A 57671-nucleotide genomic window follows, 5' to 3' on the forward strand; every position below is an offset into this window, starting at 1 on the left:
CCCGCTCACCGGCGCCGCCGCCGGCGCCCTCCACGGCGGCCGCGCCGCCGCCGCCCACCACGCCGGCGGGTCCGCGCCAGGTCACCTACTCGGTGACCGGCACCAAGGCCCCGGGCGACATCATCTCGGTGACCTACGTCGACGCGTCCGGGCGGCGCCGCACGCAGCACAATGTGTACATCCCGTGGTCGATGACCGTCACCCCGATCTCGCAATCCGATGTGGGCTCGGTGGAGGCCTCCAGCCTGTTCCGGCTCAGCAGGCTCAATTGCTCGATCACGACCAGCGACGGAGCGGTGCTTTCGTCGAATAGCAACGACTCGCCGCAGACGAGCTGCTGATGGTCAGCAGATATTCGTCGTACCGGCGGGGCGTGGGCGACGACACCATTGCGCCCGAGGTCATCGACCGCATCCTGATCGGCGCGTGCGCCGCGGTCTATCTGGTGCTGCTGGGCGTCAGCGTGGCGGCCGCCGTCGCGCTGGCGGATCTGGGCAGGGGTTTTCACAAGGCAGCCAGCAGCCCGCACACCACCTGGGTGCTGTACGCCGTCATCATCGTTTCGGCGCTGATCATCGCTGGCGCGATCCCCATCCTGTTGCGCGCCCGCCGGATGTCGCAGGCCGAGCCGGCCGCCCAGGCGATGACCGCGCCGTCGCGCGGGTCGGCAAGGCCTTCGGTGCGGCTGGGGACCGCCGCCCTGCGCCCGGGGAGCGAGCGGACCACCACCGTGCAATCGGCCGCGCCGGCCCCGGGCGCCGAGTGGTCGGGCGAGGCGGTAGACCGAGTCTGGTTGCGCGGCACCGTGATTCTGATCGGCACTATGGGCGCTGCACTGATCGCGGTCGCGACGGCGACCTACCTGATGGCGGTCGGCCACGATGGCGCATCGTGGGTCGGGTATGGGTTCGCCGGTGTGATCACCGCGGCCATGCCGGTGGTGGAGTGGCTGCACATTCGTCAGCTCCGCCACGTCGTCGCCGAGCAATAGCCGCCGCTGTCGCTCGTGGCTCTGCGTCCGTCACGGCGTTGCGGACCCCGCGCCCGGTCCGGTGCGCCGGGGTGGCGTAGCGTCGGACGCGAGCCGTTTCGTTGTCAGCGGCGGTCCCGCGGTCGGTGCGGATGACAGCCACGGGCAATGCGATCCCTCGCTCCGCCGGATCCGTCTAGGCGAAGGACGCCAATCCTGAAGGGGAACCGCAAGTCGATGCCGCAGGCAGACGGCGAACACGCGTCAATCCCATCCGGGTGTCGGTGGGCTGTGAGCTCGGTCGCACCATCGACGGCGCGTGGTGGCCCCGTGCGGACCGCATCACCAACGAATTGCCCGGCCTGGTCACGCTGCTGACACCCTTGCTCGGCGACGTCAGCTCCATCAACGTCAACTGGCCGCCGTTGCAGCGGCCGCCGGACTTCAACTGCCCGGGATGGGAGAACAAACGCCAGCACGTGATGACGGTCATCGGGGGAGACGCACGCGTCAACCTGCTGATCGTCCCGTACGCGACTTACAGCACGCTGGCCATGATGGTGTTGCGCTGCGCCGCCGGGCTCCCTGTCGAAACGCGCGACATGGGCAAACGGGTGTTCGTCATGGCCGGCTCGATCCTGCGGGCCGCCCAGCAGCAACGGGCCTGTGCCCACCTGTAGGGGCTGGACACCGACGAAAACGGGTGGGGGAGCGAGCTAGTGCTCGCCGCCCTCGCCGTTTGTCGAACCGTTTGTCGAACCGTTGAGGCCGTCCTGGTGTTCGCGCAGTGCGGTCAGGGCGCGCAGCTCCGAGCCGTGCGCCGCCTCGCGCAGCGCCGCATCCTCGGATGCCGGGTCGGCGAACAGGAAGCTGCCGCTGCCCGGAGATCCGGCCGAGCCCAGCTTGTTCATCTTCTTGGGCAGTGCCGCGCCCTGGTATTCCAGCGGCAGCGGGTGGCCGTGATCGTCGACCGGGCCCAGCGGCTGGTGCAGCTCGACGTAGGCGCCGTGCGGCAGCCGCTTGATGATGCCCGTCTCGATGCCGTGCTCGAGCACCGCGCGGTCGCTGCGCTGCAGACCGATGCACCACCGGTAGGTGATGAAGTAGACCACCGGCGGAACGATCACCATGCCGATGCGCCCGATCCACGTCGTCGCGTTCAGCGAGATGTCGAACTTGAACGCGATGATGTCGTTCATCGCGCACAGCGTCAGCAGCATGTAGAACGCGATCGCCATCGCACCGATCGACGTGCGCACCGGCACGTCGCGCGGCCGCTGCAGCAGGTTGTGGTGCGCGTAATCACCGCTGAACCGCTTCTCCAGGAACGGATACACCATCAGCAGGCCGAACACACCGCCCATGATCAGCGCCACCCATACCGGCGCGGGAATGGTGTGGTGCCAGAAGTAGAACTCCCATGGCGGCCAGATACGTGCCAAGCCCTCGGTCCACATCATGTAGAAGTCCGGCTGCGAACCGGCTGAGACGTGAGATGGCTTGTACGGCCCCAGGTTCCAGATCGGGTTGATCTGCATCAGACCACCCAGCAGGCCCAGCACGCCGACGATCGCGGCGAAGAACGCGCCGGACTTGACCGCGAATATCGGCATCACTCGAACACCGACCACGTTGTGTTCGGTGCGACCGGGACCGGGGAACTGGGTGTGCTTCTGGAACCACACCATGGCCAGGTGCAGGCCGATCAGCGCCAGGATGATCCCGGGCAGCAGCAGAATGTGCAGGGCGTACATGCGCGGGATGATGTAACCCGCTGTGGCGCATTCGCTTCCGATACCGCCGCAGGGGAAGTCACCGCCGAACAGGGCCCAGTGCAGCCAGGTGCCGATCACCGGCATGCCCAACGTGATCGAGGACAGTGCGGCGCGCAACCCGATACCGGACAACAGGTCGTCGGGCAGCGAGTAGCCGAAGTAGCCCTCGAACATGGCCAGGATCAGCAGCAGCGAACCGATGACCCAGTTGGCCTCGCGCGGCCGCCGGAAGGCGCCGGTGAAGAAGATGCGGGCCAGGTGCACCATGATCGACGCGGAGAAGATCAGCGCCGCCCAGTGGTGGACCTGACGCACGAACAGGCCACCGCGCACCTCGAAGGAGATGTCGAGGGTCGATGCGAAGGCCTTCGACATGTCCACGCCGCGCAGCGGCTGGTAGGCACCGTTGTAGGTGATCTCACCCATGGACGGATCGAAGAACAGTGTCAGGTACACGCCGGTGAGCAGCAGCACGATGAAGCTGTACATCGCGATCTCACCCAGCAGGAACGACCAGTGGGTGGGAAAGACCTTGTTGAGCTGTCTACGGACCGCCGCGGACGGGTGGTAGCGCGTGTCGATGTCCTCGCCTTGACGGGCCAGGACATCGCCGATCTTCGGGGGACTCAATTTCGGACTCATGTCGTCGTCCTCTCCCAGAATGCCGGTCCGACGGGCTCGACGAAGTCACCATTGGCGACCAGATACCCGTTGGAGTCGATGGTGATCGGCAGTTGCGCCAACGCGCGCGCGGCGGGCCCGAAAATCGGCTTGGCGAAGTGCAGCGCGTCGAACTGCGACTGGTGGCAAGGGCACAAGATCCGGTAGGACTGCTCCTCGTAGAGGGAGGCGGGGCAACCCAGGTGCGAGCAGACCTTGGTGTAGGCGAAGAACTCGCCGAAGTTGAAGCTCTCCTGGCCCTGCCGTTTGACCACGCGGTTCATGTCGGTGGGCCGAACTCGGATGAGCATCACCGGGTTTCGCACACCCTGGTTGATGGCCCGCAGCTTCTCCTGCGATTCCGGTGTGGTGCCGTCGCCGTCGGACTCCCGCCATGGGAACACGGTTTCCATGCCGCCGGCGTCGAGGTCCTCGGGGCGCATCTTGACGAACGGCGACGTGGAGGCGGAGCCGGTGGCGCGCGCCAGGAAGATGGTCTCGCCGTGGTAGCGCGGGCTCCAGCCGGACGTCCACAGCACGGCCTTCTTCCCGTCGGCGGTGGGCACGACCGGCTTCCACGGGTTCTTGATCAACCCGCCGGCAAACGCGACCAGGGTGGACAGGCCGAAGGCGCCCAGCCCCATCCCCAGCGACAGGCCGATCAGCTTGCGGCGCCCGACGGTCGACCCCTGATACGCGTCGGTCAGGTTCGCCACCACCGTCTTGCGGTCGACGTCGCGCGAGGCGCCGTCGTGGCGGTCCTGAATCGAAATCTCTTCGGGGATAAAGCGTTTCTGGTAGAGGATGACGCCGATCCCGATCGACAGGATCGCCATCCCGAAGGTCAGGCCGTAGAGCGGCGTGGCCAGGTCGTACAGGAAGCTGCCGGCGCTCTCCTTGGGCTTGTACTCCCAGGGCCAGAACAAGAAGATCAGCAGCAGCGCCAGCCCGAAGAAACCGCCCAGCAAAAGCCAGAGGGCGACGCCACGCTCGGCGCGCTTTTCGGCTTTGGTGCCCTCGATCGGCCAACGGGGTTCCTTGAACACCGTCTCGACGCCGTCCAGCTTGCCGCCCAGCGCCACCAGTTCGTGCTGCGACATGGCGGCCAGCGCCGCGTCGTCGGGTTCCCGCTCGCCGGCGCCGTGCGGGTTCCCGCCGGTGTCAGAGCCGCGAACGTCCGCCTCGCTCATTTTGCGCCGCTCCTCCTCATCGCGTTGGTCTGCATCGTCTCGGCGCGGCTCATGCTCGTGCCCCAATCCACAGTGCCAGCCCGATGGCCGCGACCATCCCGATGATCCAGGCGGCCATGCCCTCGGGTGCGGGCCCGAATCCGCCCAGGCCGTAGCCGCCCGGCTGGCGCTCCTCGGTCACCGCCTTGATGTAGCCGATGATGTCCTTCTTGGCTTCGAATGACAGCTGACGGTCAGAGAACTTCGGCATGTTCTGCGGACCGGTCCGCATCGCCGCCAGGATCTGCTGCTCGTTGGCGGGCTCCAGGTCCGGCGCGAACTTGCCGGACGACAGCGCCCCGCCCTTGCCGGTGAAGTTGTGGCAGGAGGAGCAGTTGAGCCGGAACAGGTCGCCACCGCGGCCCAGGTCCTCGCCGCGCAGCGAGCGCATCGCCAGGCTGCCGTCCGGGTTGCGCACCGTGGTCGGGCCGCCGCCGTTGGCCTGGACGTACGCGCCCAGCGCGTCGACCTGGCCTTCGTCGAAGATCGGTTCCTTGCGCGGCGCCTGGGCCTCGCCGGTCATCGCCGGCATCCGGCCCGTCGACACCTGGAAGTAGACGGCTTCCTCGCCGACGCCGATCAGGCTCGGCCCGCGGTCGTGGACACCCTGCAGATTGGCGCCGTGGCAGGACACGCACGACGTGTCGAACAGCTGCTTGCCGGTGCGCAGCAGCGCCGAGTTCGACTCGTCGGCGACGGCCACCTGCGGCCGCGGGGTCAGGATGGCGGCCAGGCCGCCTGCGACGGTCAGTGCGATCAGCAGCAGCAGACCGCCGGACAGCCTGCGGCGCAGCCGCCGTCGCGAACGGTCACGCTGCCCCTGTGGCGGCTTGGCCGCACCGGATCGGGTAGATCCCAGTTTCTTCAACCGAGCACTCCTGTTCGTCCAGCGCCTGCTCATCGGATGAAATAGATCACGGCGAACAGCGCGATCCACACGATGTCGACGAAATGCCAGTAGTACGAGACGACGATGCTGGCCGTAGCCTGCGCCGGCGTGAACTTGCTCATCGCGGTGCGGGCCAGCAAGAAGATGAAGGCGATAAGGCCGCCGGTGACGTGCAGGCCGTGGAACCCGGTCGCCAGGTAGAACACGCTGCCGTAGGCGCTGCCCGGGATGGTGGTCCCGTGCGACATCAGGTGGTAGTACTCGTAGCCCTGGCCGCAAACGAAGAACAGGCCCATCAGGAAGGTGAGCACGTACCAGCGGCGCAGCCCGAACACGTCGCCGCGCTCGGCCGCGAACACCCCCATCTGGCAGGTGAACGACGACGCGATCAGCACCAACGTGACCGGGACGGCCTGGTACAGGTTCAGCTCGGTCGGCGGCGGCGGCCACTTCCCGCCCGATTGGGCGCGAGCGGTGAAGTACATCGCGAAGAGGCCGGCAAAGAACATCAGCTCGCTGGACAGCCAAACGATGGTGCCGACGCTGACCATGTTGGGTCGGTTCAGCGAATGCACCCGCGACGTAATTGCAGTACCCGAAGTCCCGGCAGCGCTGGTCACATCCGCAAGTATGACGCTTTGTAGTTGTTGAACTCCACCCGGGGCGGCATTTGGTGTCTGGCGCGTCGTGCGCGGGTGCGCAGCGGGGCGCTCGCGGAGACGGTTGGGGCAGGTGTGGTCGTCGTGGGACCATCGGCGCGTGGCTTTGTCATCTAAGGCGTCGCCGTCCGGCGCACCCGCGACCTCGTGGCCGCGGATCCTGTCCCGTCTGACCGGCGGGCAGGACCTGGCGCGCGGACAGGCCGCCTGGGCGATGGACCGGATCATGGCCGGCGACGCGAGCCCCGCCCAGATCGCGGCCTTCGCGGTGGCGATGCAGGCGAAGGTTCCCACCTCGGCCGAAGTCATCGAGTTGGCCGACGTGATGCTCAACCACGCGCTGCCGATGCCCCCCGGTGCCATCCGCGACGACACCGTCGACATCGTCGGCACCGGCGGCGACGGGGTCAACACCGTGAACCTGTCCACGATGGCGGCGCTCGTGGTCGCGGCCGCGGGCGTGCCGGTCGTGAAGCACGGCAACCGGGCGGCCTCGTCGTTGTCCGGCGGCGCCGACACGCTCGAGGCGCTCGGCATCCGCATCGACCTCGGCCCCGAACAGGTCGCACGCAGCCTCGCCGAGGTCGGCATCGGGTTCTGCTTCGCGCCGCTGTTCCACCCGTCTTACCGGCACACCTCCGCGGTGCGTCGCGAAATCGGTGTGCCGACGGTGTTCAATCTCCTTGGGCCGCTTACCAATCCGGCCAGGCCGCGGGCCGGATTGATCGGCTGCGCGTTCGCTGAGCTCTCCGAGGTGATGGCCGGGGTGTTCGCCGCGCGCCGGTCCAGTGTCCTGGTGGTGCACGGTGACGACGGGCTCGACGAGTTGACGACCACCACCACGAGCACGATCTGGCGGGTGCAGGCCGGCACCGTGGACAAGCTGACCTTCGATCCGGCCGGATTCGGTTTCCCCCGAGCCGATCTCGACGATTTGTTGGGCGGTGACGCGCAGGCCAACGCCGCGGAGGTCCGCGCGGTGCTGGCCGGGGGCAAGGGTCCGGTGCGCGACGCCGTCGTCCTCAATGCCGCCGGCGCGATCGTCGCGCACGCCGGGTTATCCAGCCGCGCCGAATGGTTGCCGGCGTGGGAGGACGGGCTGGCCCGTGCGCGTAAGGCCATCGATTCCGGTGCTGCCGAACAACTGCTCGCGCGATGGGTGCGGTTCGGCCAGCAGGTCTGATTCCCGCAGCGCCTGCTCGCTCGCCAGTCGCGCCGAGCGCGCCGTCGCGGCCCACGCCGACCAGGCGCCGGCCGACCGCAGCGGGGAAGCCCAGCCGTCCTCGGCGACCCCGACGATGCGCACCCCGGGCGCCGACAACCAGCGCACGATGAGCGCGGTCTCCTCGACCAGTGCGCCGCCGAGTGGGGCGGGTGTGGGCAGAATCGCTTGTGCCCCAGCAACAATCGCGTCGACGACCGGCATCGGCGGCACCCCGCGCCGGGCGCTGCCCGCCGCGGCGAGCTGGCCGTGGCGGATGACGGCCAGGTGATAGCCACCCTCGCCGTCAGGCGCGGCGGCGATCAGCTCGGGCAGCGCGGCCAGGGCGCGCAGCCGCTGACCGCGCCACAGCGTCTCGATCGCGGTGACGGTGCGGTCGCGCAGGCGCGCGGCGCTCTCGAAGTGATGCCGGTCGGCGAGCGCACCGACCTGATCCACCGCCGACCTCAGCGCGCAGTTGTCCGCGCCGTCCACCAGCGCCGCGACCCGCGCCACGGCGGCGGCGTACTGGGTGGCGGTGACGCCGCGCGCGGCCGGGCACGGCGACACCTCCGCCTCTGCGCACAGCGGTCCGTGCAGCGACGAGCGGCCCAGCCGATTGGTGCAGGTTCGTAACCCGGTGAACCGCGCGAGCAGCGCGGCCGTGTCGGCGGCATCGGCGCGGGCCCGGAACGGGCCGACGGCGCGGTCGTGCCGCGGCGCTCGCACCACGGCGAGGCGGGGGAAGGCCTCCTCGGTGAGCGCCACCCACCACCAGCGCTGCGGGAACCGGGACCGCCGGTTGTACGGCGGGGCATGCGCGGCCAGCAGCCGCAGCTCGCGCACGCCGGCCTCCAGCGCGTGGGCGCACTCGACGTGGTCGACCGCGCCGGCCAGCGCGACCATCTCCTTCATGCGGCCCCGGGGATCGGCGCCGGTGAAGTACTGGCTGACCCGCCGCCGCAGGTCGACGGCGGTGCCGATGTAGAGCACCTCGCCCGATGGCCCGCGGAACAGGTACACGCCCGGCCGGCGCGGCAGGCCCTCGGCGAGCACCCGCTTGCGGCGCTGGGTGGGTGTCACGTCGGGCAGATACGAGCGCAGGTCGGCATAGGTGTGCACGCCCTGGTTGCCCACCCGCTCGATGAGGGCGTGCAAGACGTCGACGGTGGCGCGCGCATCGTCCAGGGCGCGGTGGGTGGGCTGGGTGGCCACGGCGAACAGCCGCGCCAGCGAGGCCAGCCGCACGCTGGGGGCCTCCTCGCGGCTGAGCACCCGGCGGGCCAGCCGGACCGTGCACAGCACCTGCGGCCGCGGCCAGGCGATGTCGTACTGCTGCGCGGCGGCACGCAGGAAGCCGATGTCGAACCCCGCGTTGTGCGCGACGAGCACCGCCCCGTGCTCCAAGCCGGCGAACTCCAGGAACATCGGCAGGACGGAGTCGATGGTCGGTGCGTCGGAAATCATCGCGGTGGTGATGCCGGTCAGCTGCACGATCTGCGGCGGGATGCTGCGCTGCGGATCCACCAGGGTGGCGAACTCGCCGAGCACCACGCCGCCGCGCACCTTGACCGCCCCGATTTCGGTGATGGCGTCGGGAACGGTGCCCGCGGTGCCCTTGGTGCGCCCGCCGGTGGTCTCCAGGTCGACCACGACGAAGGTGGTCTCGCGCAGCGAGAGTTCGTCGGGCGTGAACGGGGATCCCACGTCGGCGAAGCTCAGCTGAGTCGCACCCCTGGAAGCCACGGCGGTGACGTTAAGGCCGACGACCGACACCCGCGCGGCTCCCACGCCGGGCGCGTGGCCGGAATGCGGGGACGGACACCTGTCGGTGCTCGCGGTTACCGTTCGGGCAGTCCGGCGTGATGTTCGCCCACCTAATTTGCCGGAGCCAGAGCGAGAGGACCGATCCCGATGGCACCAAGAAATGGACCGACCGACATCGGCATGACGCCGCCGGAGCCGGGGGCACCGGTGGTGATCGACTGCGACGAGTGCGCGGTGCGCGGCCCCGGCTGCCGCGACTGCGTCGTCAGCGTGATACTCGGGGTTCCGGATACTTTATTGCAAGATGAACGAGCGGCTTTGGAAGTTCTTGCCGAAGTTGGCTTGGCGCCGCGACTTCGTCTCGTCCCGATTCGTCGGGATCGAGGTTCTGGTGTAGCCTAATCGCCTTGTCCCACAAAGGTCCTCGGACAACGCGAAACGATTCACATAGAAATGACAGGATTCTTTCTAATTTCTTAACCGCTCGCTTTGGACAAACGCCGATATCGTTTCGTAACCTGTTTGAGACCTAAACCAGCTCGATGACCTATCCATCGTCGATGGCCGTTTAAGGAAGCAAATCTTGAGGCTTGACTCTAGGCACCCGGTTGCGCGTGTCCTGACACGTTCGGCCATAGGGGCACTAGCTGGCTTCGCGATCTTCTCCGGTGTCATGACAGCCCCCTCGTGGGCCGACCCGGCCGAAGACGCCACGGCAAAACTCAATGAGCTGTCCCGCCAGGCCGAGCAGACCACCGAGGCGATGCACAGCGCCCAGCTTGACCTGAACGACAAGCTGGCCGCCCAGCGCGCCGCGGACAAGAAGCACAACGACGACCAGGCCGCGGTCGACGCGGCCAAGGCGCATCTGTCGTCGTATCAGGATTCGGTCAACAAGCTCGCCGCCTCGACCTACATGGGCGGCCGCGTCGACGGCATGGAGGCCATCCTGACCGCCGGCTCGCCGCAGGGCCTGATCGACAAGCTGGCGGTGCAGCGGGTGATGGCCACGCAGATGGCCGGCCAGATGAAGAGCTACCGGATCGCCGGGGAGCAGGCCGCCAAGGCCGAGCGGGAATCCGCCAAGTCCGCCGCCGACGCCAAGAGCGCGGCCGAGCAGGCCGCCGCCGTCCGCGCGAGTCTGCAGTCCAAGCAGAGCCAGCTGCAGGTGCAGATCGCGGTCGTCAAGTCGCAATACCTCTCTTTGACTGCCGACCAGCGCACCGCGCTGGCCAACCCAGGCCCGGCTCCCGGCGCTCCGGCGCCGGAAGCGGCGCCCCCTGGCGCACCCCCCGGGCAGGCGCCGGGTGAGGCTCCGCCCGCCGGTGGAATGCCCGGCATTCCCGGCATGGCTCCCAACGGGGTCGGCGGCGGCGACCGCGCCACCGTCGTGCAGGCCGCGCTGACCCAGGTCGGTTCGCCCTACGTGTGGGGTGGCTCCGCACCGGGCGGATTCGATTGCTCCGGCCTGGTGATGTGGGCGTTCCAGCAGGCCGGTATCTCCTTGCCGCACTCCAGCCAGGCGTTGGCGCACGGCGGCCAGCCCGTCTCGCTGGGGGAGCTACAGCCCGGTGACGTGCTGACCTTCTACTCCGACGCGTCGCACACCGGCATCTACATCGGCGACGGCATGATGATCCATTCCTCTACCTATGGCGTGCCGGTCCGGGTCGCGCCGATGAGCGCCGGCGGCCCGATCTACGACGCCCGCCGTTACTAGAGACCCTCGACCGCGGCGCCGGCGGCTCCCGATACTGCTGGCCTGGGTATTCGTCGTCGAGCTGCTGGTGGCCGCGGCCGTACCGTTCGACGCCGCGCGCGAAAGCCGGATCCGACCCGCCCAGCTGGTCACGCCCGCCCGGAGCCAAGTCAGTGCGTCGACGAAATCGATCACCGTCGGTGACCGCACCGTCCGGCTGCAGGGTCTCGGCGGGCCCGCCAGCGAGCGGTTGTTGTCCCGGGTGGCCTCGACCATGGGCGCGGCGATCACCGCGGTGGAGTCATTCTGGGGCGTCGACTGGCCGCACGAGATCTCGGTGGTCGCGGCCGGCACCGACGAGGAGTTTCGCGCCGCCGCCGGCGGGGGACCGGCGCCCCAGTGGGCCGACATCGCGGCCGTGACGGTCGTCGACCGCGTCGACCCCGTTCGCCGGGTCGCCGTCGGCCAGCGGATAGTGTTCGCGCCGGGCGCGGCCAACATGAGCGCGGCATCGCTGCGAATCGTGTTGACCCACGAGCTTTTTCACTACGCCGCGCGTGCCGACACCATCGCGGACGCGCCCCGCTGGCTCGCCGAGGGGGTGGCCGACTTCGTCGGCCGCCCACCCACGCCGGTGCCCACCGACACGTTGTTACCCATGGCGTTGCCCACCGACGGCGACCTGGACGTGCCCGGGGCGCAGCGCTCGCTGGCCTACGACCGCGCGTGGTGGTTCGCCCGCTTCGTCGCCGACACCTTCGGAGCACCCAAGTTGCGCGATCTCTACCTGGCCACCTGCGGCATCAGGCACGCCGACATGGCCGCTGCCGGACAGGATGTGCTGGGTGCCAGCCCGGCGGGCCTGCTCACGCGCTGGCAGCAGTGGCTGACCCACTAGGGCCGGCTCGCCCGGCTCAGGCCGTGTGCACGGCCCGCATCGTCGCCAAGCTAGCCTGACGCAAGTGAGTCGGGTCCTGCTGGTAACCAACGACTTTCCGCCCCGCCCGGGCGGCATCCAGTCGTACCTCGGTGAGTTCGTCGGCCGGCTGGTCGACGCCGGGCCGCATTCGGTGACCGTGTACGCGCCGCAATGGAAGGGCGCCGAGGCGTACGACGAGGCCGCCCGCTATCGGGTGGTGCGCCACCCGGGCACGCTGATGCTGCCGGGCCCGGCGGTCGACACCCGGATGCGGCGGCTGATCGCCGACGAGGGCATCGACACCGTCTGGTTCGGGGCGGCCGCACCGCTGGCCCTACTGGCCCAGCGCGCCCGCGGGGCCGGGGCGAGCCGGGTGCTGGCCAGCACCCACGGCCACGAGGTCGGGTGGTCGATGCTCCCGGTCGCGCGCTCGGTGCTACGCCGCATCGGCGACGACACCGACGCCGTCACCTTCGTCAGCCGCTACACCCGTTCCCGGTTCGCGCCGGCGTTCGGTCCCAAGGCTTCGCTGGAATACCTGCCGTCCGGGGTGGACATCGACCGGTTCCGGCCCGATCCGGCGGGTCGGGCGCAGCTGCGTAACCGCTACGGGCTGGGGGAGCGGCCCACCGTGGTGTGCGTGTCCCGGCTGGTGCCGCGCAAAGGTCAGGACATGCTCATCAAAGCCCTGCCGTCGATCCGGCGGCGCGTCGACGGCGCCGCCCTGGTCATCGTCGGCGGCGGCCCCTACGAGGACTCGCTTCGCGCACTGGCCCGCGAGTGCGGAGTGGCCGACGATGTCACCTTCACCGGCGGTGTACCGGCCGCGGAGCTGCCCACGCATCACGCGCTGGCCGACGTGTTCGCGATGCCGTGCCGCACCCGCGGCGCGGGGCTGGACGTCGAGGGGTTGGGCATCGTGTTCCTCGAGGCGTCGGCGACCGGCGTGCCGGTCATTGCCGGCAGATCCGGGGGAGCTCCAGAAACGGTGCAGCACAACAAGACCGGGCTGGTCGTCGACGGCCGCGAGGTGGACGAGATCGCCGACGCCATCGCCGAATTGCTGACCGACCGTGACCGGGCCGTCGCGATGGGCGCGGCCGGGCGCGACTGGGTGACGGCCCAGTGGCGCTGGGACACCCTTGCGGCACGGTTGGGCGGGCTGCTCGGCTGAGTGGGCACCGCGCCCGCCCGCGCTAGTCCTTCTGGTAGATGGCCTCGATGTCTGAGGCGAACTTCTCGGCCACCACGTTGCGCTTGACCTTCATCGTCGGCGTCAGTTCACCGGTGTCCTCGGTGAAATCGACCGGCAGGATGCGGAACTTGCGGATCGACTCCGCGTGCGACACCGCCTGATTGGCGTCCTTGATGGCCGCGTCCACCTCGGCGACCAGGTCGGGATCGGTGGTCAGATCGCTCACCGACGCCCCGGCGCCCTTCTGGTTGCGCTGCTTCCAGCCGTCGAACGCTTCGGGGTCGATCGTGATCAACGCGCCGATGAATGGCTTGTTGTCCCCGACCACCATCGCCTGGCTGATCAACGGATGGGCGCGCAACCGATCCTCCAGGACCGCCGGCGCGACGTTCTTGCCGCCGGCGGTCACGATGATCTCCTTCTTGCGCCCGGTGATCTTCAGGAAGCCGTCTTCGTCGAGCACGCCCAGGTCGCCGGTCTTGAACCAGCCGTCGGTGAAGGCGTCCTCGGTGGCCTGTTCGTTGCGCCAGTAGCCGCTGCACACCACGCCGCCGCGCACCAGCAGTTCGCCATCCTCGGCGATGCGCATGCTGTTGCCGGGCACCAGCGTTCCGACGGTGCCGATCTTGACGTTGCCGACCTGGTTGACGGTGATCGCCGAGCTGGTCTCGGTCAGGCCGTAGCCCTCGTGGATGATCAGACCCACGCCCCGGTAGAAGTGGCCCAGCCGCGAGCCGAGCGGTGCGCCGCCGGAGACGGCCGCGTGGCAGTCGCCGCCCAGCGCGGCGCGCAATTTGTTGTACACCAGCCGGTCGAACAGGGCGTGCTTGGCGCGCAGCGCGAGCCCGCGGCGGCCACGGTCCTGCGCCTCGCTCCAGTCGACCGCGGTCTGCACGGCCGCCGCGAAGATCCGACCCTTGCCGTCGTTGGAGGCGTTCTGCTCGGCGGTGTTGTAAACCTTTTCGAACACGCGTGGGACCGACACCACCACGGTCGGTTTGAACACCGCGAACAGCGGCACCAGGTTCTTGATGTCGCTGGTGAACCCGACGGTGACCTTGTTGGCGAACGCGGACAACGTCAGTGAGCGCGCCAGCACGTGCGCCAGCGGCAAGAAGACCAGCAGCCGCTGCCCCTCGTCGAGCAGCGTCGGCAGACTCTCCTTGGCGCCCCTGGTTTCGTAGAGCAGATTCGAATGCGTCAGCTGGCACCCCTTGGGCCGCCCGGTGGTGCCCGACGTGTAGATGAGCGTCGCCGGATCCTCGGCCCGCAGCCCCTCCAGGCGGGCGGTCAGCTCCGCCGGTTCCACCGATGCGCCGGCCTCCACCAGCTGGTCGAGCGCCTTGGGGCCCGAACCGTCGATGTGCAGCACCCGGCGCAGCGCGGGCAGTTCGGCGGTCAGCTCGGTGACCATCGCCGCGTGCTCGTCGGTCTCGGCGAATGCCAGCACCGCCTCGGAGTCCTGCAGTACCCAGCGCACCTGCTCCGCCGACGACGTCTCATAGATCGGCACGGTGACCGCGCCCACCGACAGGATCGCCAGGTCGAGGATCGCCCATTCGTAGCGGGTGGCCGAGAAGATGGACACCCGGTCGCCGGCCTGCACGCCCAGCGAGATCAAACCCAGTGCGGCGGAGCGGATCTGCTGGGCCGCCTCGGCGCAGGTGACGTCGGTCCACTCATCGTCGACTTGACGCTGGTAGATGACGAAGTTGGGGTCGTCGCGCTCGTGTTCGAAGACCATCGCGGCGATGTTGTCCTGTTCGCCGACGGAAAAGCGGGCGGGGACGCTGTACTCACGCACTCTTCTGACCTCGATTGACCTCGTGAAGATTCCCGGGAGCCGGGTTGCTGGTCACCAGCCTAATCCGCGCGTTGATCCAGCACGGCCTGAGTGGGTCAGCCCAAGGCCTCGATTGCCCGCCGCGAGTCGGGGCCGCCCTCGGCCGGGCGCGGCCGACCGGTGTGTGAAGCTGTGGTCATGAGCAGCATCCAGATCGCGGATGAGACGTTTGTCGCCGCTGCCGGCGCACGGGTAGGCGCCGCGGTCGCCGATCAATCGAGCTGGCGCCGCTGGTGGCCGGACCTGCGGCTGCAGGTCGTCGAGGATCGCGGGGAGAAGGGCATCCGGTGGGCGGTCACCGGCGCGGTGACCGGGACCATGGAGATCTGGCTGGAACCCTCGCTGGACGGCGTCGTGCTGCACTACTTCCTGCACGCCGAGCCGACCGGGGTGGCGGCCTGGCAGCTGGCCAAGCTGAATCTGGCGAAGATGACGCACCGCCGTCGGGTGGCGGGCAAGAAAATGGCGTTCGAGGTCAAGACGACACTGGAACGGTCACGTCCGGTCGGAGTTTCTCCGGTAGTTTAGCCGGGTCGGGTCCGCGCGGAGAGTACCGTGTCGCACCGAGACCCGCGGGATCCCCCACATCGGAGGGGTCGATCCGTTGGCGGGAGAGAGGGCAGCAACCAGGTGGCGGAGAAGACGACGCAAACCATCTACATCGAAGCCGACCCGGCCACCGTGATGCAGGTGATCGCGGATATCGATTCCTATCCGCAGTGGATCTCGGAGTACAAGGAAGCCGAGGTTCAGGAGAAGGACGCCGACGGCTACCCCAAAGTTGCGCGGATCGTCATGGACGCCACGGTGATCAAGGACACGATGGTGATGTCCTACGTGTGGCCCAAGGATCGCCAGTCGGTGAGCTGGACCCTGGTGTCGAGCTCGCTGCTGCGCTCGCTCGAAGGCTCATATCGGTTGGCGGCGAAGGGCTCTGGCACGGAGGTCACCTACGAACTCTCCGTCGATCTGGCCATGCCGATGATCGGCTTGCTCAAGCGCAAGGCCGAGCGCAGGTTGACCGACACCGCGCTGAAAGATCTCAAGAAACGAGTCGAGGCTGAGTGAGTCCGCTGCGCCTGCCCCGGCCCGGATCAGCCTTTTCGTCGGCAAAGGCGGGGTAGGGAAATCCACCCTGGCTTGCGCCACCGCCATCGGCGCCGCGAGCGCCGGGCAGCGAGTGCTGGTGGTCTCCACCGACCAGGCGCACTCGCTGGGTGACGTCCTGGGCATCACCGTCTCGCCCAGTCAGGGCGAACCGGTGCGGGTGCTCGCCGACCTCGAAACCGGGCGGGCGGAGGCCGGCGGCGGGTTACTCGACGCGCTGGCATTGGACACGCTGGCGCTGCTCGAGGCCCGATGGCATGACGTCGTCGCCACGCTGGACCGGCGCTTTCCCGACTCGGAGCTGAGTACCATTGCGCCCGAAGAACTTTCGGCCCTACCGGGCGTTCAGGAAGTGCTCGGTCTGTACGCCGTCGGCGAGCTGGCGCGCTCGGGGGAATGGGATCGCGTTGTCGTCGACTGCGCGTCGACCGCCGACGCCCTGCGGATGTTGACGTTGCCCGCCACCTTCGGGCTGTATGTCGAGCGGGCGTGGCCGCGGCATCGCCGGCTGTCCGTCACCGCCGACGACGCCCGGTCGGCGGCTGTGGTCGCACTGCTCGAGCGGATCAGCTCGAGCGTGGAGTCGCTCAGCACGTTGCTCACCGACGGCGATCTGGTCAGCGCGCACCTGGTGCTGACGCCCGAGCGGGTGGTCGCGGCCGAGGCGGCCCGAACGCTGGGCTCGCTGGCCCTGATGGGGGTGCGCGTCGAAGAGCTGATCGTGAACCAGGTTCTGCTGCAAGACGACTCGTACGAGTATCGCAACCTGCCCGATCACCCCGCCTTCTACTGGTACACCGAGCGCATCGCCGAGCAGCAGGGGGTGCTCGACGAGCTCGACGCCACCATCGGCGAGGTGGCGCTGATGATGACCCCGCACCTGTCCGGCGAGCCGATCGGGCCCAAGGCGCTGAGCGGGCTGCTCGACACCGCCCGGCGCCGGGGCGGTACGGCGCCGCCCGGCCCGCTGCGGCCCACCGTCGACCTCGAATCCGGCACGGGACTAGGGTCCATCTACCGAATGCGGCTAGCGTTGCCGCAACTCGATCCGTCGGCCCTGACGTTGGGCCGCGTCGATGACGATCTGATCATCAGCGCCGGGGGTTTGCGGCGCCGGGTTAGGTTGGCATCAGTACTTCGGCGGTGCACCGTGCTGGACGCACATCTGCGGGGTAGCGAACTGACGGTGCGTTTTCGACCAGATCCGGAGGTGTGGCCGAAATGAGTGGGGCTCATTCCGACATCGGTCCGGAACTGCGCAGGCTCGCTCAGACGATCCTGGACGGCATCGACCCCGCGGTGCGCGCGGCGGCGGCGCTGACGGCCGGCGCGGGTGTCGGCACCGGCAAGTGCCAGCAGGTGTGGTGCCCGGTGTGCGCGCTGGCCGCGTTGGCAACCGGCGACCAGCACCCGTTGCTCACCGCGATCGCCGACCACAGCATCGCCCTGCTCGAGGTGATCCGCGACATCGTCAACGACATGGACCGGTCCGCCAAGCCGACGCCGGAACCGCCGGACGGTCCACCCGGCAGCGGGCCCGGTGCGCCGGGAGATACCCAAGACGCCGCGCCGCGGACCCGCTATCAGCCCATCCCGGTCACGCTCGAGGAGTGAGCGGGCTGCGTCGCAGGTGGTCGGTTCGGGTGGGGATGGGTACAGTTGGCGCAGAACATCAGCGGTTTAGCCGAGAGGGAGGGCCATGTGGTACTGGCTATTCAAGTACGTGCTCCTCGGCCCGCTGCTGTCATTGCTGGGTCGGCCGAAAGTTGAAGGCTTAGAACACGTTCCGAGTTCCGGGCCGGTGATCCTGGCCAGCAACCACCTGGCGGTGATGGACAGCTTCTACCTTCCGCTGGTGGTGCGGCGCCGAATCACGTTCCTGGCCAAGTCGGAATATTTCACCGGCACCGGTTTGAAGGGCTGGTTCCAGCGGTGGTTCTTCACCGCCGTCGGCCAGGTGCCGATCGACCGCACGGACGCCGACAGCGCCCAGGCCGCACTGAACACCGCGCAGCAGGTGCTGAGCCAGGGCAAGTTGCTGGGCATGTATCCCGAGGGCACGCGGTCGCCGGACGGGCGGCTCTACAAGGGCAAGACGGGACTGGCGCGGTTGGCCTTGGAGACCGGTGTTCCGGTGATCCCGGTCGCGATGATCGGCACCAACGTCGTCAACCCGCCCGGGACGAACATGCTGCGGTTCGGCCGGGTCACCGTCCGCTTCGGCAAGCCGATGGACTTCTCCCGGTTCGACGGGCTGGCAGGCAACCGCTTCATCGAGCGGGCGGTCACCGACGAGGTGATCTACGAGCTGATGGGACTGTCCGGCCAGGAATACGTCGACATCTACGCGGCGAGCCTAAAAAAGGACGGTAACGACGCGGCCGACGGCGAGGCCGCGCGGATTCCCGAGACGGCCGCCGGTTAGCCGACGGCGGTAACCGGCGCCAACCGCTGCGGGGCGGCATCCCGCGCAACACCGCGGGCGGTGACTGTGACTCCCACCGCGACGATGACCGCCAGCGCCCACCAGACGTAGGACATCCCGGCCAGCTGACGCCACCAGACCGCGCTGGCCTCGTGGTGCTTGGGCAGCAGGTCGATCGGCGACCAGCGCATCAGCGCCACCCCGATGACGCTGAGCACCATCAGCGCCGCGTTGCGGCGCCGCCAGCCCAAGATCCCCGTCACCAGGACCGTCGGCAGCACCCAGACCCAGTGGTGCGACCAGGACACCGGCGACACCACGAGCCCGAACAGCGCGACGCACAAAAGCGCGAGCGTGGGCTCGTCGGCGTGCAGCACCCGTCGCATCGCCCAGACCGTCGCCGCCAGTACCAGCAGCGACGCGGCCACCCAGAGTAGAGAACGTTCCTGCTGTCCCAGCCCCAGCCGGGCCAGGGCGCCGGCGATGTTCTGGTCGGTGTTCAACGACGCGGAACCGATCCGGTCGGTGTGCAGCACGGTGTGCGTCCAGTACTCCCACGAGTCGTTCCAGGCCAGCGCGAAGCCCAGCAGCGTCGCCCCCACGAAGGACGCCAGCGCGGTCAGCGCCGCGCGGGTGTCGCGCCGCAGCAGGAAATAGAGCAGGAACACGGCCGGGGTCAGCTTCAGCGCCATACCCAGCCCCAGCAGCAGCCCGCGCGGCCACGGCGTGCGCCGCGGCACACAGTCGGCGATCACCAGCGTCATCAGCACGACATTGATCTGGCCGAACGCGAAGTTCGAGCTGACCGGCTCCAGCCAGACGGTCGCCGCGGCCGCGGCGACGATCGCCAGCCACCACCGGCGCACCCAGGCCGGGCCGGGCAGCGTCGTCGAGCTGCTCCAGACGTCGAGGCGGGTCAGCACCATCACGGTCGACACGACCAGCAGCACCAGCGTCAACGCGGTAATCACGACGCTGGCGGTGGGCATGTGCATCCAGGCGAACGGGCAGAACACGATGGCCGCCAGCGGGGGATAGGTGAACGGCAGATCCACGATCGGCGTATGGAACAGCACATCCCCGCGGTACAGCGGGTGGCCGTCCATCCAGGCCCGGGCGCCCATCTGATAGACGTCGATATCGATGCGATAGGGCGTGTGCCCGAACAGCTGCCACGCCGCATAACTCAGCCCCCCGGCGGCCGCCAGCCAAGCCAGCCCCCACCACAGCGCCCAGCCGGGTCGATTGCCCACGCCGGGCGCCTGCCGTGTACTCATGTCGCACAACAGCGTAATGGGTGCCCGGGCCCCGACCCGCCTGGTGCAGCGCGGGTCCCACGGGCCCGGCGCAGACAGGCGTACGTTTCAAGGGTGCTCCATTCGTTCGTGGCCGAGGTGACCAGATGGTTCGCACATGACGTCTACGACCGCGGCCACCTGCCGCTGCTGTGCTGCCTGGTCGCCTTCATCCTGACGTTCTTCGTCACGCGAACGTTCGTGCGGTTGATCCGGCACCGCACCGACAACGACCGGCCCACCCGGTGGTGGCACCCGCGCAACGTCCACGTCGGCGGAGTGCACATTCACCACGTGACCTTCGGGGTGGTGCTGACCCTGCTGTCCGGCCTGACGCTGGTCACGCTGTCCATCGACGGCCACGAACCCGAATTCACCATTGCCGCAACCTTTTTCGGGATCGGCGCCGCCCTGGTTCTGGACGAGTACGCGTTGATCCTGCACCTGTCCGACGTCTACTGGTCCGAGGACGGCCGCACCTCGGTGGACGCGGTGTTCGCCGCGGTGGCGGTGGCCGGGCTGTTGATCATGGGGCTGCACCCGCTGATGTTCTTCCTGCCGATCTGGCACAACGCCGAATCGACGGCGCTGCGGGCCGTGGTGGCCGGCGCCATGGCGTTGACGCTGCCGCTCGCCGTGGTGGTGGTGCTCAAGGGCAAGGTGTGGACGGGCCTGCTGGGCATGTTCCTGGTGGTTTTGCTGGTCATCGGCGCAATCCGGCTGTCGCGCCCGCACGCCCCCTGGGCCCGGTGGCGCTACTCGACGCAGCCGGACAAGATGCGCCGCGCGCTGCAACGCGAGCGGACGCTGCGCCGCCCGGTGGTGCGGGCCAAGCTGTACTTGCAGTGCGCGATCGCCGGCACACCGCGGTTGCCCGACGAACGCACGGTCGACGCCACGCTCGACCACGAGGTCCACCCCGCGCCGGCGCCCACCGGGCCCATCCTGATCAGCCGTTGACCTCCTGCCTAGGCCGCTGGACCGGCTCCTCCTTCGTGCCGCCCCGGCACTCATCGTCGCCGGTCTAGGCCGCTGGACCGGCTGCTCCTTCGTGCCGTGCCGGCACTCATCGTCGCCGGTCTAGGCTGTCTCCGGTGCGGTATTTCTACGACACCGAATTCATCGAGGACGGCCGCACCATCGAGCTGATCTCGATCGGGGTGGCCGCAGAAGACGGCCGCGAGTACTACGCGGTGTCCACGGAATTCGATCCCGAGCGCGCCGGGCCCTGGGTGCGCGCCAACGTGTTGCCCAAGTTGCCGCCGCCGGCGTCGCAGCTGTGGCGCTCCCGCCGTCAGATCCGCGAAGACCTGGAGGGCTTCTTCGGGGTCGGCGGCGCCGAGCCGATCGAGCTATGGGCGTGGGTGGCGGCCTACGACCACGTGGCCTTGTGCCAGCTGTGGGGGACGATGCCGGAGTTGCCGCGCTGCATCCCCCGTTTCACCCGCGAGCTGCGGCAACTGTGGGAAGACCGGGGCAGCCCGCGGATGCCGCCGCGGCCCTCCGATACGCACGACGCGCTGGTCGACGCGCGCGATCAGCTCCGCAGGTACCGGCTCATCACGGCCGGGGGCTGAGAACGGCGGGCGGAACGGCCCGCCGAATCGAGTTCGCAAAGATCAACTCTGACCTGGGGCGTCCGTGCCCCAGCTAGGATGAACCGATGAACTGGACCGTCGACATACCGATCGATCAGCTGCCGCCGCTGCCGCCGCTGCCGACCGATCTGCGGGCGCGGTTGGACGCCGCGCTGGCCAAACCGGCCGCCCAGCAGCCCAGCTGGCCCGCCGACCGGGCGACTGCGATGCGCACGGTCCTGGAGAGCGTGCCGCCGGTGACGGTGCCGTCGGAGATTGTCATGTTGCAAGAGCAGCTGGCCCAGGTGGCCCGGGGGGAGGCGTTCCTGCTGCAGGGCGGCGACTGCGCGGAGACGTTCACCGAGAACACCGAACCCCACATTCGCGGCAATGTGCGCGCCCTGCTGCAAATGGCGGTGGTGCTGACCTACGGCTCGAGCCTGCCGGTGGTCAAGGTGGCCCGCATCGCCGGGCAGTACGCCAAGCCGCGATCGGCCGACATCGACGCGCTGGGGCTGAAGTCCTACCGCGGCGACATGATCAACGGCTTCGCGCCGGACGCGGCGGTGCGCGAGCACGACCCGTCGCGGTTGGTGCGCGCCTACGCCAACGCCAGCGCTGCGATGAATCTGGTTCGGGCGCTGACGTCTTCGGGTTTGGCGTCGCTGCACCTGGTGCACGACTGGAACCGCGAATTCGTCCGGACCTCGCCGGCCGGCGCCCGTTACGAGGCGCTGGCCACCGAGATCGACCGCGGCCTGCGCTTCATGAGCGCCTGCGGCGTGGCCGACCGCAACCTGCAGACCGCCGAGATCTACGCCAGCCACGAGGCTTTGGTGCTCGACTACGAGCGGTCCATGCTGCGCCTGTCCGAAAGCGACAGCGGCGAGCCGCAGTTGTACGACCTGTCGGCGCACACCGTGTGGATCGGTGAGCGCACCCGCCAGCTCGACGGCGCGCACATCGCGTTCGCCGAGGTGATCGCCAACCCGATCGGCGTCAAGATCGGCCCGACGATCACGCCGGAGCTGGCCGTCGAATACGTGGAGCGGCTCGACCCGAACAACAAGCCCGGCCGGCTGACGCTGGTGAGCAGGATGGGCAACAACAAGGTTCGCGATCTGCTGCCCCCGATCGTGGAGAAGGTCCAGGCCACCGGTCACCGGGTGATCTGGCAGTGCGACCCGATGCACGGCAATACTCACGAATCGTCCAACGGCTACAAGACCCGCCACTTCGACCGCATCGTCGACGAGGTGCAGGGCTTCTTCGAGGTGCACCGCGCGCTGGGCACCCACCCGGGCGGCATCCACGTCGAGATCACCGGCGACAACGTCACCGAGTGTCTGGGTGGGGCGCAAGACATTTCGGACACCGACCTGGTAGGCCGTTACGAAACCGCCTGCGACCCACGACTGAACACCCAGCAGTCGCTGGAGTTGGCCTTCCTCGTCGCCGAGATGCTGCGCGACTAGCGGCGCACCGAAAGCCGCTCCCTCGGTGGGCTCTGCGGCGCGACCGGAGCCGTGGCCGTGCGGCTTCGCTGCTGCGTGAACCGGGCTCGTAGGTTGCCCCATACGATGCGCGGCAGCAGGGCGGGATCTCGGAGCCGCGACGGCGGGTCGATGAAGTTGGAGACTCGAAAGAAGCGCTCGGTCAGGACGACGTCCCGGGTGGAGGCGTTCAGTGCCGCCCTGGACATCCAGCCCTGCAGTCGCTGCCCGATCCCGCGTGGCCGGTGGGCGCCCGAGGTAGCCAGGTCTCGGGCCTGATTGGCGGCCCACGTCTGGCCGATGTACTGGGCCGTCGCCCGGAAAAAGCGCTGTGCCAGGTGCGCATCTCCCGCGCGTAGACAATCGCGCAGCGTCAGTGCCTCCAGCGCACCGATCGTCATGCCTTGGCCGTAGGTCGGATCGAGACTGCATAATGCGTCGCCGACCACCAGCAGCCCTGAAGGGAATTCGTCCACCTGGTCGTAGCGTCGCCAGATCGCGGCGGCGTGGTGATAGGTCGCGGCCTCCCCGATCGGATATGCACCGCGCAGGCCCTCGGTGATTGCCGGGGGTAGCGACGGCTCGGCCATCGCGAGCATTGCGTCGAAATCGGTTGGTGGCTCGCCACCGTCGGCCGGCACGCCGATCGCCAGCATGAACGTGTCGTGCTCGTTGGCAAGCAACAAACCGCCCGGCCGGCCGGCCCCGGGGTTGAACATCACCAGACGCTGGGCGATCGATCCCTGGGGCATGCTCAGCTGTTGGCTGGCATAGCAGTATCTGGCCACCGCCCGGTCCTCGGTTGGCCGTTCGTACCCCAGGCTCTCCAAGAACGCCGGCGTGCGCGCCCCCCGTCCCATGGCGTCCACCACCAGGTCGGCGTCCAGCGCGGTAAGAAAACCGTTGTAGCGCCGGGTGATTCGTACACCGTTGACGATGTCCGCGGTGGTGAGAAGCCCGGACACGTCGTGCCCGTCGAGGAAGTTCACATTGGGCAGGGCCTTGACCCGCCGGCGCAGGTGAAACCCCATGAACGGCCGGGTCGTCATAAGGAGCGCCAACGCGTCCGGATCGCTGAACGTGCCCGAGTGTTTCAGCTCGTAGCGTCCGACACGCACGTAGAACCGCGACAAATCGCCGTCATCGACGACAACGGCGCCTGCCCTGGACAGGTCCTCGAGCAGCCCGGGAAACAATTCGTCCAGTGCCTGCAGGCCCCGGCTGTGGAAGTTGTGCGCGTGGCGGCCCTGGGGGATGCCCCTGCGGTGGCACGGGTGGTCGGGCAACCTGTCCCGCTCGACCACGCTGACCGAATCGTAGAACTCCGAAAGTACGCGCGCGGCAAGCAAACCCGCCATTCCGGCACCCAGTACGACTGCGTGCTCGCCGAGCCGGTTCGGCGAGTCGACGCTATGCATTGTCGAACCCATGCAGAAGTACGGTACACCAAAATTAAGAAAAATAAGAGAACTTTGTGATTTCGTTAAGATGCGTGTCGCCGGGAGCGCGGTCGACTGAACCAAGGTGCTGGCCGCCGGGCGGCGCCTTCCTTGCTGGGTGAACGCCGGCACACCAACCCGCTACAGCAGTCCGTTCAGGTTGCTTCCGATCGTCCACGCCGCGGTGGCGACCAGCCCGGTGAGCGCCAGCACCAGCGCCACCCAGACCAGCACCATGCGCCGGCTGTGCTGGCGCGCCCACACGAATTCATTGATCGGGATTCCCGCGAATTCGCCTGCGGCCAAATCATATTCGTAATCGTCCTCGTCCTCGTCGTCGGTCTGCGCCGGGCGTACCGGCTCCGACCAGTCCTCGGGGCCCCGCGTCATCTGGCGAGTGGGCTGACGCACCGGCGCCGGGCCGGGTGGCTGAGGCTGCTGCGTGGTAGCCGGCGGATGGGGGGTCTGACTGCGCTGCAGCGCGGCCGACCGGTGTTGTGCGGAGTTGCGGGGCGCCGGCATCCGAAAGTTGGGCAGCACAAGCTCTTCGGCGATCGCGTCGAGGTCGGCGCGCATCTCGATCGCGTCGGCATACCGTTCGGCCGGGTCGCGGGACGTCGCGCGCTCGACGAATTCGTCGAACTGCGCGGGCACACCGACGATGACCGCGCTGGGCGGCGGCACGTCGGTGTCCAGCCGCTGGTAGGCGAGCGACAACGCCGAGTCGCCGGTGAACGGGGTGCGCCCGGTCAACAGCTCATAGGTCATGATCCCCGCGGAGTAGACGTCGCTGCGCGGAGTGGCTTCGCCGTCGCGCACCTGCTCGGGTGACAGGTAGGCCGCGGTGCCCAAAATCACGCTGGTGGAGGTGATTCCGGCGGCCGCGACGGCCCGGACCAAACCGAAGTCGGCGATTTTCACCTCGCCGTCGTCGGAGATCAGCACGTTCTCGGGCTTGACGTCGCGGTGCACCAGGTCGGCCCGGTGGGCGGCTGCCAGCCCGCCGAGCACCGGACGAAGCACCGCCGCCACGGCGTACGGCGGCATGGGTCCGCGTTCGCCCAGCAGTTCGCGCAGCGTGCCACCCTCGATGAGCTCCATCACCAGGAACGGGTGCCGGGCGTCCAGGCCCTGGTCGTAGACCGCCACCAGCCCGGGATCCTTCAGCCGGGCCACGGTTTGCGCCTCGCGCTGGAAGCGGGTCAGGAACTGCTCGTCGCCCGCGTAGCGGGAGTCCATCACCTTCACGGCGACGGGACGGTCGAGCCGGGTGTCCAGGCCGCGATACACCGTCGACGTCCCGCCGCTGGCGATCCTGGACTGAACCAGGTAGCGGCCGTCCAGCAAAGTGTTGTCCAGCGGATCGACCCACCCTGCCTCGGATCGGCGACGGTGCGGGCCGCGCCGGCCCGAGACGGGGGTCCCGCCCGCTCGCGGGGGAGGGCCGGGCGATTCAGCTTGGGCCACGGGGCCATCGTAGGTGTGCGGCCGTGATTGGCCGGTAGAACACGGGCTCAACGTAGGCATCTAGGCCTACACTTGCCCGGATGAGCAGTATTCCTGCCGGCGACGATGTGCTAGAACCCGACGAGCCGATCTACGACCTCAAGCGGGTCGCCGAACTGATGGGAGTGCCGGTCACCAAGGTGCACCAGCAACTCCGGGAGGGGCACCTGGTTGCGGTTCGCCGCGACGAGGGACTGGTGGTACCGCAGGTGTTCTTCACCAAGTCCGGTGAGGTGGTCAAGAGCCTGCCCGGATTGTTGACGATCCTGCACGATGGCGGCTATCACGACACCGAGATCGTGCGCTGGTTGTTCACCCGCGACCCCTCGTTGACGGTCACGCGCGACGGCAGTCGGGATGCCCTCAACAACGCCCGTCCCGTCGACGCCCTGCACGCCCACCAGGCGCGGGAAATCGTGCGCCGGGCACAGGCGATGGCCTACTGAGCCCGATCGCTCATCCGGCGGTGACGTCGGCCCGCTCGGCTTGCCGCGCGGGAGCCCGGTACAGGCTGTACCCGGCGATCAGCGCGCACACGGTGGCCAGCGAGAAGTGCAGCCACGAGTACATCCCGTGCGAGCCATCGGGTTTGAAGATCACCATCACCCAGGTCGACAGGCCGCCGATGATCGCGACCGCGCGCCGCGACTGCGCCAGCGGGGCCACGATCGCCAGCGGCCACGAGTAGTACCAGGGCAGCGCGGCCGGCACGAAGAGCACCACGATCAGCATCGACCACGCGATGCCGGTCAGAGCGGCCCGGTCGTCGCGGCGGAACCGCCACCACAACAGCGGCAGTGAGATTGCGATGATCGCGATGCCGACCAGCCGGGTGACGCGCAGGATCGGGTAGAAGCTCACCGGGAAGAAGCCGCTGCCGATCGCGTGGATCAGGTTGGCGGCGGCGGTCGGCACGGTCAGCCAGTTGATGATCTTCACCGATCCGGCCAGCGCGGTCAGCCACCCAAGGCCGACGCCGGCCACCGCGGACAGGATCGCGAAGACCACGGCGAAGATCAGCAGCGACAACGCCGTGGCGGCGAAAAAGGCTGGCACCGGCCGGTATCCCCGCCGATCGCACAGGTGCCGCGTCCACACCCACACCAGGAAGGGCAGCGCGATGCCGGCGGTGGCCTTGACCGCGATGGCGACGGTGATCAGCGTGATGCCCGCGACGTGGCGGCCGGCGAACGTCAGTGCGATGCCGGCGGCCATCAGGCCCACCATCAGCATCTCGTTGTGCACCCCGCCCATCAGATGGATGAGCACCAGGGGGTTGAGCACACAGATCCACAGCGCCGTCGAACCGTCGGTGCCCAGATGCCGCGCCACCCGCGGCGTCGCCCAGACCAGCAGCACCAGGCCGGGCAGCATGCACAGCCGCAGCAACGCGGTGCCCGCCACCACGTTGTTGCCCACCAGGATGGTGATGACCTTCGCCACCAGGATGAACACCGGGCCATAGGGTGCCGTTGTGATCGACCAGATGGGACTGACGTTGTCCAGCAGGCTGTTTGGGTTGGCGACCGGCCCCACCGCGTACGGGTCCAGGCCGTCGCGCAGCAGCGCGCCCTGCGCCAGATACGAGTAGGTGTCCCGGCTGAAGACGGGCACCGACACCAGCAACGGCGCCAGCCAGAAGCCGGTGGTGGCTTTCATGACGAACTCGCTCGCCTCGCCGGCCAGCACCCGACGGCCCAGGGCCAGCCACGCGATCAGCATCAGGCCGACGCCGATCCACAACACGATCGACGACAGCACCAGGCCGTGGCCAAAACGCAACCAGGACATGTGCATTGACTCGAGCAGCGGGTCGTGCTGGCGGGTGCTGCCCGCGCCCAGCCCGCCCAGTGTGATCAGCACCGATCCCAACATGCCCAGCTTCGCAGGACCGGAGTCGCGGGACGCGACGAATGCCCTCAGCTGGGAAAACCGTTCGCCGCGAGAGGGTTTGGCTGCCCGCGAATCCGCGGCCGGGGCGTCGGTGGGCGTCGTCATCGGTTCAGGCGGACCGGTTCGTGGCCAGCTTGGCCAATTCGGACAGCCCCGCTTTGGCCGCCGTGTTGATGGGTGCGGCCGCCAGCGTGGCCAGCGCCCGCTGGGTCAACGCGGCGATCCGTTGTTCGGCCGCCGCCAGGGCGCCCACCGACTCGATGACGTCGCGCAGCTGATCCACTTGCGCGTCGGTCAGCTGAGCCCCGATCGAGGTGCGTAACAGGTTGGCCGCCACCGGGTCCGACCGCTCCGCCAACTCCACCGCCTCGGCCAGCAACACCGTGCGCTTGCCGGACCGCAGATCATCCCCGGACGGCTTGCCGGTGACCGCGGGATCACCGAATACCCCCAGCACGTCGTCGCGCAACTGAAACGCCACCCCCAGATCCGTTCCGAACTGGCTGAAGACGTCGTGGACGTCGGGCCGGTCGGCCGCGGCGGCCGCCCCGAGCTGCAGCGGCCGGGACACGGTGTAGCAGGCGGTTTTGAAGGTGTCGACGTTCATCGCCGAGGCGATCGAGGCGGCCGCGCTGGCCTCGGCGACGATGTCGAGGTACTGGCCGCCGAGTACCTCGGTGCGAATGTTGGCCCACACCCGCCGAACCCGCCTGGAAGCCTGCGGCGTCAATTCGACACCGAAGACGATGTCGTCGGCCCAGGCCAGCGCGAGATCGCCGAGCAGGATGGCGGCCGATATGCCGAACTGCTCCGGCGAGCCCTGCCAGTGCCGGTCGCGATGCAGCGTCGCGAACTGGACATGGGTGGTCGGCCGGCCCCGGCGGGTCGAGGAGTCGTCGATCACGTCGTCGTGCACCAGCGCGCAGGCGTGCAGCAGCTCGAGCGCTGAAAACAGCAGCAGCGCTTGCTCATCGGGGGCTTCGGTGGTGACGGCGCGCCAGCCCCAATAGGCGAACGCGGGCCGTAACCGCTTGCCCCCGTTGAGTACGAAATCTTCCAGCGCGGCGATCAGACCGCTGTAGTCGTCACCGATGTACGCGGTTTCGGTGCGCCGGTCGTGCATGTACCGCCGCAATTGGTCGGTGATGGCGCCGGTCAACTCGACGGTTGCCGCTGCTTCTGAAGCTCCTAGGCTCAGCGCGGCACCCCTTTCTGCTCGGCTGGCTGGGTGTTCCAGGCCCGACCAGTGTATTCGCCGCGCCACCCGTGCTGCTCCGCACGTGACCCGGGCGGGTGGACCCAGTTGCTTCGCCTGCCTCACTAACTCGCCCCTATGCTGGCGGGTGCACTGGGCCCGCGCGCAGACCGCGCGGCCACCAGAAGGCCCGGGCCGATAGTCGTCAGATGGAGAGAAGCCGCGTGACCCTCAACACCATTGCGCTCGAGCTGGTGCCGCCGAACGCCGACGAAGGTCGGGAGCGCGCGCTCGAAGAGGCGCAGAAAGTGGTGCGGAATTCGGCCGACGCCGGTCTGGGCGGCCGGATCCGGCACGTGATGATTCCGGGGATCATCGCCGAGGACGACGACCGTCCCATCCAGATGAAGCCCAAGTTGGACGTGCTCGAGTTCTGGTCGGTCGTCAAGCCGGAACTGCCGGGGATCAAGGGCCTCTGCACGCAGGTCACCGCGTTCATGGATGAGTCGTCGCTGCGCACGCGGCTGACCGAGCTGACGTCGGCCGGCATGGAAGGCGTGGTGTTCGTCGGCGTGCCGCGCACCATGAACGACGGCGAGGGCTCCGGCGTCGCCCCCACCGACGCCCTGTCCATCTACCGCGAGCTGCTGACCAACCGCGGCGTCATCCTGATCCCCACCCGCGACGGCGAACAGGGCCGGTTCAACTTCAAGTGTGACCAGGGCGCCACCTACGGCATGACCCAGCTGTTGTACTCCGACGCGATCGTGGGCTTCCTTACCGAGTTCGCCCGCCAGACCGATCACCGGCCGGAGATCCTGCTGTCGTTCGGCTTCGTACCGAAGATGGAGAGCCGGGTCGGACTGATCAACTGGCTGATTCAGGACCCGGGCAATCCGGCGGTGGCCGCGGAGCAGGAGTTCGTCAAGAAGCTCGCCGCCGGCGAACCGGCGCAGAAGCGCCGGCAGATGGTCGACCTCTACAAACGCGTCATCGACGGGGTCGCCGAGCTCGGCTTCCCGCTGAGCATCCACCTCGAGGCGACCTACGGCAACTCCGGGCCGGCCTTCCAGACGTTCGCGGAGATGCTCGCCTACTGGTCACCGACCCCCGGCTAATCGGGCGGCTGGTCTCGCGGCGCGGTCAGCCGCGGTGACCTGTCCCGGCTGACCCAGGCCAGCAGCCCCACCACGCCCGCGGCCGCGAACGACGCGATGCAAAGCCACACCACCGCCCCGGTGAAGGACCGGGTGTTGGGGTCGGTGTAGCGGGCCTGGGCGGTCATGGTGGTCACCACGCCCGGTTTCAGCTTCCACGACACCACGTCGGGTTCGACCCGGTCGCCGTTGGTGGAGGTCACGACGCCGGGGAAGGCCACCGTCAGCTCGACGTCGGCCTCGGGATCGGTCAGCGGGGTCAGATCCGCCCGGCCCTCCATGATCACCAGGTTGCCGTTGCGGCGCAGTGTCAGGTTCACCCCGGAGGCGTCGGAGTTCATGTTGGCCAGCTGCGGTAACTCCGCGAACGTCAGATCGGAGAACACCGCCTGCGAGCCGACGTAGCCGTCGCTGTCGTAATTCGACACCGCCACCTTCTGGCTGAACGGCAGGTTGTTGCTGTCCAGTTGGGGGCCGGTGTCTTTGGAGGTCTTGGGTTTTGCGGCGGCGACGATCTCGCCGGACACCAGGTCATCGGGGGAAATGGTGAGCGAGGCCCTGACCCGCAGGCATCCGGTGGCCAGCGGCACCACCAGCAGCAGCATCGCGATGGCCGTCAGGCGGCGCCGCCGAGCTCGAAACGCTCGGGATCCTCGGCTGCGGGGCGGGGGGGAGCTGGCTCGCACCAGGTCATCGTGCCAGATCCGATGGGCCACTTAAATAAGTGGCACATCGAAGTGGAGTCTTCCGATGTGTGCCGAGTTCGGGTGTTACAGAGGTAGCTTGCGGCCCAGAATTGCAAACGCCCGCGGGTCGCCGGCGAAGTGGTAGTCGCGGATGACGTCGGTGAAACCCAAACGTCGGTACAACCGCCAGGCGCGGTTGGGTTCACCGTTGTTTTCCGGCGTCGAGAGCAGCACATTCTGCTCGGGGCGACCGGCGAGCAGCCGTCGGACCAACGCCTCGCCGAGACCGCGGCCCTGGGCACGGGGATGGATGTGCAGCTCGGTCAGCTCGAAGTAGCTGTCCATCAGCCGGGAGATCTCCTGGGGCGGTGAGCCGCCGCGCTGCATGCCCAGCACGACCTGCTGCTGCCACCATTGGCCGGGTGCGCCGGGGTAGCCGTAGGCCACACCGAGCAACGGGGCGCTGGCGAGGTCCTCTGCCGGGGGCGGTTGTGCGCCTGCGTCTTCGGCTTCCTGTGTCTCGACGACGCCGGCGCCCTGCCAGCCCCGCCGCCGGATGTGTTCGAGCCACATCGCCGCGCGCTGGTTCTCGGTGCCCCGCGGGTAGCGCATCGCATCGACGTACACCGCCAGGGCGTCACCCAGGCGCCGCTCCATGTCGTTGGGAAGCAGATCGACGAGGAATATCGCCAACTCGCGGTCTCCTCCTCATCGCTGATCCAGGCTCGCGCGGCGCCTCGGCATTATGTGGTCGCTGCGGACCGGGCCGCCATTGCCCATTATCGGACCCGTGTGCGACGGGCCGACGGGCGGTCGTGGCACCGGACCGATGAACCGTCCGGTTCGGGAAGCCGGTTGTAGCGCACGGTCGTTGCGGTCTGGCGGTGGGTCGGAAGGCGGCCGAGATAGAATCGGCGCCGAACCAGTGGTATGGGGCAGATTGACCTCGTATCATTCAATTAGTTGCCCCCGCAACGGGCATCCGCGTGCTACCGGTAGTCACGTGCCAAACAGTCGGCAAGGAGGGACGAATGCCACTCTCCGATCATGAGCAGCGGATGCTCGATCAGATCGAGAGCGCTCTCTACGCCGAGGACCCCAAATTCGCGTCAAGCGTCCGCGGCGGAGGTTTCCGCGCACCCACCGCCCGGCGGCGGCTGCAGGGCGTGGCGTTGTTCGTCATCGGTCTGGCGATGCTGGTCTCCGGAGTGGCGTTCAAGGCGACGATGATCGGAAACTTCCCGATCCTCAGTGTCTTCGGGTTCATCGTCATGTTTGGCGGGGTGATCTTCGCGATCACCGGCCCTCGGTTGTCCCGCAAGGCCGATCATTCCGGCCCGGCGCCCACCTCGCTGCGCCAGCGCCGCAACAAGGGCGGGGGTTCCTTCACCAGTCGCATGGAGGATCGGTTCCGCCGCCGCTTCGACGACTAGGCGCGTTCACGCATTCGGGGTAGCCATCGGCTGCCCCGTTTTATTTTTCCGGGACTGGTGCGGCGGGCCGTGTCGCTGACAATCAACCGTCGATGCCGTTTTGCAGCCCAATCGAGCCCTAACCGAGGCGCGTCGCGACATTTACTCCCCACCGCGCCCCACTAGAGTTCCCCACTACGCCCCACAGCGAGCATTTCGCCTGGTAGATATCCTTTGACCGCGGACCTGGAACACGCCCGGGGATGGCCTCGACACACCCCATTTGGGGGGTTGACGGCGTCCTGACGACGGATAACCCCGAAAACGCCACGGCGACACTCAAAGAATGGGGCGTAGTGGGGGATTGTGGGGTATGGTGGCTGCAGTGTTTGGGTGACCCCATAGGGGAGGTGAGCTGGTGTTTCTCGGCACCTACACGCCCAAACTCGACGACAAGGGGCGGCTGACGCTGCCCGCCAAGTTCCGCGACGCGCTGGCAGGGGGGTTGATGGTCACCAAGAGCCAGGACCACAGCCTCGCCGTCTACCCGCGGGCGGAATTCGAGCAATTGGCCCGCCGTGCGAGCAAGGCCTCGCGGAGCAACCCCGAGGCCCGGGCGTTTCTCCGCAATCTCGCCGCCGGCACCGACGAGCAGCATCCCGACGCGCAGGGCCGGATCACGTTGTCGGCCGATCACCGGCGCTACGCGAACCTGACGAAGGACTGCGTGGTCATCGGCGCGATCGACAACCTCGAGATCTGGGACGCGCAGGCCTGGCAGGACTACCAACAGACCCACGAAGAGAACTTCTCCGCGGCCAGCGATGAAGCACTCGGCGACATCATCTGAGGCGCATGCCCGTGCAACGTGGCCTCTGCCCGAACCGACCCTGGCGTACTTCCCCAACGCCAGGTTCGCGACTTCGGTCAGAGACCTCGATGCAGGGGCTGCCCATTTTTCCGAGCACCCGGTAAGGCAGGTCCGGGCGGCACAGACCCGCAGCGGCGCGAGGGCCCGTCTCTTGGGGGCCCGAGTGGCCGACGGGTGCCGGCAGATCCGTGGAGGCGTTGCGGTGGCTGACAATTCGAGTTCCGACGATTACGGGCACGTACCCGTGCTGTTGGAACGCTGCGTCGAACTGCTCACGCCCGCACTGACCCGTCACCACCCCGACGGGTCGGGGGCGACGCTGTTGGACGCCACGCTCGGCGCCGGCGGGCACGCGGAACGGTTCCTCGCCGACCTGCCGGGCCTGCGGCTGATCGGACTGGATCGCGATCCCAGCGCGCTGGACATCGCCGGGGCACGGCTGGCGCGCTTCGCCGACCGGGTCACGCTGGTGCACACGCGCTACGACGGCATAGCCGCAGCGCTGGACGAATTAGGTTATGCGGCAACCGAATCGGTGGACGGAATGCTGTTCGACCTCGGGGTGTCGTCCATGCAGCTCGATCGCGCCGAGCGGGGCTTCGCCTACGCCCAGGATGCGCCGCTGGACATGCGGATGGACCCCTCGTCGCCGCTGACCGCGGCCGACATCGTCAACACCTACGACGAGGCGGAGCTGGCGAACATCTTGCACCGCTACGGCGAGGAGCGGTTCGCGCGTCGCATCGCCGCGCACATCGTCCGCCGGCGCGCCCGCGAGCCGTTCACGTCGACCTCGGATCTGGTAGCCCTGCTGTACGAAGCGATTCCGGCCGCGGCCCGGCGCACCGGCGGGCATCCGGCCAAGCGCACGTTCCAGGCGCTGCGGGTCGCGGTCAACGACGAACTGGACACGCTGCGCCGTGCGCTCCCGGCCGCCCTGGACGCCCTGGACGTCGGCGGGCGCATCGTGGTGATGGCCTACCAGTCGCTGGAGGACCGGATCGTCAAGCGGCTCTTCGCCCAGGCGGTCGCGTCGCGCACCCCGGTGGATCTGCCGGTCGAGCTTCCCGGCCATGAGCCGCGCTTCCGGGCCCTGACGCACGGCGCCGGACGCGCCGACGCCAGCGAGATCGAAAGCAATCCACGCAGTGCCGCAGTGCGATTGCGGGCGTTGCAACGAATGGAATCACAGCAGGCAAGCGGGAAAGGCGACGCATGAGAGCAGAGCGCGAGACGTCCAAACGGCGCGGCGGCAGCGACCGTCGGGGTGGACGCGACGGTTCTGCCCGGCGGACCAGCCGGCCCGTGGCCGAATCCGGTTCGGCGCGGCGCGCGCGTGGCGGCCGGACCTCGGCGCCCGCCCGCGAGGCCCGCGCGCCCAAGTCCGGTCCGCAGACCAGCCCCATCGCCCGGCCGGTCGAACGGCCGGCCCGGCCCAAGAGCACCAGCCAGGCCAAGGCGCGGGCGAAGGCGCGGAAAGCCAAGTCACCCAAGGTTGTTCGTCCTCGCCTGACCGAGCGGGTGGCCGCCCGGCTGGCGGCGATCGACCTGCGGCCGCGGACGTTGGCCAGCAAGGTGCCGTTCGTCGTGCTGATCATCGGTGCGCTGGGCCTCGGGCTCGGGCTCACGCTGTGGCTGTCCACCGACTCCGCCGAGCGCTCCTACAAGCTGAGCCACGCCCGGGAGCGGACCCGGCTGCTGCAGCAGCAGAAGGAAGCGCTGGAGCGCGACGTGCGCGAGGCCGAGGCCGCCCCGGCGCTGGCGGAGGCGGCCCGCAAGCAGGGCATGATCCCGAGCAGGGACACCGCGCACCTGGTCCAGGACGCGTCCGGGAACTGGGTGGTGGTCGGCACACCCAAGCCGGCCGACGGTGTTCCGCCGCCCCCGCTGAACAACAAGCTCCCCGACGAGGCGCCGCAGCCGCCCAAGCCGCCGGCCGCTCCGCCGGAGGTCTCGATGCGGGTGGAACCCGCCCCCGGCGGCCCCGCCCCGGCCAGGTCCGGGCCCGAAGCGCTGCTGCGCGCACCCGACGGTGCGTCCACGGTCGGCGGTCAGCACCTGCCGCCGGCGGTGCCCCCGGTGCCCGGCGCGCCTGCCGCACCCGGTGTGGCGGTGCCGGGTACGCTGCCCGGCATGCCAGGCGGACCCACGACGGGTGCATTGCCCGGCATGCCCGCTGCCCCGGCCACCGGACCCCTGCCCGGTACGCCCGCCGGCCCGGTCACCGGACGCGCACCCGGTGCGCTGCCGGGATTGCCGACGCCGGGACTGCCCATGCCGGCCGGACCGGCGACCGCTCCGGCGCCGGCCGAGGTGCCGATTCCCTTGGGCGGACTGCCGATTCCGGCTCCTGGCCAGATGCCCGCGCCGTTGGCCGCTGAGATTCCGGTCCCGCTGCAGCTGGGCCGTCCGGCGGCACCGGCCCAACCGGTGGCGCCCGCCGCGCCGGCTAACGGCCTGCCCGGGCCGGCGGTCGTCGTGCCGCCAGGTGCTCCCAGGTGAGCCGCGGAGAATCCCCGCGGGCACGCCGGTCGCAGTCGGCACGGCCGACACGTGGTCCCCGTAAGGACTTGGCGGGCAAGGGCGTACGGCAACCCAAGCGTCGCCTGAAACAGCAGCAGGCCGACGTCGGGAGCGACGTGCGGGAACCGAAGCGATTCCGGAAGGCGAAGCAGGCCAAGGGCGTCGGGGCGACACAGCGATCCGAGGCGGTGACGGCCGGGCACTCGGCCCGGGAGCGTCGCACCCGCCAGATCGTCGAGTTGACCAGCCGCGGTGGGTCATTCGTCTTCCGGCACCGCGCAGGCAACGTGGTCATCCTGGTACTCATGCTGGTGGCAGCCTCCCAGCTGTTCGTCCTGCAGGTGACCAGCGCCCCGTCGCTGCGCGCCCAGGCAGCCAGCCAGCTCAAGGTCACCGATGTGGAAAAGGCGGTGCGCGGTAGCATCATCGACCGCCGCAAAGACCAGCTTGCCTTCACCATCGAGTCGCGTGCGCTGACGTTTCAGCCGAAACGGATCCGCAAGCAACTGGAGGAAGCCAGAGCCAAGAACTCGACCGCACCCGATCCGCAGCAGCGGCTGCGCGATATCGCCAAGGAGGTCTCCAGCCGCCTGGGCAACAAGCCTGACTCGGCGACCGTCTTGAAGAAGCTGCAAACCGACGACAACTTCGTCTACCTGGCACGTGCCGTGGATCCCGCTGTCGCCAGTGCTATCTCGGACAAGTATCCCGAGGTCGGTTCCGAACGACAGGATCTGCGCCAGTATCCGGGCGGATCGCTGGCGGCCAACATCGTCGGCGGCATCGACTGGGACGGTCACGGCCTGCTGGGGCTGGAGGAGGCCATGGACTCGGTGTTGTCGGGCACCGACGGTGCGGTCACCTATGACCGCGGATCCGACGGGGTGGTCATTCCCGGCAGTTACCGCAACCGGCATCGGGCGGTCAACGGCTCGATGGTCCAGCTGACCCTCGACGACGACATCCAGTTCTACGTGCAGCAGCAGGTTCAGCAGGCCAAGAATATGTCTGGCGCGCACAATGTTTCGGCTGTCGTGCTCGATGCGAAGTCCGGCGAAGTGCTGGCGATGGCCAACGACAACACCTTCGACCCCTCCCAGGACATCGGGCGACAGGGCGACAAACAGCTGGGCAACCTGGCGGTGTCCTCGCCTTTCGAGCCCGGCTCGGTGAACAAGGTGATCACCGCGTCGTCGGTCATCGAGTACGGCCTGTCCAATCCCGATGAGGTGCTGCAGGTCCCCGGCGCGATCCAGATGGGCGGGGTGTCCATCCACGACGCGTGGGATCACGGCGTGATGCCCTACACCACCACCGGCGTGTTCGGAAAGTCCTCCAACGTCGGCACTTTGATGCTCGCCCAGCGCGTCGGCCCGGAGCGTTTCTACGACATGGTCCGCAAATTCGGTCTGGGGCAACGCACCAACGTGGGCCTGCCCGGTGAGAGCGCCGGACTGGTGCCGCCGATCGACCAGTGGTCGGGTAGCACCTTCTCGAACCTGCCCATCGGCCAGGGTCTTTCGATGACGCTGCTGCAGATGACCGGCATGTACCAGGCGATCGCCAACGACGGCCTGCGGATACCGCCCCGGATCATCAAGGCCACCATCGCCCCCGACGGCACGCGCACCGAGGAGCCGCGCCCGGAGGGTGTACGGGTGGTCTCGCCGCAGACGGCGCAGACAGTGCGCAACATGCTGCGTGCCGTGGTGCAGAAGGACCCGATGGGGTACCAGCAGGGCACCGGCTCGGCCGGCGCGGTGACGGGCTACCAGATGGCCGGCAAGACGGGTACCGCGCAGCAGATCAACCCGGCCTGCGGCTGCTACTTCGACAACGTCTACTGGATCACGTTCGCCGGGATGGCCACCGTCGACAACCCCCGGTACGTCATCGGCATCATGATGGACAACCCGGAGCGCAACGCCGACGGCACGCCCGGCCACTCGGCGGCCCCGCTGTTCCATAACATCGCCGGCTGGCTCATGCAGCGCGAGAACGTGCCGCTGTCGCCCGACCCCGGGCCCCCGCTGACCCTGCAGGCCACCTAGCGGGTCGCCGCCAGACAGCCGGGCCCGGGGGACCTCCGTCGAGCCGCCCGGCGGCTCGGTCGGCGCGCGGATCGCCTCCCGGCCGGTTGCGGCTAGGTAGGGTGTCATGGCCGATCATGAGGATCACGCGGCGTCGGAGGGAGGTGTGACTGAAGTGGTGCCGGTGCCCACTGGGTTACGCCCCAGCGCCGTCGTGGGCGCGCGGCTGCCCGCGCTCGCCGACCAGGTCGGCGCGGTCCCGGCCGACGGCCCAGGTCAGGGCACCGCCGTGCCCGACGTGACCATCACCGGCGTGACGCTGCGCGCCCAGGACGTGCGGCCCGGTGACCTGTTCGCCGCGCTGCCCGGTCTGACGACCCACGGGGCCCGCTACGCCGGCGATGCGATCGAACGCGGCGCGGCCGCCGTGCTCACCGACCCCGCCGGGGTCGCCGAGATGACCGCGACCGGCGCCCCGACCGCGCCGACGCTGGTGCACCCCGACCCCCGCGGCGTGCTCGGCGGCCTGGCCGCCACGGTGTACGGGCGCCCGTCCGAGCGGGTGGCCGTCATCGGCATCACCGGCACCTCCGGCAAGACCACCACCACCTACCTGGTCGAGTCCGGTCTGCGCGCCGCCGACCGCAGGGCCGGGCTGATCGGCACCATCGGCATTCGCATCGACGGCGCCGACATCCCCAGCGCGCTCACCACTCCGGAGGCCCCCGCGCTGCAGGCGATGCTGGCGGCGATGGCCGAACAGGGCGTGGACACCGTCGTCATGGAGGTCTCCAGCCACGCGCTGGCGTTGGGCCGGGTGGACGGCACCGGCTTCGCGGTCGGCGGTTTCACCAACCTTTCCCGCGATCATCTCGACTTTCACCCGACCATGGAACACTACTTCGATACCAAAGCCCTGCTGTTCGAACCGAATTCGCCGCTGCGGGCGCGCCGCGTCGTGGTGTGCATCGACGACGATGCCGGGCGGGCAATGGCGGCTCGGGCCCGAGATGCGATCACCGTCAGCGCCGAGGGCCGGCCCGCGAATTGGCGCGCCGTCGACGTGGCCCCGATGGGCGCCGCGGGACAACAGTTCACCGTTATCGACCCCGCCGGCGCTGCGCATCAGGTCGGGGTCCCCCTACCCGGGCACTACAACGTCGCCAATTGCCTTCTGGCGCTGGCCCTTCTCGACGCGGTGGGGGTGTCGCCCGAGCGGGCGGCGCCGGGACTGCGGCAGACCCGCGTGCCGGGACGCATGGAAGAGATCGACGCCGGGCAAGACTTCCTGGCGCTGGTCGACTACGCCCACAAGCCGGGCGCCCTGCGCGCGGTGCTGACCACGCTGGCGCGTCCCGGCCGCCGCGTGGCGGTGGTGTTCGGCGCCGGCGGCGAGCGCGATCCAGGCAAGCGGGGGCCGATGGGCGCGACGGCCGCCGAGCTGGCCGACCTGGTCGTCGTCACCGACGATAATCCGCGCGGCGAGGACCCGGCGTCGATTCGCCGCGAAATCCTGGCCGGTGCCATCGAAAGTGGTTGCGCGGCAGAGGTTGTCGAGGTCGCCGACCGGCGCGACGCGATCCGGCACGCCGTCGCCTGGGCCGGCGCCGGTGACGTGGTGCTGATCGCCGGCAAGGGCCACGAAACCGGGCAGCGCACCGGCGACGTGGTCCGCCCGTTCGACGACCGCGTCGAGTTGGCGCAGGCGCTGCAGGATCGCGCATGATCGACCTGACCGTCGCGCAGATCGCCGAGATCGTCGGCGGCACTTTGTCCGACATCTCGCGGCAGGACGCCGCGGAACTGCACGTCACCGGAACCGTCGAATTCGACTCGCGCGCCGTCAAGCCCGGTGGGCTGTTCCTGGCCCTGCCGGGCGCGCGCTCGGACGGGCACGACCACGCGGCCTCGGCCGTGGCGGGCGGCGCGGTCGTGGTGCTGGCCGCGCGGCCGGTCGGGGTTCCCGCCATCGTCGTCGCACCCGAGGGCGCTTCGGAATCGCGGGCCGGGGTGCTCGAGCACGACCCGGACGGCTCGGGGGCCGCGGTGCTGGCCGCGCTGGCCAGGCTGGCCCAAGCGGTGGCCGCAGAACTGGTGGCCGGCGGGCTGACCATCGTCGGCATCACCGGATCGTCGGGGAAGACGTCGACCAAGGACCTGGTGGCCGCCGTGCTGGCGCCGCTGGGCGAGGTGGTGGCCCCGCCCGGGTCGTTCAACAACGAGCTGGGGCATCCGTGGACGGTGCTGCGGGCGACGGCCGACACCGACTACCTGGTCCTCGAGATGTCGGCCCGGCATCCCGGCAACATCGCCGCGCTTGCCGGCATCGCCACACCGTCCATCGGAGTGGTGCTCAACGTCGGCACCGCGCACCTGGGCGAATTCGGCTCGCGCGAAGCCATCGCCCAAACGAAATCCGAACTGCCGCAATCTGTTCCGCCGTCCGGCGTGGTGATCTTGAACGCCGACGATACGGCCGTGGCGGCCATGGCGAACGTGACCGCGGCCCGGGTTGTCCGGGTCGGCCGAGCCGAGCGCACCACCGCGGGCCCCAGCGACCTGTGGGCCGGGCCGGTGTCGCTCGACGAGCTGGCCAGGCCGCGATTCACGCTGCACCGGCGCGAGGCGTCCGGGGTGACGCAGGTGCAGGTGCAACTCGGCGTCTACGGCGATCACCAGGTGAGCAACGCGCTGTGCGCGGCCGCGGTCGCGCTGGAATGCGGCGCCGGCCTCGAACAGGTGGCGGCCGCGCTCGCCGGGACCGGGCCGGTCTCGCGGCACCGCATGCAGGTCACCACCCGGGCCGACGGGGTTACCGTGATCGACGATGCCTACAACGCCAACCCCGATTCGATGCGGGCCGGGTTGCAGGCGCTGGCCTGGATCGCTCACGGCGGGGGCGCGGGCGGCGGGCACAGCCCCGCCGAAAAGCGCAGGAGCTGGGCGGTGCTCGGCGAGATGGCTGAGCTGGGTGAGGACGCCATAGCCGAGCACGATCGCATTGGCCGGCTGGCCGTGCGCTTAGATGTGTCTCGACTCGTTGTCGTGGGAAGTGGGAGGTCGATGAGCGCCATGCACCACGGAGCGGTCATGGAGGGTTCCTGGGGCGCAGCCGACAAGGGGGCCGTCAACGTCGCCGACAGCGATGCCGCCCTGGCGTTACTGCGGGCCGAGCTGCAACCCGGCGATGTCGTGCTGGTCAAGGCGTCGAACTCCGCCGGGCTCGGTGCGCTGGCCGACGCGCTTGCCGCAGAAAACTCGGAAGGCGCTGCGGGCGGGACGCGCGCATGAGGCAGATCCTGATCGCCGTCGCCGTCGCGCTGACCATATCGATCCTGCTGACCCCGGCGCTGATCCGGTTGTTCACGCGGCAGGGCTTCGGCCACCACACCCGCGAGGACGGCCCACCCACCCACCACGCCAAACGGGGCACGCCTTCGATGGGCGGCGTGGCCATCCTGGCCGGCATCTGGGCGGGTTACCTGGGCACGCACCTGGCCGGGATGGCCTTCGACGGCGAGGGCGTCACCGTCTCGGGACTATTGGTGCTGGGCCTGGCCACCGTGCTCGGCGGCGTCGGATTCCTCGACGACATGATCAAGATCCGCAGGTCGCGCAACCTCGGCTTGAACAAGACGGCCAAGACCATCGGGCAGGTCGCCGCCGCGGTGCTGTTCGGCGTGCTGGCGCTGCGGTTCCACAACAACAACGGCCTGACACCGGGCAGCGCGGACCTGTCCTACGTGCGCGAGATCGCCACCGTCACACTGGCTCCGGGCCTGTTCGTGTTGTTCTGCGTGGTCGTCGTCAGCGCCTGGTCCAACGCGGTCAACTTCACTGACGGCCTGGACGGGCTGGCCGCCGGGAGCATGGCGATGGTCACCGCCGCCTACGTGTTGATCACCTTCTGGCAGTACCGCAACGCCTGCGTCACCGCCCCCGGGCTGGGGTGCTACAACGTGCGCGACCCGCTGGACCTGGCGCTGGTCGCGGCCGCCACCGCGGGCGCCTGCATCGGGTTTTTGTGGTGGAACGCCGCGCCCGCCAAGATCTTCATGGGCGACACCGGATCCCTGGCCCTGGGCGGCATCATCGCGGGCCTCTCGGTCACCAGCCGCACCGAGATCCTCGCCGTGGTGCTGGGTTCGTTGTTTGTCGCCGAGGTCAGCTCGGTTGTGTTGCAGATCTTGACTTTTCGCACCACCGGGCGCCGGGTGTTCCGGATGGCGCCCTTTCACCACCATTTCGAACTGGCCGGCTGGGCAGAGACCACGGTCATCATCCGCTTCTGGCTGCTCACCGCGATCGCCTGCGGCCTGGGCGTGGCCCTTTTCTACGGTGAGTGGCTGGGCGCGATAGGTGCCTGATGAGCGGTCTTGAGGCCCCGCTGGAACCCCTGGCGCCCGGAGCGCCGGTGCTGGTGGCCGGCGGCGGGGTGACGGGCAAAGCGGTGCTGGCGGCGCTGACGAGATTCGGCGCGACACCGACGCTGTGCGACGACGACCCGGCCCGGCTGCGCGGCTACGCCGACGCGGGGGTGGCGACCGCGTCCACCTCGACGGTCATCGACGAGATCTCCCGGTACGCGCTGGTCGTCACCAGTCCCGGCTTCGCGCCGAGCACGCCGCTGCTGGTCGCCGCAGCGACGGCCGGGGTGCCGATCTGGGGTGACGTGGAGCTTGCCTGGCGACTTGACGCCGCCGGCCACTACGGGCCACCGCGGCGCTGGCTGGTGGTGACCGGGACCAACGGCAAGACGACCACCACGTCGATGCTGCACGCCATGCTCACTGCAGGCGGCCGGCGCAGCCTGCTGTGCGGCAACATCGGTGACCCGGTGCTCGACGTCCTGGAGCAACCCGCCGAGCTGCTGGCCGTCGAGCTGTCCAGCTTCCAATTGCATTGGGCGCCTTCGCTGCAGCCGGAGGCCGGTGCGGTGCTCAACATCGCCGAAGACCACCTGGACTGGCACGGCAGCCTGGGCGCCTACGCCGCGGCGAAGGCGCGGGTGCTCGATGGCCGGGTCGCAGTGGTGGGCCTGGACGACGCCCGGGCGGCGGCGCTGTTGAATACCGCGCGGGCGCCGGTGCGGGTCGGCTTCCGGCTGGGCGAACCGGCGGCGGGGGAGCTGGGCGTGCGCGACGGCCACCTGGTTGACCGCGCGTTCGCCGACGACCTGGCCCTGCTGCCGGTCGAGTCCATCCCGGTGCCGGGCCCGGTCGGGGTGCTCGACGCCCTGGCCGCCGCGGCGCTGGCGCGCTGCGTCGACGTGCCGGCCGAAGCGATCGCGGCCGCGATCGTCTCCTTCCGGGTGGGCCGGCACCGGGCCGAAGTCGTGGCCGTCGCCGACGGCATCACCTACGTCGACGACTCCAAGGCCACCAACCCCCACGCCGCCGAGGCGTCCGTGCTGGCCTACCCCCGCGTCGTCTGGATCGCCGGCGGCCTGCTGAAGGGTGCGTCGGTCGATGCCGAGGTCGCCCGGTTGGCGTCGCGGCTGGTCGGGGCGGTGCTCATCGGCCGAGATCGGCAAGAGGTTGCAGAGGCGTTATCGCGACACGCGCCGGATGTCCCCGTCCTGCAGGTTGTGACAGGCGAGGATGCTGGTATGGATGCGACTGCTGTGGTTCTTGGGGCAGATGTGACAGAAGTGAAACAAACGGGTGACAATCTGGGCTCGGCGGTGATGAACGCGGCGGTGGCCGCGGCGCGTAGCGTGGCGCAGCCCGGTGACACCGTCCTGCTGGCACCGGCGGGCGCATCGTTCGACCAATTCGCGGGTTACGCCGACCGTGGCGACACATTCGCGGCCGCCGTCCGCGCGGCGCTCCGGTAGGGCGGGCGTGGGTAACGCACTGACCCGGCTGCTGGGCCGGGGGAAAGACAACACCGAAACCGCCACGGCCGAGCGGGGACCGGCCGACGACGCCGACGACACCTCCGAAGCCAAGGCCGAGCAGGAAGCCAAGGCCGAGAAGAAGGCCGACAAGAAGGCCGACAAGCCGCAAAAGGCCAAGAAGGACAAGGCCGCCGCCGGCGAGGGCGGTTCGCACGGCCGGTTCGGCGCCTGGCTGGGCCGGCCCATGACGTCGTTTCACCTAGTCATCGCCGTCGCCGGGTTGCTGACCACGCTCGGGCTGATCATGGTGCTATCGGCGTCGGGCGTGCGGTCCTACGACGCCGACGGATCGGCCTGGGTGATCTTCGGCAAGCAGGTGCTGTGGACCGTGATCGGGCTCATCGCCTGCTACGCCTCGTTGCGGATGTCGGTGCGGTTCATCCGCCGCGTCGCGTTCACCGGCTACGTCGTCACGGTCATCCTGCTGGTGCTGGTGCTCGTTCCCGGTATCGGCAACCTGGCCAACGGATCTCGTAAGTGGTTCGTGATCGCGGGCTTTTCGATGCAGCCCTCCGAGCTGGCCAAGATCGCCTTTGCCATCTGGGGCGCGCACATGCTGGCCGCCCGTCGCCTGGAGCGGGCGAGCCTGCGCGAACTGCTGATTCCGCTGGTGCCGGCGGCGGTGATCGCGCTGGCGCTGATCGTGGCGCAGCCCGACCTGGGGCAGACGGTGTCGCTGGGCATCATCCTGCTGGCCCTGCTTTGGTATGCGGGCCTGCCGCTGCGTGTGTTCGTCACCTCGTTGCTGGCCGTCTTCGTCGCCGGCGCGGTCCTGGCCATGTCGGCCGGCTACCGGTCGGAACGGGTGCGGTCCTGGATCAACCCCGAAAACGACCCGCAGGACACCGGCTACCAGGCCCGGCAGGCTAAATTCGCGCTGGCGCACGGCGGGATCTTCGGTGACGGCCTGGGCCAGGGCGTCGCCAAATGGAACTACCTGCCCAATGCGCACAACGACTTCATCTTCGCGATCATCGGCGAGGAGCTCGGATTCATCGGTGCCTTCGCGCTGCTGGTGCTGTTCGGGCTGTTCGCCTACACCGGGATGCGGATCGCCCGCCGCTCGGCCGACCCGTTCCTGCGGCTGCTGACCGCCACCACGACCATGTGGGTGCTGGGCCAGGCTTTCATCAACATCGGCTACGTCATCGGCATCCTCCCGGTCACCGGTATTCAGCTGCCGCTCATTTCCGCCGGTGGGACATCAACCGCCGCAACGCTTTTCATGATAGGAATCATGGCGAACGCGGCTCGCCACGAACCCGAGGCGGTGGCCGCGCTGCGGGCCGGCCGCGACGACAAGGTGAACCGGATACTGCGGCTGCCGCCGCCCGAGCCCTACTCGCCGACGCGCCTGGAGGCTTTCCGCGATCGCAAGCGTGCCCGCCCGAAGTCGGCAGAGCCGCCGCGCAAGGGCGCCGGGGCGCCGGGGCGCAAGGCCCCCCGCAAGGCCTCCCAGAAGGCCGAAGCACCGCTGCGGCCGGCGCTACCGCGAACGGGCGGGCGGCCCGCTCGCCAGACTGGGGGTACCGCTCGATCACGGGCGAGGCATCATGGATCTGGCCAGCGCCGCGTCAGCCAGGCGGCCGGCCAGCGTCAGCCACGACGCGCTCGCGCATTGGAAGGTCAGCGTTACGGGTGAACGACACGGTCAACAAGCCGACCGGCGGGCGGGGGGTAAACCCTTCGCCCGCCGGTGCCGCGTTGTCGTCTTTTAAGCCACTGTCGGTGGTGCTCGCCGGCGGGGGGACCGCCGGTCACGTCGAGCCGGCGATGGCCGTCGCCGACGCGCTGAGCGCCCTCGATCCACAGGTCAGGATCACCGCGCTGGGCACCACCCGGGGGCTGGAGACCCGGCTGGTGCCCGAGCGCGGCTATGACCTCGAGCTGATCACGCCGGTGCCGCTGCCGCGCAAACCCAGCGGCGACCTGGCCCGGCTGCCCTCGCGGGTGTGGCGGGCCGTCCGGGAAACCCGTGCCGTGCTCAGGGCGGTCGACGCCGACGTGGTGATCGGTTTCGGCGGATACGTGGCGCTGCCGGCCTATCTGGCCGCCCGCGGCCTGCCCTTTGCGGCCGCGCGCCGCTCCCGGGTCCCCGTGGTGATCCACGAGGCCAATGCCAGCGCCGGACTGGCCAACCGGGTGGGCGCGCGCACGGCCGAGCGGGTGCTATCCGCGGTGGCCGACTGCGGGCTGCCGCGCGCCGAGGTGGTCGGCGTGCCGGTGCGCGAGACCATCACGTCGCTGGACCGCGCGGCGCTGCGCGACGAGGCGCGCCGCTTCTTCGGTTTCGCCGACGACGCCCGGGTGTTGCTGGTGTTCGGGGGCTCGCAGGGCGCGGCCTCGCTGAACCGGGCCGTCTCGGGGGCGGCCGCCGGGCTGGCCGCCGCCGGCGTGGCCGTCCTGCACGCACATGGCCCCAAGAACACGCTCGACCTGCCAGAGCCCCGGCCGGGCGACCCGCCGTACGTGGCGGTGCCCTACCTCGACCGGATGGACCTGGCCTATTCGGCCGCCGACCTGGTGATCTGCCGCTCGGGTGCGATGACGGTCGCCGAGGTTTCGGCGGTGGGCCTGCCGGCCATCTACGTGCCGCTGCCGATCGGCAACGGCGAGCAGCGGCTCAACGCGCTGCCGGTGGTCAACGCCGGCGGCGGCATGATCGTCGCCGACGCCGACCTGACGCCCGAGCTGGTGGCCCGGGAAGCGGCCGGACTGGTGGGCGATCCGCCGCGCCTGGCGGCCATGACCACCGCCGCCGCGCGGGTGGGACATCCCGACGCGGCGCGTCAGGTCGCCCAGGCGGCGCTGGACGTCGCCAGGAAGGCGCAGCCCGGCCGCACGAGTGCCCGGTGGACCAGGGAAACCTCGTGAACACCGAGCAGCTGCCGCCTGAACTGCAGCGGGTGCACATGGTCGGCATCGGGGGAGCCGGCATGTCGGGCGTCGCCCGCATCCTGCTCGACCGCGGCGGGCTGGTGTCCGGCTCGGATGCCAAGGAGTCCCGCGGCATTCACGCGCTGCGGGCCCGGGGCGCGCAGATCAACATCGGGCACGACGCGTCCTCGCTGGATCTGCTGCCCGGCGGCGCCACCGCGGTCATCACCACGCATGCCGCCATCCCGAAGACGAACCCCGAGCTCGTCGAGGCCCGGCGGCGCGGCATCCCGGTGATCCTGCGGCCCGCCGTGCTGGCCAAGCTGATGGACGGCCGCACCACGCTGATGGTCACCGGCACGCACGGCAAGACGACGACGACGTCGATGTTGATCGTCGCGCTGCAGCATTGCGGGCGCGACCCGTCGTTCGCGGTCGGCGGCGAGATGGGCGAGGCCGGCACCAACGCGCACCACGGCAGCGGCGACTGCTTCGTCGCGGAGGCCGACGAAAGCGACGGCTCGCTGCTGGAGTACACGCCCAACGTCGCCGTGGTCACCAACATCGAGACCGATCACCTGGACTTCTACGGCAGCGCCGACGCCTATGTCGCGGTGTTCGACGCGTTCGTGGAGCGGCTGGCTCCCGGCGGGGCGCTGGTGGTGTGTGTCGATGACCGGGGGGCCGAGGCGCTGGCACGGCGGACGGCGGAGCTGGGCATCCGGGTGCTGCGCTACGGATCCGTGGCGCCGGACGGGTCCCCGCGCGCCGGCGACGAACTGGCCGCGACGTTGTTGGCGTGGCAACAGCAGGGCACCGAGGCCGTCGCGCAGATCCGGCTGGCCCCCGAACTGGATCCGGAGCAGCACCCGCGGGTGATGCGGTTGTCGGTGCCCGGCCGGCATATGGCGCTCAACGCGATGGGCGCGCTGCTGGCGGCGATCGAGATCGGCGCCCCTATCGATGCGGTCCTGGACGGCCTGGCCGGCTTCGAGGGCGTGCGCCGCCGGTTCGAACTGGTCGGCAGCGCGGCCACGGTGCGGGTGTTCGACGACTACGCCCACCACCCCACGGAGATCGTCGCGACGCTGGCGGCGGTCCGAACCTTGCTCGAGCAGAGCGGTGACGGCCGCAGCATTGCGGTGTTCCAGCCCCATTTGTATTCGCGGACAAAGGCTTTCGCCGAGGAGTTCGGGCAGGCCCTGGACGCGGCGGACGAGGTCTTCGTTCTCGACGTCTACGGCGCCCGCGAACAACCGCTGGCCGGTGTCAGCGGGGCCAGCGTCGCCGAGCACGTCAGCGTGCCGGTGCGCTATCTCCCACACTTCGCCGCGGCCGCCGAGCAGGTGGCGGCCGCTGCCGGGCCCGGCGACGTCATCGTCACCATGGGAGCCGGCGACGTGACCCTGCTGGGGCCCGAGATCGTCACGGCGCTGCGGGTGCGCGCCAATCGCGGCGCCCCCGGGGCGTTGCGATGACGGAGCCGGGCGACCCCGTCCCGGCCGAGGCCGTCGGCGAACCGGCGGAGGGTCCGACTGCCCGCGACGCTGACGACGAGGCCGGCGACAACGCGGTCACCGAACCGCTCGCCACCGGAACGGGCGGGGTCCGGCCGGGGGCCGACGCGGGCGACGGTCAGGAGCCCGACCAGGCCGAGGTCGAGGGGCCCCGCAGGCGCGCCCGCCGGGAGCGGGCCGAGCGCCGCGCCGCGCAGGCCCGCGCCACCGCCATCGAAGAGGCCCGCCGCGAGGCGAAGCGCCGGGCCAGCGGACGGCTGGTCAACGAGCCCAAACCCGTTGCGCGGGGCGTGGTTCGGGGGCTGAAGATGCTGCTGGCGACGGTCCTGCTGGTGATCGTCGGAATCGGGCTGGCATTGATCCTCTATTTCACCCCGGCGATGTCGGCCCGCAATATTGTCGTCGTCGGCACCGGGGTGGTGACCCGGGAAGAGGTCCTGGACGCGGCCCGGGTACGGGTCGGAACGCCGCTGCTGCAGATCAACACCAACCAGGTCGCCGACCGGGTGGCGGCGATCCGGCGAGTGGCCAGCGCGCGGGTGCAGCGCCAGTATCCGTCGGCGCTGCGGATCACCATCGTCGAGCGAATCCCGGTGGCGGTCAAGGACTTTCCCGACGGTCCGCATCTTTTCGACCGCGACGGCGTGGACTTCGCGACCGGGCCGCCGCCGCCGGCGCTGCCGTACCTCGACGTGGCCGACCCCGGACCGAACGACCCGGCGACCAAGGCCGCCCTGCAGGTGCTGACCGCGCTGCGTCCCGAGGTCGAGGGCCAGGTCGGCCGCATCGCCGCCCCCTCGGTGGCCTCGATCACGCTGACGCTCGGCGACGGCCGGGTGGTGATCTGGGGGACCACCGACCGCACCGACGAGAAGGCCGAGAAGCTGGCCGCGCTGCTGACCCAGCCCGGCAAGACCTACGACGTCTCCAGCCCGGACCTGCCGACGGTCAAGTAGCGATCTTCATCACGTCGCGCCGCGCGATGCGCCGTGAACAGCGCGCACGCCGCCTGACGCGGGAAAATTGCCGCAAAATTTGCGGGACGCGTGTCGGCGCGCCTGCGGGGTTCGGGCGCGCCATACCCATACCGTTCTGGTTGCGCGGAACTACTTGACATAACTCTAACTCTATGGTTGAGGTTGAGGGTTTGCCAGGGAGGCCCGCGAACGTCCGGAGGAGCCCACCACCGGGAGAGCTGAGCCAAGCCCATCAGGGAGGAAGACGAATGATGACCCCCCCGCATAACTACCTGGCCGTCATCAAGGTCGTGGGTATCGGTGGCGGCGGCGTCAACGCCGTCAACCGGATGATCGAACAAGGCCTCAAAGGCGTGGAGTTCATCGCGATCAACACCGACGCGCAGGCGCTGTTGATGAGTGATGCCGACGTCAAACTCGACGTCGGGCGCGATTCCACGCGTGGCCTGGGAGCCGGGGCGGACCCGGAGGTCGGCCGCAAGGCCGCCGAGGACGCCAAGGACGAGATCGAGGAGCTGCTCCGCGGCGCGGACATGGTGTTCGTCACCGCCGGTGAGGGTGGCGGGACCGGCACCGGCGGCGCGCCCGTCGTCGCCAGCATCGCACGCAAGCTGGGGGCGCTGACCGTCGGCGTGGTCACCCGGCCGTTCTCGTTCGAGGGCAAGCGGCGCGGCAACCAGGCCGAGACCGGCATCTCATCGCTGCGCGAGAGCTGCGACACCCTGATCGTGATCCCCAATGACCGGCTGCTGCAGATGGGCGACGCCGCGGTATCGCTGATGGACGCCTTCCGCAGCGCCGACGAGGTGCTGCTCAATGGTGTGCAGGGCATCACCGACCTGATCACCACCCCCGGCCTGATCAACGTGGACTTCGCCGACGTCAAGGGCATCATGTCCGGCGCGGGCACGGCCCTGATGGGTATCGGTTCGGCCCGCGGCGAGGGCCGCTCACTCAAGGCCGCCGAGATCGCCATCAACTCGCCGCTGCTGGAAGCCTCGATGGAGGGCGCGCACGGCGTGCTGATGTCGATCGCCGGCGGCAGCGACCTGGGCCTGTTCGAGATCAACGAGGCGGCCTCGCTGGTGCAGGACGCCGCCCACCAGGACGCCAACATCATCTTCGGCACCGTGATCGACGACTCGCTTGGCGACGAGGTGCGTGTCACCGTCATCGCCGCGGGCTTCGACGCAGCGGGCGCCGGCCGCAAACCCGTTGTCGGCGGAAGTGCCGATAAGGAGGAGAAGACCGGCGGTGCACACCGGATCGAGTCGGCGAAGGCGGGCAAGCTCACCTCGACGTTGTTCGAACCGGTCGACGCGGTGAGCGTGCCGGTTCACACCAACGGCTCGACCTTGAATATTGGCGGCGATGACGATGACGTCGACGTGCCGCCGTTTATGCGCCGCTGAGAACATGCCCGTGACCCTGGATCCCCGACCGCGACCGTCGGGGCCGCCTCGCCGACAGGGGAATCCGGATACTGGTCACGTGAGCGTTCGCATCCGGCGGGTGACCACCACCCGCGCCGGTGGTGTCTCGAAGCCGCCGTTCGACACCTTCAACCTGGGTGACCACGTCGGCGACGACCCGGCGGCGGTCGCCGAGAACCGGGCCCGGCTGGCCGCCACCATCGGCCTGCGCGCCGGCCGCGTGGTGTGGATGAACCAGGTGCACGGTGTCCGGGTCGAGGTGGTCGACGGGGCACGCGACACCGCGCTCGACGAAACCGACGCGCTGGTGACCCGTACCGCGCGTCTCGCCCTGGCGGTGGTCACCGCCGACTGCGTCCCCGTGCTGATGGCCGATGCGCGCGCCGGCGTGGCCGCGGCGGTGCACGCCGGCCGGGTCGGCGCCCAGCGCGGGGTGGTGACCCGCACGGTGGAGAAGATGCTGGAGCTCGGCGCGCGGGCCGAAGACATTTCGGTGTTGTTGGGCCCGGCGGTCAGCGGCCGCAATTACGAAGTGCCCGCGGCCATGGCCGACGAGGTCGAGGCGGCGCTGCCGGGCAGCCGGACCACCACCGCCGCGGGAACTCCCGGACTCGACCTTCGGGCTGGAATCGCCTGTCAGCTAACGGATTTGGGCGTGAAGGCAATCGACATCGATCCGCGATGCACGGTGGACGACGCGGCGCTGTTCAGTCATCGTCGGGATGCGCCGACCGGCCGGCTGGCCTCACTGGTCTGGATGGAGTGACCGCGATGGCGGTAGAGATGCCTGCCGGGGGAGACCGCGAATCGGAATTGACGCACGCATTGGCGTCGGTGCGCTCGCGCCTTGCGGCGGCGGCGGAAGCGGCGGGGCGCAATGTCGGCGAAATCGAAGTTCTGCCGATTACCAAATACTTCCCAGCAACCGATGTTGTGACTTTGTCCCGATTGGGTTGTCGCGTCATCGGCGAATCGCGGGATCAGGAAGCGACGGCGAAAGTGGCCGAAGTCACCCGATTGCTGGCGGCGTCCGGGCGCGCGGATGTGGGAAATCCGCGCTGGCACATGGTGGGTCATATTCAGCGGAATAAGGCCCGATCGGTGGCGCGCTGGGCGCACACCGCGCACTCGGTCGACAGCGCGCACCTGGTGTCCGCGCTCGACAAGGGTGTGGCGGCGGCGCTGAACGACGGTCGGCGCACCGCCCCGATGCGGATCTACGTTCAGGTCAGCCTCGACGGCGACGAGTCGCGCGGCGGCGTCGACGTATCCCGGCCGGGTGCCGTCGACCAGGTGTGCGACCAGGTCGAGGACTCCAAGAACCTGGACCTGGTCGGGCTGATGGGGATTCCGCCACTGGACTCGGACCCAGATGAGGCCTTTGACCGGCTCCGATCCGAGCATCGCCGGATTCTCGAGTCGCATCGCAACGCCGTCGGGCTGTCCGCCGGCATGTCCAACGACTTCGAAATTGCCGTCAAACACGGTTCGACATGTGTGCGTGTCGGTACCGCGTTAATGGGGCCGCGGCGGTTACCGTCACCGTAAGTAGTCACTGCAGTAACAGCTTTATCACTAACACCAGTACTCCCAGGGGCTAGAAGGGTCAACGCAATGAGCACACTGCACAAAGTCAAGGCCTATTTCGGTATGGCCCCAATGGACGACTACGAGGACGAGTATTACGACGACCACGCCCCGTCCCGTGGTTTTCCGCCGCGCCCGCGATTTGACGACGCATACGGTCGCTACGAGCAAGACGACTACGACGACCCGCGCCGCGAGCCCGCCGACTACCCGCCGCCGGCCGGCTACCGCGGCGGCTACGGCGACGAGCCCCGCTACGGCGCCGTCCACCCCCGCGAGTTCGACCGCGGCGAGCGTGGCGGCCCGCGTTTCGGCTCGTGGTTGCGCAACTCCACCCGCGGAGCGCTGGCGATGGACCCACGCCGGATGGCGATGATGTTCGAAGAGGGCCACCCGCTGTCGAAGATCACCACGCTGCGGCCCAAGGACTACAGCGAGGCCCGCACCATCGGCGAGCGCTTCCGCGACGGCACCCCGGTGATCATGGACCTGGTGTCGATGGACAACGCCGACGCCAAGCGGCTCGTCGACTTCGCGGCCGGCCTGGCCTTCGCGCTGCGCGGCTCCTTCGACAAGGTCGCGACCAAGGTTTTCCTGTTGTCGCCCGCCGACGTGGACGTGTCCCCGGAGGAGCGCCGCCGGATCGCCGAAACCGGTTTCTACGCTTACCAATAGGCGCACCCGCCGCCCGCTTCCCGGCGGGCGGCTCGGATCGTCGCTCGGATCGTCGATGGGTCCCGGGGCGACGTGAGACCAGGCCTCTTACCCGGAGTCGGTACGCTGGCAGGCGCCGCGATTGGTCCGCGGCGCTTGGCATCGCTTGACTTCTCACGGGTAAGGTCGGGGCACTTCAGTTGGTGTTGTTCTTTCAGATCCTTGGGTTTGCGCTATTCATTTTCTGGCTGCTGCTCATCGCTCGGGTCGTCGTCGAGTTCATCCGCTCGTTCAGCCGGGACTGGCATCCCACCGGCATCACCGTGGTGGTGCTGGAGATCATCCTGTCGATCACCGATCCGCCGGTGAAACTGCTCCGCAGGCTGATCCCGCAACTCACCATCGGGGCGGTCCGCTTCGACCTGTCGATCATGGTGCTCTTGCTCGTCGCGTTCATCGGCATGCAGCTGGCATTCGGCGCCGCGGCTTAGCCTCCGTGGCCCGCGCGCGGCCGGTCGGCGTGGACCCATTCCGGCCCGGAGACGGTTCGGCCACGCTTTAGCGTCGGTTTGGTTCCCCCGATTTGAAATTTCTAAGGTTTCGGATTTTATTGGGCTCACTGTTTGAAATTGGCTCTTATTTATTGGGCTAATCAGCAACGGTCGCGCCTGGTGTGACAGGATGGACGGCAGTTGCACTACGGCTACCACTGCGTTCTACACTTTCCAGAACGTTCGACAGGAACTTGAGGGGACGAAACAATGCCGCTTACACCAGCCGACGTCCACAATGTGGCGTTCAGTAAGCCACCGATCGGCAAGCGGGGCTACAACGAAGACGAGGTGGATGCCTTCCTCGATCTGGTGGAAGCCGAGCTGACCCGGCTCATCGAAGAGAACAGCGATCTGCGCCAGCGGATCGAAGAGCTCGACCACGAGCTGGCCTCCGGTGGTGGTTCGGTCACTCCGGCCGCCGCCGCGGCGCCCACCCAGGCCATTCCTGTGCGCGAGCCCGTCCCCGAACCGGAACCGGTCAAGCCGGCGCCGGCCGCAGCCCCGGCCGCGGCGGTCAACAACGAGGAACAGGCCATGAAGGCCGCTCGGGTGCTGACGCTGGCGCAGGACACCGCCGACCGCCTGACCACCACGGCCAAGACCGAGTCGGAAAAGATGCTGGCCGACGCCCGCGCCAACGCCGACCAGATCCTCAGCGAGGCCCGCAGCACCGCCGAGACCACCGTCACCGAGGCCCGGCAGCGCGCCGACGCCATGCTCGCGGACGCGCAGACCCGCTCCGAGACCCAGTTGCGGCAGGCCCAGGAGAAGGCCGACGCCCTGCAGGCCGACGCCGAACGCAAGCACTCCGAGATCATGGGCACCATCAACCAGCAGCGCACCGTTCTGGAGGGCCGCCTCGAGCAGCTCCGCACGTTCGAGCGCGAATACCGCACCCGGCTCAAGACCTACCTGGAGTCTCAGCTGGAGGAACTCGGGCAGCGCGGATCCGCGGCGCCCGTGGACTCCAGCGCGGATGCCGGCAGCTTCGACCAGTTCAACCGGGGCAACAACTAGCCTTTCGGACGTGCCGGTCACTCGCCGAGCTTCGGGGTTGGCACACTAGGACTTGAAACCGCGGTCCCGCTCGTCGCTTGGAGGCTGACTGATGCTCATCATTGCGCTGGTATTGGCCCTGATCGGGCTCGTCGCGTTGGTGTTTGCGGTCGTCACGAGCAACGAGTTGGTGGCCTGGGTCTGCATCGCCGCCAGCGTGGTGGGCGTGGTGCTGTTGATCCTGGACGCGCTGCGCGAACGCCAGCGGCGTGACCTGGGCGGCGACGAAGCCCAAGGCGTCGACGAGGCCCAGGCCGACGAGGGCGACTACGTCGACTACCCCGAGGAAGTCCCCGGTGAGGGCGAACCCGCGACGACGGGGGAGACCACGCCGACCGAGGAGTCCCAGGTCGTGGCCGAGGGCCGCGGCGACGAACCCGCCAAGTAACACCCCTCGCGCCGTTGGGCCCTCAGCCGGTCGGCGTGGTGAGCAGTTCGCGGACCTCGTCGTCACTGATCTGGTGGAAGTCGTCGTAGACCTGCCCGACAGCTTCGAATCCGGGCGGCATGGTCGCGCACACCACGTCGTCGGCCTCCTGCGCCAGCTCGCGGCAGGTCGACTCCGGCCCCACCGGAACGGCGACCACGATCGATTTCGGCCCGGCGGCCCGGATGGCACGCACGGCGGCGAGCATGCTTGCGCCCGTTGCGATTCCGTCGTCGGCCAGGATGACGATCCGGTCGCGCAGGTCGGCGATCGGGCGACCGCCCCGGTAGGCGTGCTCGCGCCGGAGCAACTCGGCCGTCTCGCTGTCGATCACCTCGCGCACCTGCTCGTCGGTGACGCGCAGGCTGGCCACCACGTCCTCGTTCATCACCACGCCACCGCCGCTGGCCAGCGCGCCCATCGCCAACTCGGACCACTGCGGTACCCCGAGCTTGCGCACCAGGAAGACGTCGAGCGGCGCCCTCAGGGCGGCGGCGATCTCCCAGGCCACCGGCACACCGCCGCGTGCCAGCCCGAATACCAGCACATCGTCGCGGCCGCGATAGGCCGCCAGTTGCTGCGCCAGCGCGCGTCCGGCCTCGCGCCGGTCGACGAACGTCTTCGGTGAGGTCCTCCGGACAAAGCCACTCGATGGGTTCATTCGTTAACGCTCCCGGCTGATGGACTTCTCTCCAGGCTACGTGCGTCAGGCCGAGTGCGGTGGCAAAGTTCGGGTTGGCTGCAGTGTCAGCACGACCGAGAGGATCTGCGAGATGAGACGGCGTTACGGCACCTACACGGCCTACAGCATCGCCTGCGCGATCGTCTGGGCGGTCATTCTGGCGGTGGTTTCCACGACGGGCGACGCCGCCTCCCGGCATACGTTCCTGCTGGTGTGCGGGGGGTGGGCGATCGGGTGGCTGTCGGCGACGATCGCCAGGGGCGTCTACCCGCCACCGAAGCGGCATATCCGGCAATAGATACGGGTGTCCGAGGGGGGACTTGAACCCCCACGCCCATTAGTAGGGCACTAGCACCTCAAGCTAGCGCGTCTGCCATTCCGCCACTCGGACAAGGCCAAACCAGCATGGGTTGGCAGCTAAGGCTATCGGATTGCGCGCCGCGAACCCAATCCAGCTCCCTCCGGACGTCTCGATGATCGGCATCGAGCCGTCCAGCCGCGGCAATGGTAGGAAAGGTGGTTGTGACCATTCAGAGCGGGGCGACCGAGGTGCCAACCAACCCGAGCGACGACGTGGTCGAGGTGGTCAGCAAGTTGATCCGGTTCGACACCACCAACACCGGCGAACCGGCGACGACCAAGGGCGAGGCCGACTGCGCGCAGTGGATCGCCGAGCAGCTCGCCGAGGTCGGCTACGCGCCGCAGTATGTCGAGTCCGGCGCGCCCGGTCGCGGGAACGTGTTCGTCCGCCTGGCGGGCGCCGACAGGTCGCGTGGTGCGCTGCTGATCCACGGGCATCTCGACGTGGTGCCGGCTGAGCCGACCGAGTGGAGCGTGCACCCGTTCTCCGGCGCGATCAAAGACGGCTTCGTCTGGGGCCGTGGCGCGATCGACATGAAGGACATGGTCGGCATGATGATCGTGGTGGCCCGCCAGTTGAAGCGCGCGGGCATCGTCCCGCCGCGCGACCTGATCTTCGCATTCATCGCCGACGAAGAACACGGCGGAACCTTCGGAGCGCAGTGGCTGGTCGATCACCGGCCGGAGCTCTTCACCGGCGTCACCGAGGCGATCGGTGAGGTGGGCGGTTTTTCGCTGACTGTGCCCCGCCGCGACGGGGGAGAGCGTCGGCTCTACCTGATCGAGACGGCCGAAAAGGGGCTGTCCTGGATGAAGCTCACCGCCCGGGGCCCGGCCGGACACGGGTCGATGGTGCACGACCAGAACGCCGTCACCGCCGTCGCCGAGGCCGTCGGCCGCCTGGGCCGCCACCAGTTTCCGCTCGTGCTGACCGATACGGTCGCACAGTTCCTCGCCGCCGTCAGCGAGGAGACCGGGTTGACCTTCGACACCGAATCGGGCGACCTGCGCGGGGCGATCGAAAAGCTGGGCCCGATGGCCCGCATGCTCAAGGCGGTGCTGCACGACACCGCGAATCCCACCATGCTCAAGGCCGGATACAAGGCCAACGTCGTGCCGGCCATCGCCGAGGCGGTGGTGGACTGCCGGATCCTGCCGGGGCGCAAGGAGGCGTTCGAGGCCGAGATCGACGAGCTGCTCGGGCCGGACGTGACGCGCGAGTGGATCAAGGACTTCTCGTCGTATGAGACGAGCTTCGACGGCGACCTCGTCGATGCCATGAATGAGGCGGTGCTGGCGCACGACCCGGGCGCCCGTACCGTGCCGTATATGCTTTCCGGTGGTACCGACGCGAAGTCGTTCGCGCGCTTGGGTATTCGTTGTTTCGGGTTCAGCCCGCTGCGCTTGCCGCCGGACCTGGATTTCACCGCGCTGTTCCACGGTGTCGATGAGCGGGTACCCATCGATGCGCTGCGGTTCGGCACCGACGTGCTGGCCCACTTCCTGACCCACTGCTAGAGGAACAAACGCAAGCCGATCACACGAGAGGACCGCCATGAGCACTGCTCCTGACCCGTACGCATCGTTGCCGAAGCTGCCGACCTTCACGCTGACCTCGCAATCGGTTACCGACGGCCAGCCGCTGGCCAATCCGCAAGTCAGCGGAATCATGGGTGCCGGCGGCGAAGACGTCAGCCCCCAGCTGAGTTGGTCGGGATTCCCGGACGAGACCCGCAGCTTCGCCGTCACCGTCTACGACCCCGACGCCCCCACGGCCTCCGGGTTCTGGCACTGGGCGGTGGCCAACCTGCCGGCCGACGTCACCGAGCTGCCCGCGGGCGCCGGCGATGGCAGCAACCTGCCAGGAGATGCGCTGACGCTGGTGAACGACGCCGGGCAGCGCCGCTACATCGGGGCCGCGCCGCCTGCGGGTCACGGCGCACACCGCTACTACATCGCGGTGCACGCCGTGGACACCGACAAGCTGGATCTTCCCGAGGACGCCAGCCCGGCCTTCCTCGGGTTCAACCTGTTCCAGCACGCCATCGCGCGGGCGGTCATCCACGCCACCTACGAACAGAAGTAGGGCACCGGCGGGTTTCGGCCCGCAAGAGGGCTCCGGCCCGAAAGAGAGTTCCGGCCCGAATGAGGGCTCCGGCCCGCAGAGAGGGCCCGCCCCGGACCCGAAATCACTTGCGCCACTTTAGTCCCGGTGCTTTCACCGCGGCGAGTT

At 69.1% G+C, this 57671-nt stretch carries 52 protein-coding genes, 1 tRNA gene and 3 pseudogenes; 41 read left to right on the forward strand and 15 right to left on the reverse strand.

What is annotated here, in order from left to right:
* From A5760_RS02180 to A5760_RS02190, 3 genes are all read left to right on the forward strand, one after another.
* The coding region (locus tag A5760_RS02180) for an MmpS family transport accessory protein (protein ID WP_231122524.1) at nucleotides 1-341 on the forward strand (341 nt) is incomplete at its 5' end.
* Nucleotides 341-991, forward strand: coding sequence for a DUF2561 family protein (locus A5760_RS02185; protein ID WP_064877473.1), 651 nt, complete (start codon nucleotides 341-343; stop codon nucleotides 989-991). The genes A5760_RS02180 and A5760_RS02185, both read left to right, overlap by 1 nt.
* A gap of 263 nt (nucleotides 992-1254) precedes the next feature.
* Nucleotides 1255-1650 (forward strand): DUF5994 family protein, encoded by a 396-nt coding sequence (locus A5760_RS02190; RefSeq protein ID WP_064877533.1) that lies wholly within the window; start codon nucleotides 1255-1257, stop codon nucleotides 1648-1650.
* 36 nt (nucleotides 1651-1686) lie between these two features.
* Here A5760_RS02190 and A5760_RS02195 read toward each other — a convergent pair whose 3' ends face one another.
* From A5760_RS02195 to A5760_RS02210, 4 genes are read right to left on the reverse strand one after another with little or no spacing between them, the layout of a single operon-like run.
* Nucleotides 1687-3387 (reverse strand): cytochrome b, encoded by a 1701-nt coding sequence (locus A5760_RS02195; protein WP_064877474.1) that lies wholly within the window; start codon nucleotides 3385-3387, stop codon nucleotides 1687-1689.
* Nucleotides 3384-4595 (reverse strand): ubiquinol-cytochrome c reductase iron-sulfur subunit, encoded by a 1212-nt coding sequence (locus tag A5760_RS02200; protein WP_064877475.1) that lies wholly within the window; start codon nucleotides 4593-4595, stop codon nucleotides 3384-3386. Before A5760_RS02200 ends, A5760_RS02195 begins: the two co-directional genes overlap by 4 nt.
* 49 nt (nucleotides 4596-4644) lie before the next feature.
* Nucleotides 4645-5502 carry a cytochrome c gene (locus A5760_RS02205; protein WP_064877476.1) on the reverse strand — a complete coding sequence of 286 codons (858 nt, stop codon included), beginning with the start codon at nucleotides 5500-5502 and terminating at the stop codon, nucleotides 4645-4647.
* Between the two features lie 29 nt (nucleotides 5503-5531).
* The gene (locus A5760_RS02210; RefSeq protein ID WP_064877534.1) at nucleotides 5532-6143 is read right to left on the reverse strand and encodes a cytochrome c oxidase subunit 3; all 612 of its coding nucleotides are present in this window, start codon (nucleotides 6141-6143) and stop codon (nucleotides 5532-5534) included.
* Between the two features lie 139 nt (nucleotides 6144-6282).
* Between A5760_RS02210 and trpD the strand changes: the two genes are divergently transcribed.
* Nucleotides 6283-7365 (forward strand): anthranilate phosphoribosyltransferase, encoded by a 1083-nt coding sequence (gene trpD / locus A5760_RS25900; RefSeq protein ID WP_231122525.1) that lies wholly within the window; start codon nucleotides 6283-6285, stop codon nucleotides 7363-7365.
* Here trpD and A5760_RS02220 read toward each other — a convergent pair.
* Nucleotides 7303-9174: pseudogene (locus A5760_RS02220) on the reverse strand (DEDD exonuclease domain-containing protein); the annotation flags it as partial. The gene trpD and the pseudogene A5760_RS02220 sit on opposite strands and share 63 nt — an antisense overlap.
* A 123-nt stretch (nucleotides 9175-9297) precedes the next feature.
* On the opposite strand from A5760_RS02220, the gene A5760_RS25905 reads away from it, so the two are divergent.
* From A5760_RS25905 to pimB, 4 genes are all read left to right on the forward strand, one after another.
* Nucleotides 9298-9552 carry a hypothetical protein gene (locus tag A5760_RS25905; protein WP_196771957.1) on the forward strand — a complete coding sequence of 85 codons (255 nt, stop codon included), beginning with the start codon at nucleotides 9298-9300 and terminating at the stop codon, nucleotides 9550-9552.
* A gap of 181 nt (nucleotides 9553-9733) precedes the next feature.
* Nucleotides 9734-10870, forward strand: coding sequence for a peptidoglycan hydrolase RipC (gene ripC / locus A5760_RS02225; RefSeq protein WP_064877478.1), 1137 nt, complete (start codon nucleotides 9734-9736; stop codon nucleotides 10868-10870).
* A gap of 61 nt (nucleotides 10871-10931) precedes the next feature.
* Complete coding sequence (locus tag A5760_RS02230; protein ID WP_064877479.1) at nucleotides 10932-11747, forward strand: hypothetical protein; 816 nt, start codon at nucleotides 10932-10934, stop codon at nucleotides 11745-11747.
* A 64-nt stretch (nucleotides 11748-11811) separates the two neighbouring features.
* Entirely contained in the window at nucleotides 11812-12942 is a 1131-nt protein-coding gene (gene pimB / locus A5760_RS02235; protein WP_064877480.1) for a GDP-mannose-dependent alpha-(1-6)-phosphatidylinositol monomannoside mannosyltransferase, read from the forward strand.
* Nucleotides 12943-12964: 22 nt separating this feature from the next.
* Here the strand turns inward: pimB and A5760_RS02240 are convergent, their stop codons facing one another.
* Complete coding sequence (locus A5760_RS02240; RefSeq protein ID WP_064877481.1) at nucleotides 12965-14767, reverse strand: AMP-dependent synthetase/ligase; 1803 nt, start codon at nucleotides 14765-14767, stop codon at nucleotides 12965-12967.
* A gap of 177 nt (nucleotides 14768-14944) precedes the next feature.
* Here A5760_RS02240 and A5760_RS02245 point away from each other — a divergent pair, with 177 nt between their 5' ends.
* The 5 genes from A5760_RS02245 to A5760_RS02265 all read left to right on the forward strand — a co-directional run bounded on the left by A5760_RS02245 (nucleotide 14945) and on the right by A5760_RS02265 (nucleotide 18338).
* Nucleotides 14945-15334 (forward strand): hypothetical protein, encoded by a 390-nt coding sequence (locus tag A5760_RS02245; protein ID WP_064877482.1) that lies wholly within the window; start codon nucleotides 14945-14947, stop codon nucleotides 15332-15334.
* Between the two features lie 102 nt (nucleotides 15335-15436).
* Nucleotides 15437-15874: an SRPBCC family protein gene (locus A5760_RS02250; RefSeq protein WP_064877483.1), complete on the forward strand. Its 438-nt coding sequence runs from the start codon at nucleotides 15437-15439 to the stop codon at nucleotides 15872-15874.
* Complete coding sequence (locus A5760_RS02255; protein WP_196771959.1) at nucleotides 15867-17138, forward strand: ArsA family ATPase; 1272 nt, start codon at nucleotides 15867-15869, stop codon at nucleotides 17136-17138. The genes A5760_RS02250 and A5760_RS02255 overlap by 8 nt, the downstream gene beginning before the upstream one ends.
* On the forward strand, nucleotides 17135-17527 hold the full coding sequence (locus tag A5760_RS02260) for a hypothetical protein (protein WP_064877485.1): 393 nt from the start codon (nucleotides 17135-17137) through the stop codon (nucleotides 17525-17527). The genes A5760_RS02255 and A5760_RS02260 overlap by 4 nt, the downstream gene beginning before the upstream one ends.
* Nucleotides 17528-17612: 85 nt before the next feature.
* A complete protein-coding gene (locus A5760_RS02265; protein ID WP_064877486.1) occupies nucleotides 17613-18338 on the forward strand; it encodes a lysophospholipid acyltransferase family protein in 726 nt (241 codons plus the stop codon).
* Here the strand turns inward: A5760_RS02265 and A5760_RS02270 are convergent.
* A complete protein-coding gene (locus A5760_RS02270) occupies nucleotides 18335-19615 on the reverse strand; it encodes a glycosyltransferase 87 family protein (RefSeq protein ID WP_064877487.1) in 1281 nt (426 codons plus the stop codon). The two genes, A5760_RS02265 and A5760_RS02270, sit on opposite strands and share 4 nt — an antisense overlap.
* Before the next feature lie 108 nt (nucleotides 19616-19723).
* Here A5760_RS02270 and A5760_RS02275 point away from each other — a divergent pair, with 108 nt between their 5' ends.
* From A5760_RS02275 to A5760_RS02285, 3 genes are all read left to right on the forward strand, one after another.
* Complete coding sequence (locus tag A5760_RS02275) at nucleotides 19724-20593, forward strand: hypothetical protein (protein ID WP_419538210.1); 870 nt, start codon at nucleotides 19724-19726, stop codon at nucleotides 20591-20593.
* Between the two features lie 134 nt (nucleotides 20594-20727).
* A complete protein-coding gene (locus A5760_RS02280; protein WP_064877489.1) occupies nucleotides 20728-21210 on the forward strand; it encodes a polyadenylate-specific 3'-exoribonuclease AS in 483 nt (160 codons plus the stop codon).
* An 86-nt stretch (nucleotides 21211-21296) separates the two neighbouring features.
* Complete coding sequence (locus A5760_RS02285) at nucleotides 21297-22685, forward strand: class II 3-deoxy-7-phosphoheptulonate synthase (RefSeq protein ID WP_064877490.1); 1389 nt, start codon at nucleotides 21297-21299, stop codon at nucleotides 22683-22685.
* Here A5760_RS02285 and A5760_RS02290 read toward each other — a convergent pair.
* Nucleotides 22682-24133: an FAD-dependent oxidoreductase gene (locus A5760_RS02290; RefSeq protein WP_064877491.1), complete on the reverse strand. Its 1452-nt coding sequence runs from the start codon at nucleotides 24131-24133 to the stop codon at nucleotides 22682-22684. The two genes, A5760_RS02285 and A5760_RS02290, sit on opposite strands and share 4 nt — an antisense overlap.
* A 150-nt stretch (nucleotides 24134-24283) precedes the next feature.
* On the reverse strand, nucleotides 24284-25501 hold the full coding sequence (locus A5760_RS02295) for a protein kinase domain-containing protein (protein ID WP_064877536.1): 1218 nt from the start codon (nucleotides 25499-25501) through the stop codon (nucleotides 24284-24286).
* 188 nt (nucleotides 25502-25689) lie between these two features.
* On the opposite strand from A5760_RS02295, the gene A5760_RS02300 reads away from it, so the two are divergent.
* Nucleotides 25690-26094: an Rv2175c family DNA-binding protein gene (locus tag A5760_RS02300; RefSeq protein WP_064877492.1), complete on the forward strand. Its 405-nt coding sequence runs from the start codon at nucleotides 25690-25692 to the stop codon at nucleotides 26092-26094.
* A gap of 10 nt (nucleotides 26095-26104) precedes the next feature.
* Here the strand turns inward: A5760_RS02300 and A5760_RS02305 are convergent, their stop codons facing one another.
* Nucleotides 26105-27646 carry an alpha-(1->6)-mannopyranosyltransferase A gene (locus A5760_RS02305; protein WP_064877493.1) on the reverse strand — a complete coding sequence of 514 codons (1542 nt, stop codon included), beginning with the start codon at nucleotides 27644-27646 and terminating at the stop codon, nucleotides 26105-26107.
* Nucleotides 27647-27650: 4 nt separating this feature from the next.
* Nucleotides 27651-28700, reverse strand: a complete 1050-nt coding sequence (gene idsA2 / locus A5760_RS02310) for a bifunctional (2E,6E)-farnesyl/geranyl diphosphate synthase (RefSeq protein WP_064877494.1) — start codon at nucleotides 28698-28700, stop codon at nucleotides 27651-27653.
* A 260-nt stretch (nucleotides 28701-28960) separates the two neighbouring features.
* On the opposite strand from idsA2, the gene A5760_RS02315 reads away from it, so the two are divergent.
* Nucleotides 28961-29854, forward strand: coding sequence for a mycobacterial-type methylenetetrahydrofolate reductase (locus A5760_RS02315; RefSeq protein ID WP_064877495.1), 894 nt, complete (start codon nucleotides 28961-28963; stop codon nucleotides 29852-29854).
* Here the strand turns inward: A5760_RS02315 and A5760_RS02320 are convergent.
* Both A5760_RS02320 and A5760_RS02325 read right to left on the reverse strand, forming a co-directional pair.
* Entirely contained in the window at nucleotides 29851-30498 is a 648-nt protein-coding gene (locus tag A5760_RS02320; RefSeq protein ID WP_064877496.1) for an LppM family (lipo)protein, read from the reverse strand. The genes A5760_RS02315 and A5760_RS02320 overlap by 4 nt on opposite strands.
* A 165-nt stretch (nucleotides 30499-30663) precedes the next feature.
* Entirely contained in the window at nucleotides 30664-31272 is a 609-nt protein-coding gene (locus A5760_RS02325; protein ID WP_064877497.1) for a GNAT family N-acetyltransferase, read from the reverse strand.
* Nucleotides 31273-31610: 338 nt separating this feature from the next.
* Here A5760_RS02325 and A5760_RS02330 point away from each other — a divergent pair, with 338 nt between their 5' ends.
* From A5760_RS02330 to A5760_RS02425, 20 genes and pseudogenes are all read left to right on the forward strand, one after another.
* Nucleotides 31611-32012, forward strand: coding sequence for a DUF3040 domain-containing protein (locus A5760_RS02330; protein WP_064877498.1), 402 nt, complete (start codon nucleotides 31611-31613; stop codon nucleotides 32010-32012).
* A gap of 397 nt (nucleotides 32013-32409) precedes the next feature.
* A complete protein-coding gene (mraZ, locus tag A5760_RS02335; RefSeq protein ID WP_064877499.1) occupies nucleotides 32410-32841 on the forward strand; it encodes a division/cell wall cluster transcriptional repressor MraZ in 432 nt (143 codons plus the stop codon).
* Entirely contained in the window at nucleotides 32816-34081 is a 1266-nt protein-coding gene (rsmH, locus tag A5760_RS02340) for a 16S rRNA (cytosine(1402)-N(4))-methyltransferase RsmH (RefSeq protein ID WP_155764174.1), read from the forward strand. Before mraZ ends, rsmH begins: the two co-directional genes overlap by 26 nt.
* Complete coding sequence (locus A5760_RS02345) at nucleotides 34078-35364, forward strand: hypothetical protein (RefSeq protein WP_064877501.1); 1287 nt, start codon at nucleotides 34078-34080, stop codon at nucleotides 35362-35364. Before rsmH ends, A5760_RS02345 begins: the two co-directional genes overlap by 4 nt.
* A 104-nt stretch (nucleotides 35365-35468) precedes the next feature.
* Complete coding sequence (locus A5760_RS02350) at nucleotides 35469-37436, forward strand: peptidoglycan D,D-transpeptidase FtsI family protein (RefSeq protein ID WP_082279305.1); 1968 nt, start codon at nucleotides 35469-35471, stop codon at nucleotides 37434-37436.
* Between the two features lie 116 nt (nucleotides 37437-37552).
* Nucleotides 37553-39141 (forward strand): annotated as a pseudogene (locus tag A5760_RS02355) (UDP-N-acetylmuramoyl-L-alanyl-D-glutamate--2,6-diaminopimelate ligase).
* The gene (locus tag A5760_RS02360) at nucleotides 39138-40706 is read left to right on the forward strand and encodes a UDP-N-acetylmuramoyl-tripeptide--D-alanyl-D-alanine ligase (protein ID WP_064877504.1); all 1569 of its coding nucleotides are present in this window, start codon (nucleotides 39138-39140) and stop codon (nucleotides 40704-40706) included. Before A5760_RS02355 ends, A5760_RS02360 begins: the two are co-directional and overlap by 4 nt.
* Entirely contained in the window at nucleotides 40703-41782 is a 1080-nt protein-coding gene (gene mraY, locus A5760_RS02365) for a phospho-N-acetylmuramoyl-pentapeptide-transferase (RefSeq protein ID WP_064877505.1), read from the forward strand. Before A5760_RS02360 ends, mraY begins: the two co-directional genes overlap by 4 nt.
* A complete protein-coding gene (gene murD, locus A5760_RS02370) occupies nucleotides 41782-43251 on the forward strand; it encodes a UDP-N-acetylmuramoyl-L-alanine--D-glutamate ligase (protein WP_064877506.1) in 1470 nt (489 codons plus the stop codon). The genes mraY and murD overlap by 1 nt, the downstream gene beginning before the upstream one ends.
* A gap of 7 nt (nucleotides 43252-43258) precedes the next feature.
* On the forward strand, nucleotides 43259-44956 hold the full coding sequence (gene ftsW / locus A5760_RS02375; RefSeq protein ID WP_064877537.1) for a putative lipid II flippase FtsW: 1698 nt from the start codon (nucleotides 43259-43261) through the stop codon (nucleotides 44954-44956).
* Nucleotides 44953-46188, forward strand: coding sequence for an undecaprenyldiphospho-muramoylpentapeptide beta-N-acetylglucosaminyltransferase (murG, locus tag A5760_RS02380; protein WP_064877507.1), 1236 nt, complete (start codon nucleotides 44953-44955; stop codon nucleotides 46186-46188). The genes ftsW and murG overlap by 4 nt, the downstream gene beginning before the upstream one ends.
* A complete protein-coding gene (murC, locus tag A5760_RS02385; protein WP_064877538.1) occupies nucleotides 46185-47669 on the forward strand; it encodes a UDP-N-acetylmuramate--L-alanine ligase in 1485 nt (494 codons plus the stop codon). Before murG ends, murC begins: the two co-directional genes overlap by 4 nt.
* Nucleotides 47666-48664, forward strand: coding sequence for a cell division protein FtsQ/DivIB (locus A5760_RS02390; protein ID WP_064877508.1), 999 nt, complete (start codon nucleotides 47666-47668; stop codon nucleotides 48662-48664). The genes murC and A5760_RS02390 overlap by 4 nt, the downstream gene beginning before the upstream one ends.
* Nucleotides 48665-48936: 272 nt before the next feature.
* Nucleotides 48937-50097 carry a cell division protein FtsZ gene (gene ftsZ, locus A5760_RS02395; protein WP_064877539.1) on the forward strand — a complete coding sequence of 387 codons (1161 nt, stop codon included), beginning with the start codon at nucleotides 48937-48939 and terminating at the stop codon, nucleotides 50095-50097.
* A gap of 79 nt (nucleotides 50098-50176) precedes the next feature.
* Entirely contained in the window at nucleotides 50177-50884 is a 708-nt protein-coding gene (gene pgeF / locus A5760_RS02400) for a peptidoglycan editing factor PgeF (protein ID WP_064877509.1), read from the forward strand.
* A gap of 5 nt (nucleotides 50885-50889) precedes the next feature.
* Nucleotides 50890-51666: a YggS family pyridoxal phosphate-dependent enzyme gene (locus A5760_RS02405; protein WP_064877540.1), complete on the forward strand. Its 777-nt coding sequence runs from the start codon at nucleotides 50890-50892 to the stop codon at nucleotides 51664-51666.
* A gap of 66 nt (nucleotides 51667-51732) precedes the next feature.
* Nucleotides 51733-52380, forward strand: a complete 648-nt coding sequence (locus A5760_RS02410; protein WP_064877510.1) for a cell division protein SepF — start codon at nucleotides 51733-51735, stop codon at nucleotides 52378-52380.
* Between the two features lie 179 nt (nucleotides 52381-52559).
* Nucleotides 52560-52850: a YggT family protein gene (locus A5760_RS02415; RefSeq protein ID WP_007770770.1), complete on the forward strand. Its 291-nt coding sequence runs from the start codon at nucleotides 52560-52562 to the stop codon at nucleotides 52848-52850.
* 270 nt (nucleotides 52851-53120) lie between these two features.
* Nucleotides 53121-53930, forward strand: coding sequence for a DivIVA domain-containing protein (locus A5760_RS02420; RefSeq protein WP_064877511.1), 810 nt, complete (start codon nucleotides 53121-53123; stop codon nucleotides 53928-53930).
* 91 nt (nucleotides 53931-54021) lie between these two features.
* Nucleotides 54022-54357, forward strand: a complete 336-nt coding sequence (locus A5760_RS02425; protein ID WP_064877512.1) for a hypothetical protein — start codon at nucleotides 54022-54024, stop codon at nucleotides 54355-54357.
* Nucleotides 54358-54379: 22 nt separating this feature from the next.
* Here the strand turns inward: A5760_RS02425 and A5760_RS02430 are convergent.
* A pseudogene (locus A5760_RS02430) lies at nucleotides 54380-55057 on the reverse strand (phosphoribosyltransferase); the annotation flags it as partial.
* 112 nt (nucleotides 55058-55169) lie between these two features.
* Between A5760_RS02430 and A5760_RS02435 the strand changes: the two are divergent.
* Nucleotides 55170-55376, forward strand: coding sequence for a hypothetical protein (locus A5760_RS02435; protein ID WP_064877541.1), 207 nt, complete (start codon nucleotides 55170-55172; stop codon nucleotides 55374-55376).
* Nucleotides 55377-55383: 7 nt separating this feature from the next.
* Here the strand turns inward: A5760_RS02435 and A5760_RS02440 are convergent.
* Nucleotides 55384-55469, reverse strand: a tRNA-Leu gene (locus tag A5760_RS02440).
* 113 nt (nucleotides 55470-55582) lie between these two features.
* Here A5760_RS02440 and A5760_RS02445 point away from each other — a divergent pair.
* Complete coding sequence (locus A5760_RS02445) at nucleotides 55583-56956, forward strand: M20/M25/M40 family metallo-hydrolase (RefSeq protein WP_419538208.1); 1374 nt, start codon at nucleotides 55583-55585, stop codon at nucleotides 56954-56956.
* 37 nt (nucleotides 56957-56993) lie between these two features.
* Nucleotides 56994-57524 carry a YbhB/YbcL family Raf kinase inhibitor-like protein gene (locus A5760_RS02450; protein ID WP_064877514.1) on the forward strand — a complete coding sequence of 177 codons (531 nt, stop codon included), beginning with the start codon at nucleotides 56994-56996 and terminating at the stop codon, nucleotides 57522-57524.
* Nucleotides 57525-57671 lie beyond the last annotated feature (147 nt).

Origin of the sequence: Mycobacterium colombiense (assembly GCF_001665835.1) — a bacterium.
Classification (GTDB): domain Bacteria; phylum Actinomycetota; class Actinomycetes; order Mycobacteriales; family Mycobacteriaceae; genus Mycobacterium; species Mycobacterium colombiense_A.

Excerpts from the sequence above, each read along its gene's own strand:
- A5760_RS02185 (WP_064877473.1), top strand. The coding sequence starts at position 341 with ATGGTCAGCAGATATTCGTCGTACCGGCGGGGCGTGGGCGACGACACC.
- A5760_RS02195 (WP_064877474.1), bottom strand. The coding sequence starts at position 3,387 with ATGAGTCCGAAATTGAGTCCCCCGAAGATCGGCGATGTCCTGGCCCGT.
- A5760_RS02200 (WP_064877475.1), bottom strand. The coding sequence starts at position 4,595 with ATGAGCGAGGCGGACGTTCGCGGCTCTGACACCGGCGGGAACCCGCAC.
- A5760_RS25905 (WP_196771957.1), top strand. The coding sequence starts at position 9,298 with ATGGCACCAAGAAATGGACCGACCGACATCGGCATGACGCCGCCGGAG.
- A5760_RS02245 (WP_064877482.1), top strand. The coding sequence starts at position 14,945 with ATGAGCAGCATCCAGATCGCGGATGAGACGTTTGTCGCCGCTGCCGGC.
- A5760_RS02260 (WP_064877485.1), top strand. The coding sequence starts at position 17,135 with ATGAGTGGGGCTCATTCCGACATCGGTCCGGAACTGCGCAGGCTCGCT.
- A5760_RS02265 (WP_064877486.1), top strand. The coding sequence starts at position 17,613 with ATGTGGTACTGGCTATTCAAGTACGTGCTCCTCGGCCCGCTGCTGTCA.
- A5760_RS02270 (WP_064877487.1), bottom strand. The coding sequence starts at position 19,615 with ATGAGTACACGGCAGGCGCCCGGCGTGGGCAATCGACCCGGCTGGGCG.
- A5760_RS02285 (WP_064877490.1), top strand. The coding sequence starts at position 21,297 with ATGAACTGGACCGTCGACATACCGATCGATCAGCTGCCGCCGCTGCCG.
- A5760_RS02290 (WP_064877491.1), bottom strand. The coding sequence starts at position 24,133 with ATGGGTTCGACAATGCATAGCGTCGACTCGCCGAACCGGCTCGGCGAG.
- A5760_RS02300 (WP_064877492.1), top strand. The coding sequence starts at position 25,690 with ATGAGCAGTATTCCTGCCGGCGACGATGTGCTAGAACCCGACGAGCCG.
- A5760_RS02305 (WP_064877493.1), bottom strand. The coding sequence starts at position 27,646 with ATGACGACGCCCACCGACGCCCCGGCCGCGGATTCGCGGGCAGCCAAA.
- A5760_RS02320 (WP_064877496.1), bottom strand. The coding sequence starts at position 30,498 with ATGCTGCTGCTGGTGGTGCCGCTGGCCACCGGATGCCTGCGGGTCAGG.
- A5760_RS02330 (WP_064877498.1), top strand. The coding sequence starts at position 31,611 with ATGCCACTCTCCGATCATGAGCAGCGGATGCTCGATCAGATCGAGAGC.
- rsmH (WP_155764174.1), top strand. The coding sequence starts at position 32,816 with ATGAAGCACTCGGCGACATCATCTGAGGCGCATGCCCGTGCAACGTGG.
- A5760_RS02345 (WP_064877501.1), top strand. The coding sequence starts at position 34,078 with ATGAGAGCAGAGCGCGAGACGTCCAAACGGCGCGGCGGCAGCGACCGT.
- A5760_RS02360 (WP_064877504.1), top strand. The coding sequence starts at position 39,138 with ATGATCGACCTGACCGTCGCGCAGATCGCCGAGATCGTCGGCGGCACT.
- mraY (WP_064877505.1), top strand. The coding sequence starts at position 40,703 with ATGAGGCAGATCCTGATCGCCGTCGCCGTCGCGCTGACCATATCGATC.
- murD (WP_064877506.1), top strand. The coding sequence starts at position 41,782 with ATGAGCGGTCTTGAGGCCCCGCTGGAACCCCTGGCGCCCGGAGCGCCG.
- A5760_RS02390 (WP_064877508.1), top strand. The coding sequence starts at position 47,666 with ATGACGGAGCCGGGCGACCCCGTCCCGGCCGAGGCCGTCGGCGAACCG.
- ftsZ (WP_064877539.1), top strand. The coding sequence starts at position 48,937 with ATGACCCCCCCGCATAACTACCTGGCCGTCATCAAGGTCGTGGGTATC.
- A5760_RS02405 (WP_064877540.1), top strand. The coding sequence starts at position 50,890 with ATGGCGGTAGAGATGCCTGCCGGGGGAGACCGCGAATCGGAATTGACG.
- A5760_RS02410 (WP_064877510.1), top strand. The coding sequence starts at position 51,733 with ATGAGCACACTGCACAAAGTCAAGGCCTATTTCGGTATGGCCCCAATG.
- A5760_RS02420 (WP_064877511.1), top strand. The coding sequence starts at position 53,121 with ATGCCGCTTACACCAGCCGACGTCCACAATGTGGCGTTCAGTAAGCCA.
- A5760_RS02425 (WP_064877512.1), top strand. The coding sequence starts at position 54,022 with ATGCTCATCATTGCGCTGGTATTGGCCCTGATCGGGCTCGTCGCGTTG.
- A5760_RS02435 (WP_064877541.1), top strand. The coding sequence starts at position 55,170 with ATGAGACGGCGTTACGGCACCTACACGGCCTACAGCATCGCCTGCGCG.
- A5760_RS02445 (WP_419538208.1), top strand. The coding sequence starts at position 55,583 with ATGGTAGGAAAGGTGGTTGTGACCATTCAGAGCGGGGCGACCGAGGTG.
- A5760_RS02450 (WP_064877514.1), top strand. The coding sequence starts at position 56,994 with ATGAGCACTGCTCCTGACCCGTACGCATCGTTGCCGAAGCTGCCGACC.